This is a genomic window from Staphylococcus sp. HGB0015, assembly GCF_000411275.1.
Lineage (GTDB): Bacteria > Bacillota > Bacilli > Staphylococcales > Staphylococcaceae > Staphylococcus > Staphylococcus schleiferi.
The window spans coordinates 244627-293932 of the sequence record NZ_KE150418.1; the positions used below are offsets into that span (position 1 = coordinate 244627).

General features: G+C 35.0%; 38 protein-coding genes and 3 pseudogenes (1 of these 41 cut by a window edge). 21 read left to right on the forward strand and 20 right to left on the reverse strand.

All coding sequences use genetic code 11. The features are described 5' to 3' along the window. Positions 1 to 585, forward strand: partial view of a YfcC family protein gene (locus HMPREF1208_RS07805; RefSeq protein ID WP_037559530.1) — the final stretch only. 990 nt of this gene lie to the left of the window's left edge; only the last 585 of its 1575 coding nucleotides appear in the window; its start codon lies off the left edge, out of view; the stop codon is at positions 583 to 585. Between the two features lie 113 nt (positions 586 to 698). On the opposite strand, the gene HMPREF1208_RS07810 is transcribed toward HMPREF1208_RS07805, so the two are convergent. Further along, positions 699 to 1433, reverse strand: coding sequence for an NAD-dependent protein deacylase (locus HMPREF1208_RS07810; RefSeq protein ID WP_016425814.1), 735 nt, complete (start codon positions 1431 to 1433; stop codon positions 699 to 701). 218 nt (positions 1434 to 1651) lie between these two features. Between HMPREF1208_RS07810 and HMPREF1208_RS07815 the strand changes: the two genes are divergently transcribed. Then, positions 1652 to 2524: an alpha/beta hydrolase gene (locus HMPREF1208_RS07815; protein ID WP_016425815.1), complete on the forward strand. Its 873-nt coding sequence runs from the start codon at positions 1652 to 1654 to the stop codon at positions 2522 to 2524. A gap of 55 nt (positions 2525 to 2579) precedes the next feature. Beyond that, positions 2580 to 3470, forward strand: a complete 891-nt coding sequence (locus tag HMPREF1208_RS07820; protein ID WP_016425816.1) for a LysR family transcriptional regulator — start codon at positions 2580 to 2582, stop codon at positions 3468 to 3470. Here HMPREF1208_RS07820 and HMPREF1208_RS07825 read toward each other — a convergent pair. The 5 genes from HMPREF1208_RS07825 to HMPREF1208_RS07845 all read right to left on the reverse strand — a co-directional run bounded on the left by HMPREF1208_RS07825 (position 3467) and on the right by HMPREF1208_RS07845 (position 7539). Next, complete coding sequence (locus HMPREF1208_RS07825) at positions 3467 to 4855, reverse strand: YfcC family protein (protein ID WP_037559404.1); 1389 nt, start codon at positions 4853 to 4855, stop codon at positions 3467 to 3469. The two genes, HMPREF1208_RS07820 and HMPREF1208_RS07825, sit on opposite strands and share 4 nt — an antisense overlap. 20 nt (positions 4856 to 4875) lie before the next feature. Further along, positions 4876 to 6057, reverse strand: a complete 1182-nt coding sequence (locus HMPREF1208_RS07830; RefSeq protein ID WP_016425818.1) for a M20 family metallopeptidase — start codon at positions 6055 to 6057, stop codon at positions 4876 to 4878. A 197-nt stretch (positions 6058 to 6254) separates the two neighbouring features. Beyond that, positions 6255 to 6797, reverse strand: a complete 543-nt coding sequence (locus HMPREF1208_RS07835; protein ID WP_016425819.1) for a TetR/AcrR family transcriptional regulator — start codon at positions 6795 to 6797, stop codon at positions 6255 to 6257. After that, positions 6766 to 7161, reverse strand: a complete 396-nt coding sequence (locus HMPREF1208_RS07840) for a DUF3147 family protein (RefSeq protein ID WP_016425820.1) — start codon at positions 7159 to 7161, stop codon at positions 6766 to 6768. The genes HMPREF1208_RS07835 and HMPREF1208_RS07840 overlap by 32 nt, the downstream gene beginning before the upstream one ends. A gap of 15 nt (positions 7162 to 7176) precedes the next feature. After that, positions 7177 to 7539, reverse strand: coding sequence for a DUF3147 family protein (locus HMPREF1208_RS07845; RefSeq protein WP_016425821.1), 363 nt, complete (start codon positions 7537 to 7539; stop codon positions 7177 to 7179). Positions 7540 to 7846: 307 nt separating this feature from the next. Between HMPREF1208_RS07845 and HMPREF1208_RS07850 the strand changes: the two genes are divergently transcribed. From HMPREF1208_RS07850 to HMPREF1208_RS07865, 4 genes are read left to right on the forward strand one after another with little or no spacing between them, the layout of a single operon-like run. Then, positions 7847 to 9211: a YfcC family protein gene (locus tag HMPREF1208_RS07850; protein WP_016425822.1), complete on the forward strand. Its 1365-nt coding sequence runs from the start codon at positions 7847 to 7849 to the stop codon at positions 9209 to 9211. Positions 9212 to 9238: 27 nt separating this feature from the next. Then, positions 9239 to 10126 carry a succinylglutamate desuccinylase/aspartoacylase family protein gene (locus HMPREF1208_RS07855; protein ID WP_016425823.1) on the forward strand — a complete coding sequence of 296 codons (888 nt, stop codon included), beginning with the start codon at positions 9239 to 9241 and terminating at the stop codon, positions 10124 to 10126. A 12-nt stretch (positions 10127 to 10138) separates the two neighbouring features. Next, positions 10139 to 10957 (forward strand): MurR/RpiR family transcriptional regulator, encoded by an 819-nt coding sequence (locus tag HMPREF1208_RS07860; protein ID WP_016425824.1) that lies wholly within the window; start codon positions 10139 to 10141, stop codon positions 10955 to 10957. An 11-nt stretch (positions 10958 to 10968) separates the two neighbouring features. Beyond that, on the forward strand, positions 10969 to 12096 hold the full coding sequence (locus HMPREF1208_RS07865) for a M20 family metallopeptidase (RefSeq protein WP_016425825.1): 1128 nt from the start codon (positions 10969 to 10971) through the stop codon (positions 12094 to 12096). 143 nt (positions 12097 to 12239) lie between these two features. Here HMPREF1208_RS07865 and HMPREF1208_RS07870 read toward each other — a convergent pair whose 3' ends face one another. Next, on the reverse strand, positions 12240 to 13418 hold the full coding sequence (locus tag HMPREF1208_RS07870) for a PrsW family intramembrane metalloprotease (RefSeq protein ID WP_016425826.1): 1179 nt from the start codon (positions 13416 to 13418) through the stop codon (positions 12240 to 12242). Positions 13419 to 13627: 209 nt separating this feature from the next. Between HMPREF1208_RS07870 and HMPREF1208_RS07875 the strand changes: the two genes are divergently transcribed. Continuing rightward, complete coding sequence (locus HMPREF1208_RS07875; RefSeq protein ID WP_016425827.1) at positions 13628 to 14101, forward strand: peptide-methionine (S)-S-oxide reductase; 474 nt, start codon at positions 13628 to 13630, stop codon at positions 14099 to 14101. Positions 14102 to 14189: 88 nt separating this feature from the next. Here HMPREF1208_RS07875 and HMPREF1208_RS07880 read toward each other — a convergent pair whose 3' ends face one another. From HMPREF1208_RS07880 to HMPREF1208_RS07895, 4 genes are read right to left on the reverse strand one after another with little or no spacing between them, the layout of a single operon-like run. Then, the gene (locus tag HMPREF1208_RS07880) at positions 14190 to 14792 is read right to left on the reverse strand and encodes a response regulator transcription factor (RefSeq protein ID WP_016425828.1); all 603 of its coding nucleotides are present in this window, start codon (positions 14790 to 14792) and stop codon (positions 14190 to 14192) included. Continuing rightward, complete coding sequence (locus tag HMPREF1208_RS07885) at positions 14789 to 15889, reverse strand: sensor histidine kinase (protein ID WP_016425829.1); 1101 nt, start codon at positions 15887 to 15889, stop codon at positions 14789 to 14791. The genes HMPREF1208_RS07880 and HMPREF1208_RS07885 overlap by 4 nt, the downstream gene beginning before the upstream one ends. Further along, the gene (locus tag HMPREF1208_RS07890) at positions 15886 to 16623 is read right to left on the reverse strand and encodes an ABC transporter permease (protein WP_016425830.1); all 738 of its coding nucleotides are present in this window, start codon (positions 16621 to 16623) and stop codon (positions 15886 to 15888) included. The genes HMPREF1208_RS07885 and HMPREF1208_RS07890 overlap by 4 nt, the downstream gene beginning before the upstream one ends. Then, positions 16620 to 17486 carry an ABC transporter ATP-binding protein gene (locus HMPREF1208_RS07895; RefSeq protein ID WP_016425831.1) on the reverse strand — a complete coding sequence of 289 codons (867 nt, stop codon included), beginning with the start codon at positions 17484 to 17486 and terminating at the stop codon, positions 16620 to 16622. The genes HMPREF1208_RS07890 and HMPREF1208_RS07895 overlap by 4 nt, the downstream gene beginning before the upstream one ends. Before the next feature lie 369 nt (positions 17487 to 17855). On the opposite strand from HMPREF1208_RS07895, the gene HMPREF1208_RS07900 reads away from it, so the two are divergent. Together HMPREF1208_RS07900 and HMPREF1208_RS07905 are read left to right on the forward strand one after the other, a co-directional pair. Further along, entirely contained in the window at positions 17856 to 20801 is a 2946-nt protein-coding gene (locus tag HMPREF1208_RS07900; protein ID WP_016425832.1) for an ATP-binding protein, read from the forward strand. Positions 20802 to 21129: 328 nt separating this feature from the next. Beyond that, positions 21130 to 21981 (forward strand): MurR/RpiR family transcriptional regulator, encoded by an 852-nt coding sequence (locus tag HMPREF1208_RS07905; RefSeq protein ID WP_016425833.1) that lies wholly within the window; start codon positions 21130 to 21132, stop codon positions 21979 to 21981. Between the two features lie 105 nt (positions 21982 to 22086). Here the strand turns inward: HMPREF1208_RS07905 and HMPREF1208_RS12580 are convergent, their stop codons facing one another. The 4 genes and pseudogenes from HMPREF1208_RS12580 to HMPREF1208_RS07920 all read right to left on the reverse strand — a co-directional run bounded on the left by HMPREF1208_RS12580 (position 22087) and on the right by HMPREF1208_RS07920 (position 26017). After that, a complete protein-coding gene (locus HMPREF1208_RS12580; protein ID WP_281183068.1) occupies positions 22087 to 22608 on the reverse strand; it encodes a PTS sugar transporter subunit IIA in 522 nt (173 codons plus the stop codon). Further along, positions 22609 to 24045: pseudogene (locus HMPREF1208_RS07910) on the reverse strand (PTS transporter subunit EIIC); the annotation flags it as partial. A 15-nt stretch (positions 24046 to 24060) separates the two neighbouring features. Next, positions 24061 to 24951 (reverse strand): N-acetylmuramic acid 6-phosphate etherase, encoded by an 891-nt coding sequence (murQ, locus tag HMPREF1208_RS07915; protein WP_016425835.1) that lies wholly within the window; start codon positions 24949 to 24951, stop codon positions 24061 to 24063. A gap of 1 nt (position 24952) precedes the next feature. Then, on the reverse strand, positions 24953 to 26017 hold the full coding sequence (locus HMPREF1208_RS07920) for a DUF871 domain-containing protein (protein ID WP_016425836.1): 1065 nt from the start codon (positions 26015 to 26017) through the stop codon (positions 24953 to 24955). 411 nt (positions 26018 to 26428) lie between these two features. On the opposite strand from HMPREF1208_RS07920, the gene ausA reads away from it, so the two are divergent. From ausA to HMPREF1208_RS07970, 8 genes are all read left to right on the forward strand, one after another. Then, a complete protein-coding gene (ausA, locus tag HMPREF1208_RS07925) occupies positions 26429 to 33580 on the forward strand; it encodes an aureusimine non-ribosomal peptide synthetase AusA (RefSeq protein WP_016425837.1) in 7152 nt (2383 codons plus the stop codon). Between the two features lie 10 nt (positions 33581 to 33590). Beyond that, a complete protein-coding gene (gene ausB / locus HMPREF1208_RS07930; RefSeq protein ID WP_016425838.1) occupies positions 33591 to 34214 on the forward strand; it encodes an aureusimine biosynthesis 4'-phosphopantetheinyl transferase AusB in 624 nt (207 codons plus the stop codon). Between the two features lie 193 nt (positions 34215 to 34407). Continuing rightward, positions 34408 to 34809 carry a hypothetical protein gene (locus tag HMPREF1208_RS07935; RefSeq protein WP_016425839.1) on the forward strand — a complete coding sequence of 134 codons (402 nt, stop codon included), beginning with the start codon at positions 34408 to 34410 and terminating at the stop codon, positions 34807 to 34809. A 148-nt stretch (positions 34810 to 34957) separates the two neighbouring features. Further along, complete coding sequence (locus HMPREF1208_RS07940; RefSeq protein ID WP_016425840.1) at positions 34958 to 35785, forward strand: N-acetylmuramoyl-L-alanine amidase; 828 nt, start codon at positions 34958 to 34960, stop codon at positions 35783 to 35785. A 982-nt stretch (positions 35786 to 36767) separates the two neighbouring features. Continuing rightward, the gene (locus HMPREF1208_RS07955; RefSeq protein WP_016425842.1) at positions 36768 to 39563 is read left to right on the forward strand and encodes a type I restriction endonuclease subunit R; all 2796 of its coding nucleotides are present in this window, start codon (positions 36768 to 36770) and stop codon (positions 39561 to 39563) included. Between the two features lie 82 nt (positions 39564 to 39645). Further along, positions 39646 to 40227 carry a restriction endonuclease subunit S gene (locus tag HMPREF1208_RS07960; protein ID WP_016425843.1) on the forward strand — a complete coding sequence of 194 codons (582 nt, stop codon included), beginning with the start codon at positions 39646 to 39648 and terminating at the stop codon, positions 40225 to 40227. 1 nt (position 40228) lies between these two features. Then, positions 40229 to 41785 (forward strand): type I restriction-modification system subunit M, encoded by a 1557-nt coding sequence (locus HMPREF1208_RS07965; protein WP_016425844.1) that lies wholly within the window; start codon positions 40229 to 40231, stop codon positions 41783 to 41785. Then, on the forward strand, positions 41778 to 43016 hold the full coding sequence (locus HMPREF1208_RS07970; RefSeq protein WP_016425845.1) for a restriction endonuclease subunit S: 1239 nt from the start codon (positions 41778 to 41780) through the stop codon (positions 43014 to 43016). Before HMPREF1208_RS07965 ends, HMPREF1208_RS07970 begins: the two co-directional genes overlap by 8 nt. Before the next feature lie 142 nt (positions 43017 to 43158). On the opposite strand, the pseudogene HMPREF1208_RS12585 reads toward HMPREF1208_RS07970, so the two are convergent. Both HMPREF1208_RS12585 and HMPREF1208_RS07980 read right to left on the reverse strand, forming a co-directional pair. Beyond that, a pseudogene (locus HMPREF1208_RS12585) lies at positions 43159 to 43737 on the reverse strand (DUF2812 domain-containing protein). After that, positions 43724 to 44050 (reverse strand): PadR family transcriptional regulator, encoded by a 327-nt coding sequence (locus HMPREF1208_RS07980; protein WP_016425847.1) that lies wholly within the window; start codon positions 44048 to 44050, stop codon positions 43724 to 43726. Before HMPREF1208_RS07980 ends, HMPREF1208_RS12585 begins: the two are co-directional and overlap by 14 nt. 369 nt (positions 44051 to 44419) lie before the next feature. Between HMPREF1208_RS07980 and HMPREF1208_RS07985 the strand changes: the two genes are divergently transcribed. Together HMPREF1208_RS07985 and HMPREF1208_RS07990 are read left to right on the forward strand one after the other, a co-directional pair. Next, the gene (locus HMPREF1208_RS07985) at positions 44420 to 44746 is read left to right on the forward strand and encodes a PadR family transcriptional regulator (protein ID WP_016425848.1); all 327 of its coding nucleotides are present in this window, start codon (positions 44420 to 44422) and stop codon (positions 44744 to 44746) included. Between the two features lie 3 nt (positions 44747 to 44749). Then, complete coding sequence (locus HMPREF1208_RS07990; RefSeq protein WP_016425849.1) at positions 44750 to 45514, forward strand: hypothetical protein; 765 nt, start codon at positions 44750 to 44752, stop codon at positions 45512 to 45514. 76 nt (positions 45515 to 45590) lie between these two features. Here the strand turns inward: HMPREF1208_RS07990 and HMPREF1208_RS07995 are convergent, their stop codons facing one another. Beyond that, positions 45591 to 46070 (reverse strand): YagU family protein, encoded by a 480-nt coding sequence (locus HMPREF1208_RS07995; RefSeq protein ID WP_126496391.1) that lies wholly within the window; start codon positions 46068 to 46070, stop codon positions 45591 to 45593. Positions 46071 to 46320: 250 nt separating this feature from the next. On the opposite strand from HMPREF1208_RS07995, the gene HMPREF1208_RS08000 reads away from it, so the two are divergent. Beyond that, the gene (locus tag HMPREF1208_RS08000; protein ID WP_016425851.1) at positions 46321 to 47328 is read left to right on the forward strand and encodes a DUF418 domain-containing protein; all 1008 of its coding nucleotides are present in this window, start codon (positions 46321 to 46323) and stop codon (positions 47326 to 47328) included. Between the two features lie 360 nt (positions 47329 to 47688). Here HMPREF1208_RS08000 and HMPREF1208_RS08005 read toward each other — a convergent pair whose 3' ends face one another. Together HMPREF1208_RS08005 and spa are read right to left on the reverse strand one after the other, a co-directional pair. Further along, the gene (locus HMPREF1208_RS08005) at positions 47689 to 48018 is read right to left on the reverse strand and encodes a hypothetical protein (protein WP_016425852.1); all 330 of its coding nucleotides are present in this window, start codon (positions 48016 to 48018) and stop codon (positions 47689 to 47691) included. A gap of 784 nt (positions 48019 to 48802) precedes the next feature. Further along, positions 48803 to 49306 (reverse strand): annotated as a pseudogene (gene spa / locus HMPREF1208_RS12435) (staphylococcal protein A); the annotation flags it as partial.

A 49306-nucleotide genomic window follows, 5' to 3' on the forward strand; every position in this document is an offset into this window, starting at 1 on the left:
ATGACACAAGGTTGGTGGTTCCCTGTTATGGCTTCCATGTTTCTTGCAGTGACGATTATTATTATGTTTATTGCAGGTACAGGTAAGCACGGATTAGGCGAAAAAGGAACCGTTGATGCTTTTGTGAAAGGGGCATCAAGCTTAGTAGGTGTTTCACTCATTATCGGACTCGCACGTGGAATTAACTTAGTGATGAATGAAGGACTTATTTCAGATACGATACTCCATTTTTCATCTACACTTGTTCAACATGTGAACGGTCCGTTATTTATTATCATTATGTTAATCATCTTCTTTTTCTTAGGTTTTATTGTGCCATCATCATCAGGTCTTGCTGTCCTTTCAATGCCTATTTTTGCACCACTTGCTGATACAGTCGGTATACCACGATTTGTCATGGTGACAGCATATCAGTTTGGTCAATACGCGATGCTATTTTTAGCACCAACCGGACTGGTCATGGCGACATTACAGATGCTCGATATGAAATATTCACATTGGTTACGTTTTGTGTGGCCTGTCGTCGTATTTGTTCTCGTATTTGGTGGTGCGATGTTAATTACACAAGTTCTCGTTTATTCATAAAAAATAAACCGGTGGAGGCGGAAATCGAGTGCCTTCATCGGTTTAATGTTTTATTTAGGCTTACCCGTCATCATCATTTTAATCATCACAGCGCAGTCATATATATGTGCTTATTAGTCCAACTGTTGTAGCGCTTCAACGACACCTACCATATCATCGTGAATGACTAAATTAGCGTGACTGTCATAAGGGGTAGGATCTCTGTTAATAATCACAAGGTTTTCTCCTTCAAATTCGGAAATCAAACCTGCTGCAGGTTGGACAACAAGTGATGACCCTAACACGACGAGTGTATCCGCTGCTTTGATTTTAAAAACTGCATTCAATAAAGTGGACTGATTTAATGCCTCGCCATAAAGCACGATGTCAGGACGAATTGGACTGCCATTACGCTCACTTTGGTATAAATTTTTGGCGATAACCTCTTCTTTCGTATAAGTTTCATTGCCTTCTACTGCATAAAAACGATTTAACGTCCCGTGCAGTTCGTCTACATTGTGACTACCAGCGTCTGTATGCAATCCATCGATATTTTGAGTGATCACACCGAGTGAACATTGATCTTTTTCTAATTGTGCAATCCATTGATGGACAGGATTAGGCGCTTTATCCGCAAATAATAAATATTGATGACAGAAATCCATAAATCCAATTGGATCACTGTGTAAATAATCCGCACTCAACAAATATTCAGGAGAATACCCTTTTTTAGAAATTTCATCATATAAACCTCCGATAGAACGGAAATCAGGAATACCACTTGCTACAGAAACACCAGCGCCAGTGAAAAAAACGATTTTATGAGACTGATTCATGATCGTTTTTAATTTTTCAATGCTTTCATTCATACCTTTTCACTCCATATCAATAAAATCTCTTTGCTTAGCGTTAACATTTTAATACGTTACGGTAATAATATAGTCATTTTAACAAATATGTTATTTTTAAGCGAAAAGCGTCCAGTAAGAGGATATTAAAAGGGGAATAAAAAGGTGTAGAGCCAATCTGAGGTTTTTTTGAGCCGGTTCCTTTATACTATTAAAAAAGAGAGAATAGAGGTCATGACATGAAAAAGAAATGGATTTGGGGTACCACTGTTTTAATCGTTGTCTTAATCGTTGGATTGTTTGTTACGGTTTCGTTTAATCGCCATCAGGCTAATTCTAAAAATCACTATAATACGAAACTTGTGAAAAGTCAGACACCCACATTATTTTTACATGGCTATGGCGGTAGCATTAATTCTGAAAAATTTATGGTTAAAGAGGCAAAAGATCAAGGTGTCACAGATGATGTGATTAGAGCACAGGTCTCATCCAAAGGCGATGTCACGCTAAAAGGAAAATGGTCAAAAAATGCAGTAAATCCAATTGTGCAAGTTGAATTTGCTGATAATAAAAACGAAGATCCTGAAGAAAATGCAAAATGGTTTAAAAATGTGCTCGAAAAACTGCAAGATGAATACCATATTAATAAATTCAACTTTGTAGGTCACTCAATGGCGAATATGTCGTTTGCGCATTATATGTTGTTATATGGTGAAGATCATTCATTGCCGCAATTAAATAAACAAGTCAATATAGCGGGAACATTTAATGGCGTTATTAACGTCAATGAGAAAGTTAATGAAATTAGTGTAGATAAAGAGGGTAAACCAAGTCGGATGAATCCACCTTATCAAAAGTTACTTAAATTGAAATCGATTTATAAAGGTAAAGATATTGGCGTATTGAACATTTATGGTGACTTGGAAGACAGCACGCACTCTGACGGCAGTGTGTCCGTAAGTTCTGCAAAATCTTTAAAATATCTATTAGGCGATAGTCCGAAATCATACAAAGAATTAGAATTCAAAGGAAAAGAAGCAGAGCACAGTGAATTACATGAAAATAGCGATGTTGCCGATCAAATCATCCAATTTTTATGGGGAGAAATGTAAAAAATAAGTAGGGTGAGAAAATAAAATAGGCAGCGTTTTTAAAGGGGGGATCTTGATGAAAGAACAAGACTATAAAATTCTTTCTTTACTTCATCAAGAAAAAAATTTAACTAGAGTAGCAGAAAAATTATTTATTTCTCAACCTGCTTTAACCTATAGAGTGAAGAAAATCGAACAAGAATTTGGCATCTCACTAACAAAGAAATTTGGTAAAAATATTGAATTTACTCCTGAAGGTGAGTATCTTATTCAGTTTTCAAATAAAATTTTACATGATATACAAAATTTGAAAAATAGTATAAGTGAGATTAAATCGTCGATACCTAATAGTTTTAAACTAGGTGCAAATCATAACTTTATTAAGTATCATTTACCTTTTATTCTTAAAGGATTCCTATCAATAGAGCCTAATTTAAAAATGAATATAGATAGTGGTTGGAGCTCAGAAGTTATGCAAAAATTGGAAAACAATGAGTTAGATGTCGCTATTATTACTGGTGATTATCAATGGTGTGGAAAGAAAATATTTTTAAAAAAGGGCCCGATTACTTTAATAAGTAGTAGACCAATTAATTTGGATAGTTTACCAGAAATACCTAGAATTAATTATAAGCCACAAAAGAACTACAAAGCATATGTTGAGTTGGAGTATTCAATTACTAAGTTAATTAATGATTGGTGGCAAAGTAGATACAATGTTGAAGGAAATATAGTGATAGAATCAGATAAAGTTGAACTTTGTAAAAAACTGGTCCAAGAGCAGATGGGATATTCTATTATTCCATATACTTGTATTGATAAAAATGAAGAATTTTATCAATATAATTTAGTGGATAGAAAAGGTAGAGAATTATATAGAAAAACATGGTTATTTTATAGAGAATCTGCAAAAGAAAATAACCATGTTCATAATTTTATAGAATATTGTGAAAACTACTTTTGCTAAAGGCCATAGTTTATCAATACAGCAATGATTAGAAATATTGCACCTACAAGTGTCCACCATAAAACTAATGGAAATGCAAATTTTAGCCACCTAGTCCAAGGAATACCACCAATCGCAAGTACAGACATTAGAACACCGGAAAAAGGGGTAATTATATTCGTTATACCGTCTCCAAGTTTAAAAGCTAATACAGTTGTTTGTCTTGTTAAACCTATAATATCACCTATTGGTGCCATTATGGGCATAACGATAGAAGCTTGCCCGCTACCTGAACTCACAAGAATATTAAATAACCAATTGAACGCAAACATCGCTAGAGCTCCAACCATTGTAGGTAGTTCTTGCATGTGTGCTGTTGCGATATGAGTTATGGTATCTAAGATATTTGCTTCTTTAAAAATAACTATGATTGATCTAGCAATTCCAATAATAATTGCGCCATATGTTAATTTTCTGACACCTGTCATGAATGTATTAACAAAATCATTCGGTTTAATTTTATTAATTACTGCTATTATTATTGAGTTTAATATGAATATGCCAGCCAACTCATTTACTGACCATTCATATTTAAATACACCGAACAAAAAGACCGCTATACCAGCTATAAAAATAAAAATGGTAAGCATATGCTTTTTATTAAATTTTTCAAATTCATAATTGGTGTCAACAACCTCTACAGGAAATGGATTGTCTTTTAATATGCTTTTTGAAGGATCCATGCTAATTTTTTTAGTGTATCTGCAAATATATATGATTGTAACGGTAATGAGTGCGAAGAAAATGATGATTCTAAACCAAGCACCTGAAAATAAAGGAACTCCAGCTATTTTTTGTGCTACACCCATAATTGCTGGGTCAAACGTTCCTACAGCGCCGCCTGCAAAATTTCCAAGATATACCATTGAAACACCTACAACGGCATCTAAATTCATAGCTCTAGCAAGCATTATACCAATAGGAATAAATGCTATAACTGTATTTCCAGATACGCCTACTTGATGCATGATACCAAATAGAGAAGCGATACTTATAATTAATAAATATTTTCTACCTTTAGTTTTATCTACTAATGCATTTATCCCACTATATGTGGCACCAGTAGAATCTATGATGGCTATAGCACCTCCGATGATTAATACTAAAAATATAATATTTGCACTTTCAATTAACCCTTGAGGAATCGCAGTGATAAAATCAATAATACTTGTTGGATTTTTAGTGGTTGAGTGAAATGAATTAGGAATTATTTCATGGATTCCCTCTATTGTTTTTCGTTTGTATTTTCCTGATGGCAGAATATAAGTAAGTATAGCAGCAACTATAGACATTATAAATATGATTATAATGGCATCTGGAAAGGTTTTTCCACCCTTTTGTTTCATTGGCAAACACCCCAATCTTGTTAAACCTCTTTTTTTGCTTTAGCAAACTCATTTTTAATTTTTAATCGTAAATTGTTATCTGTTAAAAAGTCTACAATTGTATAACTTAAAGCTTTACTAGCTATGCGAATCGCATTATAAGCTTCTAGAGTTTTCCCAGCTTTTACCCAGGCATCAGTATGGTTTGGTGTATTGAAAGGAACAAAAGCTGTTCTTAAACAAGCCCCGGGGACATCATGGGTCACTAAACTGAAATCTGTCGATCCAGTTTTTTCTCTAGGAGCTGTTATTTGTACAGCGCCGACTTCCTGGGCATTTTTCAAAAGTACATCATTTAATGACTGAACATTAACTTTACTTTCCAGTTGTTTTAATATTTTTATTTGAACTTGTGTTTCTGTTGCTAAAGCTGCACCTTCAGCAACTTTATATACTCTCTTTAGTAATTCGTTTAAATTTTTACGTTTCTCTGCTCTAATTGAAAACTGTGCGGATGCTTCATCAGGAACAATATTGACAGCTTGACCTCCATTTGTAATAATACCGTGCATCCGAACATCGCTAGTAACATGCTCGCGCAAGTATTCGATGCCGTTAAATAACATCATCACCCCATCTAAAGCACTTCTCCCAAGTTCAGGTGAAACTGCTGCATGTGAAGGTGTTCCTTTGAATTCAAAATTTATTTTATTTATAGCTAAAGATTTAACATCTACAGTGGTTCTATCGCCACCATGCATCATTAGAGCCAAGTCTAGCTCTTTAAATATCCCTTCTTTTTGCATTGGAATTTTTCCACTAGTCGTTTCTTCCGCTGGGGTTCCAATGACCTTTAGTATAAAATTTAAATCTTTGCATGTTTTTGCTATAGCAACAGCTGCTCCTACAATTGAAGGGGACTGTAAATTGTGACCACAACCATGCCCTAAACCAGCTAATGCATCATATTCACAAATTAAGCCGATAGTTAAAGCTTTATTTGTTGCATTATGATTTTTAAATGAAGCGATGAAAGCAGTTGATAAATCAGATATATTTTTTTGTATAGAAAAACCATATTTTTCAAGCAATGATGTGATTTTATTAACAGCTTCAAATTCTTGATTTCCTAACTCAGGGTGATCGTGAATATAGTCGTTTAGTTCAAATAATTCCTGTTCAATACTTTTTAATAAATTATCAATTCTATATTTATGGTTCATAGCTCCACTCCTTAAGAAAGCGCTTTCTTAATATAAAGTTATCATTTAAATAATATAGAGTGAAATTCAAATTTTTTAAGTAACTATAAAATTATTCTATAGTTAGTAATGTTTATCTGAGAGTAATTAGTAATTGATTTGACTCAAAAAAATCCCTTGCTATTTATTAAGCAAGGGAAATTCATAGAGATTTGTTATTATATTAAATCATAGACTTGTAATACTTTCGTAAGGATCGTTTCGATGTACGATTCGTTAAGTACATCTGGTTTAATTAGAATGTTAAAGTAAATGGGTGAGAAAATAAGATCGATTAACATATCCTCATCTTCACTATGAATATGTGGTTCAATAATTGATTTTAAGATGGCACGCTTTTTCAAGAAATATTCTTCCATAAAGCGCGCTTTCGCATCTGTATCGTGATGACTGACTAAAATTTCAATTACAGCCGTGCCAATAGGTGTCTTATATATGTTCATCATTGTCACGAGAAAGCGATACAAATCATCATATAAATTTAAATACGCTGGATGAAATGTTTCCGCACGTTCTAAAAATAAATCCATAATAATAAATGATTTGTCAGGCCAACGACGATAAATCGTTGCCTTGGAGACGCCTGTATTTTCTGCAATTTGATCGATTGTAATTTGATTTAAATTATAGTCGACGAGTAACCGTTCAATTTCTGCATAAATTTTTTGATTAACCGTGGGATCTTTGGGTCTTCCGGCCATAATGACCTCCTTTGCTTCTATGTCCTACCCATTCTACAATTTCTAATATTATCACTGCACTTATAAACCACGCAACAAATCCTACTGCGATACTCACCAGCCAAAGATGTGTTACTTTTAACATTTCCCAAGTTACAACAATATCAACGAGCACACCTATCATACCAAAAATTGCCCCCCGACTGACATGCGCTGCAACAATATCACCAAATTCCATTCCAGCCAAATACATAGATACGAGGAAAACAGCAGGGAAAGTAGCGAAAATACCGCCAAACTCTTTCCAAGGTAAAACTTGAGAAACGATGTAACTTAATACGACTGTAAAGCCGCCTACGATAAATTTGATTAAAGCCGATTTCACTATTTTTCGCGCTCCTTATATGAGATGTTGTATACCGAATAATGCACAAGAGAGGACGAACCAACACACAACTGAAAAAGCAGCCCCTTTTTGAAAACCATGCTTATGAATATAAAGGGCAGTGAGGCCGACTGTCACAATGCAAGACAAAATACCTAAAATTGCGCCAGAACTTAGATGAATCGACATTTGCACTAATGTATCACCCTGATGGTCAATCGCTAGTGCAAAGATCGCAGCTAAGAAAACAGCCGGCATTGTCGCAATGACGCCGCCCATTTTTCCACCTGCTTTTCCAGCAATAATAGAGGCTAATGCTACAGCAAAGCCACCAATTAAAAAGCGTAGTAGAATACTGGTCAAAGAAATCCCAAACATGAACGTGCGCCTCCTTAAGACACAATTATTAAACGAAACGTTTCGTTTAATAATATAGTAACGCGCATCATTTCTAATGTAAAGGGATTAAGAGAAGTGACACGGAATAGGCATAATTAAGAGATGTTGCTGTTCGATAATAATAAACAGTAGAACAAAATTTATAGATTTACTATTTACATATTTGGTTTACTTTGATATTTTTGTAGTATACACTACATTAATTTATTTGATGTAGTTTTTATTTCAAATAAAAGGGAAGCGCTTTCATAAAAAGGGGGAGAAGGTTATTAAGCAGAAATTAAAGATGCCAAATACATTTGTCATTTTATTTGGTCTATTACTTATTGTGTGGTTGCTAAGCTTTTTAATTCCATCAGGTGAGTTTGCTAGAAAAGGGGCAAAGAAAGAGGTCGTTGCTAATAGTTTTGAGTATATCAATCAAGTGAGACTTAATATTTTAGATTTATTCATGGCCATTCCTAAAGGGATGGTTGTCACAGCAGATTTGATATTTTTAGTTTTGATAATGGGCGGTGCTGTTGCAGTTATTGAAAAACAGGGGACTTTCAATGCTGCAGTTTCAAAACTGGTTGATAAAACGGGTGGTAATAAGTATGTGCTCATTATAACAATCAGCATATTATTTGGAATCATACACGGTTTTGGGGTAAGCGCTAATGCAGTTATCGCTTTTATTCCGCTAGGTATTATACTTGCACAAAAGTTAAAGCTTGACGCTATTGCAGGCGTTGCCATTGTTTATTTAGGTTACTATGTGGGGGCAGTAGCGCCAATATTTGATCCGATTGCTCTAGGGGTAGCACAGACAATCGCAAAGCTTCCTATTTTTTCTGGTGTGATGATGAGGGTCTATATTTTTATCACAATAATGATTGTAACATTGATCTATCTTTGTAGATATGTAAACAAAATTTCAAAGAATCCAGATGATAGTTTTATGGGAGAAGAAAAATTCTCAAGTGAAATTATGGCAAATGATGCTGAGAAAGAGATTCCTTTTAATTTAAAGCATCAATTAATTGTATTATGTTTCTTTCTCACTATCGGTCTTTTTGTATATGGTTCATTACAACGAGGATGGGGCATACAACAATTATCAGCACTTTTCCTTATTGACGGTATTTTGACTGCAATAATCGGAAGAATAAAGCCGAATGAATTTGTAAGTACGTTTATGGAGGGAGCCAAAAACATTTTATTTGGTGCTTTAGTGATTGGGTTTGCGCGTGGCGTAACTGTCATTATGGAAGACGGTAAATTCATTGATACGATTGTACATGCAGTCTTTGTTCCACTTAGTCATCTCTCGCCTATATTAGGTGCTGTTGCAATGTTTTTATTCAATTTGATTTTTAATTTAATTTTACCTTCTGGTAGCGGTCAAGCATCCGTCGTTATGCCACTGATGACACCTCTTTCAGATGTCATTGATGTGACAAGGCAAACGGCAGTTATTGCATTTAAAATGGGAGATGGTATTACCAATATGATTACACCCGTCTCTGGAACACTCATGGCAGTACTCGCTGTTGGTGGTGTGCCATTTGGTAAGTGGTTTAAATTCGCGTTTCCACTAGTCATATATTGGTCAATTATTGCTATTATATTTGTAGTGATTGCTGTAATGACAAATTATGGACCATTTTAATATTGAATTTGTAGAGGTGATGTTGGAGTGAAGGAAGTTACGTTTCAAGACCCTAGTTTATCTACTTATGATATATATACATTTGGCAATGATAATGAAGGGCCTCAAGTATTCATAACGGCTGGCATACATGGCGTTGAACAGACGGCGATTTATGTTGCCTATCGATTAATAGAACTACTGCCAAAATATCAAGTAAAGGGCTCTATTAAAGTGATTCCTATTGTGAATAAACCAGCATATTTCAACAGAACAAGAAATTCTCCGTACGACAATTTAGACTTAAATCGTGTTTTTCCAGGTGATGAAAAAGGGACGCAAACGATGCAACTTGCACATTCTATTTGGCGGGAAACTAGAAGTGCAGACTATATTATAGATTTACATTGCTGTGGACAGCACGGTTCGAATTACGTAATGAGTTTATATCAAAATTACGATGCGCAATATGAATTAGCACACCAATTAGGTATTCGACATGTCGTACGTTCTGGAGGGGCATCTGGCCAACTTTTTTTAGAAGCTTGTAAATACGGTCAGCAAGCAGCGCTATTAGAGTTAAAAGGTGGTCAACCTGATGGAATGATTGATCTTGAGACATCGGAATTTGCAATCAACCGTTTACTTCGTTTTTTATCTTTAGTAGATGCCATTGAAATAGAAAATATTAACAACGATATAGAAAATTGTGTCTTTCATGACAAAATAGAGACCATATGTGCAGATGAGCATGGCTTTTTCAATCCTAAATGTCAATCAGGTCATCATTATTTAAAAGGTGAGGTTTTAGGAGAGCTCAATCAAAAGCCAATTGTTGCCCAATATGATGGTTTAGTCACAGCGGTTAATTATCCAAGATATACATTCACAGGTGAGCGTATGATAAGATATGCGAAATTAAATAAAGAGAAATAAAGGTGACGATACATGACACAGTCAATTACGACAAGAATTGAGGAAAAATATAACACACTTTCAATAGGTAAACAGAAAGTTGCTAATTTCATATTGGATCATTTGAATGAGAGTTCGTATTTAACATTAATCCAAATGCAAGAAAAAATAGGAGTTAGTGAAGCAACGATTATTCGATTTGCATACACAATTGGTTATAGTGGCTATTCAGAAATGCAGTCTGCTATACGTGATAGTATATTTCATTCAAAAGAAAATGATGATGTGGGCGTCAATTCATTTGAAAGCATTGAAAAAGATATTGAATTAATTAGAGAAAGCGCCCAAAAAATAAGTGTAGAAGTTTTAGATCAAATTGTAAGGTATCTCCATGATGCCCGAAATGTATATATTGTTGGACGAAATACATCTAAAGCTACTGCCGAATGGTTTAGTTATGTCCTTGGTATTTTTAAACCGAATGTCATGAGGGTGCAATCGGAAAACTTGAGTCGTTATCAGTTAGACATGTCTGAGAAAGATGTGCTTGTGACGATATCTTTTCCAAGGTATCATCGCGAAACTTTTAAATTTTTTGAATATGCAAAAAAGCAAGGACTGACAACTATCAGTGTTACAAATAATAGTTTGTCACCTTATTTTCGATCTTCAGATATCACAATACTTGCGAAAACTAATAGAGATATAAGTGGTTATAACGAAATTGCGCCAGTCATTAGTATTTTAAATTTAGTTTTTAATCATTACAGAGATCAATATAGTGAAGAAGTTCGAAATCGCATTCAAAGATTAGAAGCACTCAATGACGAATCCGACAATTTAATTGAATAGGAGGAAAAATGATGGATGTGATTGAAACATATTTAACTAACCATGAACCAGACATCATCAATGATATAAAAACATTTGTGAAGTTAGAGTCACCAACACTGGATAAAACTGCAGTAGATGAAGCAGGTGCTTGGTTATGTCAAAAGATAGTTTCTTATTTAAATATAACTCCGGAAATAATTAAGCAAAAGAAAACGGGGAATCATATTCGCTTTTCATATGGAAAAGGTGAAGAACAAATTTTAATGAGTGGCCACTTTGACACGGTATGGGGAAAAGGAGAATTACCCTTGGTTGAAAAAGGTGACGTCTTATATGGCCCCGGTGTGATTGATATGAAGACCGGCGTGCTTCAAATATTATGGGCACTCAGAGCGTTGAAAGAAACTTCGACAAGTGTGAATAAAAAGATAGTGGTATTTTTTAACGGAGACCATGAGGGTATAGCTTCTCCTACATCGAGAAGTTATATTGAAGAAGAAGCACGCAAAAGTGCCTATGGCCTTGTCGCAGAAGCGGCGACAGGAGAGTCAGGCGCATTGAAAACATTTCGAAAAGGAATCTATCGATATCAGATACATTTTAAAGGCAAAAGTTCACATGCAGGGAATGATCATGAAAGTGGAGAAAGTGCTATCCAAGAAGCTGCTTATCAAATTATTGATTTAGAGAAGATGACACAATACGAGGAAGGAACAACAGTGAATGTAGGGAAGATTATAGGCGGAAGCGGTATTAATGTTCGCCCGGAAAGTGCAACCATCGAAGTTGACGTACGTGTCGTTAATCAACAAATGGGTGAAAAAGTTGATGAACGTATCAAGCAAATTCGACCATACAATCCAAAAATAGATATAAAAATTGAGGGTGGCGAAGTCCGTCCTGTAATGATTAAAACAGAAAAAACGGAGGCTTTATTTCAAAAGACGAATGAATATGCGAGTTTATTAGGGTTTGAATTGAGTCAAGTTGCAGTTGGTGGTGGTAGTGACGGAAGTTTTATTGCTGCACAAGGGACACCGACCATAGATGGCCTTGGCGGTGTAGGTGGCGGTCCACATGCTAGAGATGAACATATTAACAAGTCATTTATTGTGCCAAGAACTTGCTTATTAGCACTGTTAATGCAGAACTTGTGATAGTACCATCATCTTGATATGTAGTATTTGTGATATCGGCTTTCTGGTACACAATCAAAAATCTGCTGTTTGGTGAATAAATGTACATGAATAAAGCAGTCTGATGAGGTTTCTCATTAGACTGCTTTATAATGTTACCCAAATTATTCCTGTGCTTGTGTCTGATGGGCTTCGTTCATTTTCATGGCTTCCATTTGAAGTTGGGTCACTTGGCTTAGACCGGCTTTCATTAAGATAAAAGTCAGTAACCAACCTAATGTTATGAGTAAGATTGATTTAATGATACCGTCTTCTGCAATGGGCATGTCCCATACTGCATGTAAGGTTACAGCTGAACCAAAGAAAAAGAGGAAGCGTTTATCTGCGAGATGTGCCCAATTGAATTTTTGACTCCCTTTAGTAATGACAACGGCAGCGCCAACAATAGCGGTCCAAACGTTGTGGGAACCAATGCCTGTCCAAGCACGTAACCAGATCACTTGCGTCATGACGTCAAATCCTTCAGGAATGAATCTAAAAATGTAACCTGCTGATTCAAATACTTCAAATCCTGTTCCAACAGCAGCACCAATTAATAACCCGTTTAAGATTTTGTATGTATTCATGCGTTGAATGAAATATATCGTCACGATTGCTTTCCCCATCTCTTCGACAATCCCGATAAGGATGGCACTAAAAATAGTGATATCATCAGAAACTGGCACAAATTCGTATAACGTTAAAGTGCTGATAAGTGACAATACGCCACCAATGAAAAAGATTTTAAAGACAATGGCGATACTGATATTTTTAAATGCGTTAGATTCAAAAAAGAAAATTAATACAGGAAGAGGGACAGTAAGTGCACCGATAAAAATTAAACCACCTATGCCGTTAGGATTTCCAAAAAAAGCGACCATTATCCATAACAATGCAAAAACAGTGGCAAGGCCAAGAAATATTCTAGAGAATAGGAAAGGTTTCGCCCATTCTTTTGATACTTCATCGAGTTGTGGCGTTGTATATTCAGTACCCGCAATAAAGACTTCGTCCATTTCTTGCTTTATGTGGGGTTTGAATACTTCTGAGAACATATCAGCGAGGTTGATTTTTAAAACTTCATCATTTCCCGCAAGTTTACCGATAGAACGCGTTGTGTTATTAAATAAATTTTTGAATTCTTGTGTTAAGCTAATATTATCAATCGTTTTTTGTTCAATGGTTTCTGTATCTTGATGGTGTTGTTCTTTGGTATGCGATTGAGGTGCATCAAGTGGTTGTTCACTTTGTTGACTTGCATCTTTTTGTTCGTGAACCTCTTGATTTTCAGGATGATCTTTCAAAAGTATCGACTCCTTTCAAATAAATTTATTATATCACAAGCATTATATGTGAAATTTAAAAGGGAGTCTATTAATAGATTATTAAATATGACAGTATTCAAAAAGAGATTTACTTTAATATCAAAATTTTAGAAATTATTAAAATCTAGGCAATCACGAGATGAGTGGTGCGTGTTATAGAATATATAGTGAGGATTGGGAGGGGTACAATGGAAACGATATACTTAGCAGGAGGCTGTTTATGGGGCGTCCAAGCTTTTATTAAGACATTACCTGGCGTTGTAGCAACGGAAGCTGGGCGTGCAAATGGGACGACGCAAACACTTGATGGTCCGTACGATGGTTATGCGGAGTGCGTTAAGACGACATTTGATCCGGATCATGTCGATGTTCCGGAACTGATGGCCTATTTGTTTGAGGTGATTGATCCATATAGTGTCAATCATCAAGGTGAAGATAGGGGTCCCAAATATCGGACGGGTGTATACAGTGAAGAGGCCAAGCATTTAGAGTGTGCACGTCAATTTATTGCACGCCGACCAGACCAAGCACGTATTGCGGTAGAGGTCAAACCGCTATCCAACTATATTGCCAGTGCTGAGATTCATCAAGATCATTTAGATAAATTTCCACATGATTATTGTCATATTCCACAACATTTAATGAAAAAATATCAAAATTGAAGTGTTGAAACGAGATGAAGGGATGGATGTCATGTTGACTTTGTAAAGAGACGAAATGCATGTCTTAAAATCGATGTTAAAGTCATCATTATACCCATCCTTTATCATGTGCTTTTTTCCAAGCATCGAAGCGGTTATCAGCTTCCAATTTATCAATAATTGTCGATGTGTAATTCCGAATGGTACCATCAGATAAATATAAAGTTTCGGCAATTTCACGGCTTGAAAGCCCTTTACCAATTTCTTTGAGCACAGATTGTTCTTTTTCTGTCAGTGGATTGCGTTCCGAAAAGATGGTTGTCATCAATGCTTCACTATATTCTTTTTGACCTGACATAACGTTATCAATCGTATGGATGAGTTCATCGATTGACCGTTCTTTTAATACATAAGCATCAACGTCATAAGCGACGGCTTTTTCGAAATAACCCGGCCGTTTAAATGTCGTCACGATAATGACTTTAATAGGGATGTTTTTTTTCCGAACTTGTTGTAAGACTTCTAAGCCTGTTAATTCTGGCATCTCAACATCTAAAATAAGAACATCAGCCTCTGTTTCTTGCGCTGCTTTGAGTGCGCTTTTACCATCTCCAACATCTGCAATGACATGAATGTGTTCATGCATTTCGATGAGTTGAACCATGGCTTGTCTTAACATTGTTTGATCTTCAGCGATGATCACATGAATCATGATAGAAATCCTCCCCCATGAGGTATTGAAATTGTCATATGCAAACCAGCATGATTTTCTACTTCTAAAGTTCCTCTTAATAAAGCAACACGGGCTTCGATACTTTCTAAGTGCACGCTAGTATCAGTGAGACCTTTTCCATTATCATGAATCGTTAGCACAATCTCTTTATCACGACGAGATAATGAGGCACTGACTTTTGTCGCTTCAGCATGCTTAATGACATTGTTGATGGCTTCTCGGAGAATCATCGTTAATAAGGCTTGTTTCGTCGGAGACAATGATTGAGATAAGCTTGCATTGTCAAAATGAAATGCCAAATTCGCATTTTTTAAGAGTGTTTCTAATGCGGTCACTTCTTCAACGAACGAGCGTGTCTTTAAGTTATGAATAATTTCTCTAATTTGAGTTAAGGCCTCTTTTGAAATTTGATTGACTCCTATCATTTCAGCTTTGGCTTGTTCAAGGTCTCGGTCGACGAGTTTGATCGCAAGCTCCGATTTTAAGCTTAGACTCGCAAAGACATGACCTAATGTATCATGCAAATCTTGACCAATACGATGGCGTTCTTGATCAGCGATTAATACGTTAATGTGCTCATTTTGTGCGTTAATCTTTGATTGATACGCCTCCTCTGTCACACGTTTAAAATTCGAGAACATAATCAAATTCATGACGAAATAATAAATGATTAACATCACAATATAAAATGGCTCCGAATAATAAAGAAATGTCACGATAAGACAGAGGAGCATGGTTGCTAAAAAGGTGAAATATTCTTTAGACCATAGCTTAACGCGAAAAGTTAAAGGAAGCGCAAAAACACTATAAAATAAAAATAAGGACGACGTGGGATTAATTGCATAAACAAAATAAATAATCCCTAAATAATGTAGGACAAGTAAAAAATAAGACGTCCAAGGTTTTAAAGCGCGATGACCGATAATCAACGTCGTATAAACAATACTAAAGATGATAAAAACAACAATCAGGAGCAGGGTGTTACCTTGATTACGATTTAAGAATAAGGCAAGAAATGGAAATAACAAATAGATTAAGCTGGATAAATGACCCGCGTCTAGATCTAGTTTCTTCATTGAGACACATCTCTTCTTTTTTGAATATATAAAGCGATACTTAAGAAAATCATACTATATAGAAGTAATATCATGAAAGCGCTAATTGCAAAAGAATCATTTTGTCCTAAATCGGTTGCCAATTTTTTTAAATGATACGTAGGTGTCAGATGGGCAATCGGTTTCATAAATGATGGAAAGGTGTCAATCGGAAACCAGAGGCCACCTAAGACGGCTAAACCTAAATATAGAATGTTACCGATACCACTCGCTTTCTGGGTATCGTTGATTTGTGCTAATAGCACGCCAAGTGATAGAAACAAACTTGCGCCAATCCATAGAACGAGGCCTGATAAAATCCATTGACTGAAGGATAAATGAACGCCTTTATAAAAGGCAGCAGTCCCAAATATAATAAAAATGGCTAAAATGAACTGAAACATCGTTTTAACAATTTTTACGCTGAAATAGTCAAAGGGTTTGAGTGGCGTAGTCATCAGGTTTTTATACCAACCTTTTTTGCGTTCATCGATGAGTTCAAGTGGAAATGAGAATAAGCAGAAACTCGTTAAACTGAAGGTCGTCATGCTATACATAGCATTTTTATTAATTTCAGCCATCTCAGCTTCAGGTGCTTGGATGATTGATGTAAATAATAAGTAAAATGCTAAAGGTATAAAAATCGATAGTATCAATCTTGTTTTAAAACGGAATAGTAGACGTAATTCTGATAATAAATATGCAAAACGCATCATTGATCCTCTCCTTGTTTGTCCTCACTAAAAATAATCTCAAGCAATGAATTTTTGCGAATTTCGATATCATCAAGGTTCACATTTAAAGCAAGTAATTTTTCAAGAACTTGTTGGACATGATTCGTCTTAATGTGTAGACGTTGTTGCACATGCGTTATTGTTTCATGTGGAAATTGCTGTTCAAGTGCTATATGTGGTGCAGGAATATCAATTATCGATAAATTTTGTTGCTGTTTAATATTTCCCGGGGAATCATTGAATACAATTTGACCTTTGTTGAGTACAATCACTTGATCAGCCATTCTTTCTACCTCTTCGATATAGTGAGACGTGTAAAAGAGCGTCAGTCCCTCTGCTTTTAATTGCGAAACGATTTTCCAAAAATGTTGTCTCATTTGGACATCCATTGCACTTGTAGGCTCATCAAGAATAAGGCATTGGGGTTTGCTTATCATAGTTAAAGCGAAATCTAGAATACGTTGTTGCCCACCTGACAGTTCAGTCGCAAATTTTTGTAACTCTACATCGTTAAAGCGCGTGATATTTTGGAATTGTGCTAAAGAAAGCGACTGAGGATATAATTTTGAAAACAATTGATAAAGCTCTATGACTTTCATACGTTCAGGGAAGGTTGTACGTTGGAAAAGCACGCCTAACCGTTCAGGATGTAATAAGTGTGAAGGATCTTTAATCATGCCACTATCGGCGTGTCGATCACCAATCAATAAATCAATCAGTGTGGATTTACCTGAACCATTCGGACCAATTAATGCAGTACAAATGCCTTCTGTTATCGTAAAAGAAACATCATTGACTGCTTTTTGTTGCTGATATTGTTTCGTGATATGTTCGATTTGAATCATAACCCTGCACATCCTTTGAATAAGTTAACTTAATTGTAAAAAAGTATGGGATTTCTTGTTAGTGAGGATTGTCATCACTGCAGCATGACATTTGTCATTATTTATATTGGGGAAGGATAATGTGAGGATGAATATTTGTATAAAAGAAAACCCAAGGTATGGAAACACCTCGGGTTGATTTAGTTTGTTCTTGCTTTGAATGTTAATACATTTATAGGCGGCTATAAAGAAATAGGCAATTAAAAGTCTAAGGGAGATATGAAATTTATTTGTAGTGAGCTGCTTAATTAGACAATAAAATTCCATGTAAAATTCTGATAATTATTGTTAAAATGACTATAAATATATAGATTCTTGGGGGATGCGCTAATGGATAGATTAGTTAATAATACATTGTCTGCTTGGATACTAATAGAGATGCTACATCCTGGCGAGTTAGAGGATATAAAATCATATTTAAATAAAGATCTTTTTTTGTTAAATGAACAGCAAAAGGCAGTACATGATTTTGAATCTTTTTATCCTATATGGGAAGACGAACGTTTTCAGCTTAACCAATTAAGTAGCAGTAAAGGTGAAATACAATTTCAACTTTATAGACATTGCTTTAAGTTTGGGGAAATAGAACAATATATTCGAAGTATTTTTAATGATGAAGAGATTTATAATCCAGATAATAGAAACTGCTATGGATATACCTTCATGATTGATAATGAAGGATACGTGTTAATGGATACGCTCCATGTTCCAATGTTAATGAGTGCATTAAAGTATCTTAAAAATGACAAAAATATCCTAATTGAAGAGACCTACCAAGATCATTTTGAAAAATTTAAGCACAAGTGCGAAGAAATTATAGGAAATAATAAGTTAACTAAAGAAAAACTACACAAACTTGATCAATTATATTCCAAATATTTTGCTTTGTTTGAAACCAATTATCAAGGTTTTTTTAAGCAAGCGATAGGTATAAAATATGTCACTCCAAATGAACAGAGCAATGAACTAAATAGCTTTTATATTAGTGATATGGAATTTGCAAAAAAGGACCCTAATAAAACATTGACCCGATACATTCATGGCGTTAATGATAAAGATAAGAAAGTCATTGATGAGAATAAAGAATATATAGAGCGTTATCTAAAACCAGATTTTTATCCTGATGGGCGTTGGCCTTCTCTAGTAGAACACCGTTTATCATTGATGCAACAAGTTGCTGTAAATCAAATAACACATGATCAAATGAAAATAAGTTCTGTAAACGGTCCTCCAGGTACGGGTAAGACAACGTTATTGAAAGATATATTTGCGCATAACATAGTTGAAAGGGCCAAGACTTTTGCTGAACTTAATAAACCGAGCCAAGCTTTTAAATTCCAGAAGATTCACGAAACAGATCAATTCCCAACTGCTTTTCTAAACGATGTCCATACACACTATAAAATGGTAGTTGCGTCAAGTAATAATGGTGTAGTTGAAAATATATCCAAAGATTTGCCTAAAATATCTGAAGTGATAAGAAGGGATATCTCCTCAAACTTTCCAGAGTATGAAGAAGCTTATCAAAATGTTGCGAAAGAACTTAATATATTTAGTGAAATTGCTGAAAAGTTAATCGGTGAAAAAGCATGGGGGTTATTCTCAGGCGTTTTTGGTAGGAAAGCAAATATTGATAGTGTAATGACACAAGTCCTTACTAGCTGTGAATCAAAAACATTAAATAAAATTTTAATTGATGCGTATAATTCTGTAGATATTAACAAAGAGTGGAAGGATGCTAAACAATCGTTTCAAAAAACTTTAAGTAAAGTTAAAGTGTTAAAAAAAGAAATTAACCAAGGTATAAAACACTTTGCTGATTTTAGAAAAAGTGAAGAACAGTTTATAAAATACCAACAAGAATTAGTAGAACTGAATGATGAAAACAAAAATAATAATATAGATTCCTTAAAACAACGAAAAAAGAATTTAGAAAACCAAATAACAAATGTAGATACACAAATTAATGATTTAAAAGAATATATTCAATTGACAAAAAATAAAAATTCATTCAAAGATAAGTTAAAGCAATTTTTAGGAAGCAATTCTAGTGGTGCTAAAGACATAGATTATGAGCAAAGACATGCAGATTTACTGAGAAAAAAGATTCAATTTAATGACGATAAAATAAGAATAGATACTGAGATAACTATGGCAGTGAATGAAATAAATGAAAGAGAAAGGCGCATCAATCGGATAGAACAAAATTTAATGCAGCTTCGCAAAAATCAGCAGGGCTATTTAAACTTTATAAAAGAACATCCAGATGTCGTGGTGCCGGATATTGAATTTTGGAGAAGCGGAAATGAAGCATATAATATGCGTCAAGAGAAAGTATTGTGGACTTCAGATGAATTACAATTTGAAAGAGGATTATTATTTTTAAAGGCGATTGTACTTCACAAATTGATTTTAATAGGGAATGCTAAATCTATTCAATCAGGGTTATATGATTTTCAGCGACGTTATGAATATTTAGATGCAGCACCTGAGAAAGTAGAAAATGCATGGAACGTAATTCACCTTGTTTTTCCGGTCATTAGCACTACTTTTGCAAGTTTTAGATCAATGTATCAAACGATGCCTAAAGATTTTATAGACTACTTATATATTGATGAAGCAGGGCAAGCTATTCCTCAAGCTGCAGTAGGAGCGATACAACGTGCGCAACACTTGGTGGCAGTTGGAGATCCCGTCCAAATTGAACCAGTGGTAACTATAGATCGTAATTTGATTGACTCTGTAAGGAAAGCATTTAATGTACCTGAGCGATTGGTGAGTATTGAATCTTCAGTTCAAACATTAAGTGATGGAGCAAATATCTACGGTTATTGGAAAGGTGAAGAGGGTGAAAAGCAGTGGATTGGTGTACCTCTGTGGGTGCATAGAAGATGTCTAAACCCAATGTTTACTATTAGTAATAAAATTGCATACGAACAAAAGATGGTGTTACCAGAATATATTAAAAGTAACGAGTTAGAAGGAAAGGTTGGCAGGGTTTCATGGATAGATGTTAAAGGAAAAGCTAATCCAAAACAATTTGTGAAAGAACAAGGTATAGTCGTAGTAGAAGAACTAAAAAAAGACTGGGTTAAAGCTATGAAAAGTGGCAAACAGGAGCCCAATGTGTTTATTATTACACCGTTTTCTAGAGTCAAAAGTGAAATTATTACTTTTGCCAAAAAAGAGTTGAAACCATTAGTTAACCAAAACATAAATGTTAAAAAGTGGTTATATGAATCTATAGGTACAGTTCATACATTCCAAGGGAAATAAGCAGATAAAGTTTATTTTGTCACTGGTACGGATGATACGCAAAATACTGCTATTCAATGGTCATGTCAGAAGCCTAATCTAATTAATGTTGCTGTAACAAGAGCTAAAAAAGAATTTATTGTTGTTGGTGATAAGAAACGTATTAGTCAATTTAGATATTATCAAGCGATAGATAAAGAAATAAATATATAATTTGTGTAATGATTCTAAAAAAACAACTGGAGAATATAGAGTTGAAATGAAGCGGAAAAGTAATCGTTATTTATTTCTAGATGTTTATAAGAATCTATTGTATTTAAAATAATAGTCATGATTAAAGGAGGAGTTTATGGGCGTTCTTTCTCACATGAAAAGCATGCAGGCAGAAATGTCTGCTGCTGAAAGAAAAATTTTTCAGTTTATTTATAATAATAGTGAAAAAATAGCTAGTATGACAGCAAATGATATTGCTAAAGCATCTGGCGCAAGTAGTCCTACAGTTGTACGTTTTTCTAAAAAAATGGGTTATAACAGTCTTACGGAACTTAAAATTGAACTTTCTGCCGAAACAAAAAAAGCGCCTAGTATGAATTCTTATAGTGATGTCGACAGAGACGACTCTTTTCATAGTTTGAAGAATAAACTCGCTAATAATGCACACTATACAATTGATGAAACCACAGCTTTATTTAATGAAGAAGAATTTATAGATGCTTGTAAGTTCATTGAAGAAAAAGAGTACTGCTACGTTTTGGGTATTGGGGCTTCTAGCTTAACTGCAATGGACATTGTTCAAAAATGGGGAAGATTAGGAAAAAATGTAGTCAGTGAACCAGACTATAATACTATATTACCGCAGCTCATTTTACATCAGAAAGAATGTGTTATTTGGCTAGTTTCAAACTCTGGTATGACTTCTGAGTTAATTTCACTTGCTGAAACCGCTAAGGATTTAGAAATTCCTATTATTACATTGACACAATTTGGACAGAATCCATTGTCTAAACTCGCTGATGTTAGTTTAAAAACTTCGCGGCCAATGGAATCAATTTATCGAAGTGCTGCAACAGATTCTATTTTGGCACAGTTTATTACTGTGGATCTATTATTTTATGTTTATATAAGCCGAAATCAGGAGAATGCTGAGAAAATATATACAACCCGTTCTATAGTAGAAGCGTATAGGAAAAAGTATTTTTAAAAGAGATTTGGCGCGAACTTAATAAACTGTAAAAACGTATAAGTAAGAAAAAATGAATTTAAATTGAAAACAAATAAGGGGCTATTGTTCAGCCCCTTATTTGTTTTATTTAGTTGTAACACTAAAAACAGTATCTTTCGAAGTAACTGCTCCATGTTTTTCTAGTTTATAAGAGTCTACTTTTGTCATATTAGTAATAACAACCAAGATTGATGTATCTTTTTTCGCTTCTTTAATGGCGTTTAAATCGATTTTCGCTATTTTAGAATCTGTCGTAACCTTTTGACCTTCAGTTACTAATATTTCAAAAGGTAAACCATTTAATTCAACAGTATTAATTCCCATATGTAGCAACACTTCTAATCCATTGTCAGTAGTGATACCAATTGCATGTTTAGTGGGGAAAATAGTTGATATTGTACCACTTACTGGCGAAAAAATTTCTTCATTTGTTGGTATAATGAAATAGCCGTCGCCCATCATTTTCTTCCTAAAAGCTGGATCTGTTGATTCTTCTATGGGATGAATAGAACCTGTTGTTACAGCATTGAAAATTTTAGTTTTGTGATTATTAATTTTATTATTATTAACTTGATTAATTGAATCAGTACTTATTTTACTATGCATTAATGATTGTTCCTGTAGTTTATCTTTTGGTATGCCTAAAAAGTAAGTTACTACAAAACCTCCGATATAAGCGGAAAGTAGACCTAATATATAGCCTATCCAATGATTATTAGAAATCAATGGAATAAGCGCAATACCAGAAGGCCCTATTGCAATTGAGCCAATACCACCAATGGCACCTATAACTGCGCCTCCGATGCCCCCTCCAATACAAGCTGTAATAAATGGGTGGCCTAATGGTAATGTTACACCATATATCAATGGCTCCCCGATTCCTAATATGCCAACGGGTAATGCGCCTTTTATCATTTCAGTTAATTCTTCATCTTCACGTAGTTTAACCCATAAAGCAAGTGCAGCTCCCACTTGGCCTGCACCAGCCATTGCCAGAATAGGAAGTAATAATGTCATACCTGTTTCATTAATCATTTGAATATGAATAGGTGTTAAAATTTGATGTAAGCCAAACATAACCATCGGTAGAAATAGAGAACCTAATACAAATCCTGAAAATGGTCCTCCTACTGATAGTACCCAGTTGATCCCTCCCACTAAAATGTTTGAAAGTAATCCAGCTAATGGCATAATCAAGAAAATTTCAAGTAAACCTATTATTAATAAGGAAAGAGTAGGTGTAAAGATAATATCAACAGAATCGGGTATAGTTTTATGCAATTTCTTTTCAATTATTGATAACAACCAGACAGCAAATATAACACCTATAATTCCGCCTTGGCCAGCTGTTAATGCATCGCCTGTAATAAGGTTTTTAATGGCTTTGTCGGCATTCATACCTGTAAGTGTTACTACTGCTCCAATAACACCACCGAGAGTTTGGTTAGCTCCAAAAACTTTTGCTGCATTTATCCCTGTATAAATGACTAAATATGCAAACATACCATTTTTAAGAATATTCATAATATCTACAAACTGTTGCCAAGTTGCGGCATTTATTGTTCCAGCAGTAATCAAATTATTCATTACTGCGGCAATCCCAGCTATTAAACCTGAACCGACAAACGCAGGAATCATCGGTACAAAGATGTTTGATATATCTTTTAAAATAGCTTTTAATGGAGAATTTTTTTGCTTAGCTTTTTGCGCTGCTTTTATTTTTGCTGCTTTAGCATTAACTTTTTCTTTTCCAGAACTTTTTTTGATATTTTCTCCCAGCTCTACACCAGCTAAACTAACCATTTCGTTAGCTACTTTAGTGACCTTTCCAGGCCCTATAATAACTTGTAATTGTTCGTCAAATATAACACCCAACACGCCTGGTATACTTTTCAGCCTTTTTTGATCCACCTGATTGCTGTCACGTATATTCATTCGAATACGAGTCATACAATGATTAACAGTTTGAACATTTTCTAAACCCCCGGCACCCTCATATATTCTTTTGGCAAGTTCATTCAATGTCAATTCTTTTCTTCCCATGTAATTCCCCCTTATTTAAATCGTATTTTTGATAAACCCGTTTGCTTTGGCTAATTTTTGCGTCGCTTCCTCTTTATTACAGTTTGTTAAAATCATAACAATAGCTAATTTTACATTTTGATTGGCTTCTTCAAAGTAATGTGTTGCTGTGTCGTAATCCACTTCCGTTGCTTGCATAATAATTCTTTTAGAACGTTCTATTAATTTTTTATTCGTTGGCTTAACATCAACCATTAAATTTTTATACACTTTTCCTATTCCAATCATACTGACAGTAGAAATCATGTTAAGAACCATTTTTTGCGCGGTTCCTGACTTCAAACGTGTTGAACCTGTTAAAATTTCTGGTCCGCAGTCAATTTCAATTGGCAAATCTGCAAATTCACTTATTTCTGAATTTTTATTGCATGATAAAGAGCCAGTATGTGCACCTATAGATTGGGCATAATTTATTCCACCAATGACGTAGGGGGTCCGACCACTCGCTGTAATGCCTATAACCATATCTTTTGCTGTCAGATTAAGGTGCATTAAATCTCTTTTACCTTGGTCAATATCATCTTCTATGCCTTCTATAGCAGAAACCATGGCTTTATTTCCACCAGCAATTAATCCTATAACCATATCAGAATTCACTCCAAAAGTTGGTACGCATTCTACGGCATCTAATACGCCCAATCTACCGCTAGTACCGGCACCCATGTATATTAAGCGACCATTATTTTTTAAAGTTTTAATTGCGGCATCTGTCAAATTTTCAATTTGAGTTAATTGTTCAGTAATGGCTAGTGCAACTTTTTGATCTTCCTGATTCATCTTTTTCAGTGCTTGACGGATAGTCATTTCATCTAGATTGTAGCTATTTTCATTTCTTAGTTCCGTTGTTAAGTTATCTAAGTTAATCATTTTAATCCTCACTTTCAATATCGTTTTTTAGCAATGTGAATTTCTGACCACCTTTGATATGTGGGATTAAACACCAATCATTTTGACTGATTTGACCCACTACATTAATTTTTTCATCTGCTGGTAAAGAACGTTTAGTAATTTGAATCTCTCCCATATACCGTAAATACTGTGAATTATCAATGGTTACTGAACCAGTGTCACGTTTGATATTAAGTAAAGGTTTAATATTCGGAATTTTTTTCTTGCGAGAATATGCGCTACGAATCACATCTCTTGATTCATCAAGGCGATTTATATGTTCTCCTAGAGTAAAATCGATTTGATTATTAAATGGATCTACATGCAATAAAATATTTTTTTCCATTATATAGTTAGCAAATTGCTTTATTACAGTGTCAGAAAGACCAGGATCACCTATAAAAATTTTATTTGTATCAGATAATAAGTCGAGGGAGGCGGCAAGCGGATGATAGTCACGATGTTTTTCTAGCGTTGGTAAACCTTGATATAGAGGGCCGCGTAAGTTATTATCACCTGAAACGAATGCTTGTGACTTAAGGCCAAAACTTTTTAACCATTTTGCTTTTTTACGATACCACTCTTCATCTAGTCCTGTTTCAGGTCGAGGATAATAATTGTGCCAGGCTTCTAATTGATCAAAGTTAGCATTAGCTAATTTCAGTTCTTGAATGTCATTTTCAGTTATGGTTGAAGCATTTAAAGCAATCGTTATTTTATTTGATAGCTGAGCTATACATTTATTACTAATATGATCATCAGCACGTAAACCTGTTACACCAATAGAGCGTATTTCATTAATATTACTCATAGAAAAACCAGCTTTTTGTAAAGATGAGCTAGATATATCAACCATCAAATCTAAATTTAATGATTTGGTAATATTACCTAATTCAATTAAGAGTTTGCGATACTGAGTGTTATTATCTTCTGGTATATGCAGGGATGTGAAAACACCTGTGAACCCAGAATGAGCCATCTTTTCGATGTATTGTTTTGTTTCAGAAGATAGCGGTTTGTTTAAAAATACTGAGAACCCGAACATAATCTTTTCCTCCAACACAATATATTTTGAGAAATGCGCAATCTTTATTGAAAGCCCTTACATAATTATAAGTCGATTATAATACTTAGGTTCACCTTATACAATGAAATTTCTTTATTTTTAATTTATAATGAAATATTGTTTCTAAAATAGACCTCTACGCTGTTTATCAAAAATATTAAGTCTAGTTTTTGTTGATAAGCTATTCTGAAAAGGATGGATCGTCCTTGATTTAAACCTCTAATAGCTGAGTTGAATGTTATCGTTATGTGTATAATTTTAATTTTATTTTTCATTTACTTTAAAGTTATATAAAATTATTTATTTTGAATTGTAAATGTGACATAAAGTTTTTATGATACCAATGTAATCCATTTTATGGCTTCATATCACTGAGGAAGAAGGGATTTTATGGTGCTTTATGAAAATGCATCGATCACACAACATTATGGGCCAGATTTATTCAATCGAGACCCCTCTATACCACCACATACATATGTGGTGCATTTACCTAAAAGTATGGAAGTGCAACGATTGCTATATGCGTTGACACAGTTAGTACAAACCCAATCATTACTGAGGGCCTCTTTTAAGTATGTAGAAGGTGAGTTGAAATATCAGATTCGTCAATTTGCGCCATTTATTGAAGTGGTTCATGAAGATTGTGTATCATCAGATTTAGACTTTGAAAGTGATTTGGAACAAAATCCATTTGATCTAACACTTCCTACAACTGCTCCGCTTTTCACTTTCAAAATCATTTGTTTTACCGATTGTACACTCCTCCAATTCAATGTGAGCCCGCTTATTTTTGATGCGGCGTCAATGCCTATTTTTTTAAGTCAACTAAGTCACTATTATGAAAAACCTTTTCAATTGATTACTTTGACCCAAAGTTTTACTGAATTGATTCAACAAATGCATCAATTACGTCGACTGCCTTCGTTTCAGATGCAACTGCAGCAATGGCAAAGTCATCAAGGTGTAAGAGATACCTATCATGCCTATATGCCTGTTCAAAGTTTAACGGATCAACACCATACACAATGGCAAATGGTTAAGATTCAACATGATGAATTGAGTCTTGATGATATTTATAGCGGTATTATACTTGCGAATCATTTTATTGGGCGTAGCGAAGATGTCCATGTCGGTTTAACGACAACACGAACGCCATCATTCGATGAAGGGAAGGCGATTGGGCCACGTATACGGATTTTACCGGGTTGTTTTCATGTTGACCGCACACTTTCTTATCAACAGTTCAAGACACAGCTTTCCAGTCGAATGAACACGATTGTTGATGAAGAGGTGTTACATTTAATAGATTTAATCGAGGCACGTACCGGCTTTCCGTTTGAAACGTTAATTCATTCAGAACCTATTCATTATACATTTGAAATAGCAGGCGAAGTTTGTGAAGCTGAACGCTTAAAACCGATTGAGACCGAAGCAGCGCTCGATGTATATGTTCAAGAAGTCGAGAATGGTTATGTCGTAAAGATGTTATATAACCGCAATCAATATGATGATTTAACAATTGAAACGTATGCAAATTTGATTCGTCATTTATGTCTTCAAGGTGTGACGCGTCCAGAAGTGCCAATGAACACCTTTTCGTTAATGACGACAGACCAAGACGAGTCGCTATTACAACAACTGTTGCGAACAGAATCTGCGACTTTTGCGACGGTACCTGAGTTGTTTGCCGAACAAGTCCAACGTCATCACGACAAAATAGCAGTTAGATTTGAAAACGACAGCTTAACGTATGCGCAACTTGATCGGCTGACGAACCAAGTTGCACGTCAAATACGTGCACGTGGGGTGAAACCTAATGACTATATCGCGGTGATGGCAGAACGCAGTATGGAGATGATTGTAGCAGTTTTGGGTATTGTGAAGTCTGGCGCTGCGTATGTACCGATTGATCCGGATTATCCTGAAGCGCGGATTCAATATATATTAGAAGATGTGCAACCGGCTTTATTAGTGTTACATCAAGTCGAATTGGATACGACGGTGCCAACTGTGTCATTGAAAGATTTGCAGGTTGGTAGTGAAGCTGCAGTACCTGTCGTTAATCATAGTGATGATGATGTGTATGTGATTTATACGTCTGGAACGACAGGTCAACCGAAAGGCACACGTATTATGCATCAGAGTGTCGATCGCCTTGTTAAAGCAGTCGATTATGTCACGTTAGATGAAACGACAAAAATTCTGTTATCTGGAACCATTGCGTTTGATGCGGTGACATTTGAAATCTATGGTGCTTTATTAAATGGGGGCGAACTGGTCGTCTTGTCTAAAGACCAATTATTAAATCCGAAAGCGCTCGGACAAGCGATTCGAAAATATGAGATTAATACAATGTGGCTAACAGCATCGCTCTTTAATGCGACTGTGAGTACACACGTTGAAGCACTTGAACCGCTCTCCTATTTATTAGTTGGGGGTGAAGCGCTGACGCGGAAGTGGGTTGAGCTCCTACATCAGCGACCAAAGCATCCTCAAATCATTAATGGTTATGGCCCTACCGAAAGTACAACCTTTACAACGACCTATGCAATGCCTGAAACCATTCCTGCACGCATACCGATTGGAAAGCCTATACGTGAAACGGATCTGTATATTTTACAAGGAACACAGCGCTGTGGTGTCGGTGTCCCGGGCGAGTTATGTATCGGTGGCGCAGGTTTAGCGAAAGAGTATCTTAATCGTCCCGAATTAACAGCATCACGCTTTATCGATTATCCGTTTGGCACTGGAAAAGTGTATCGAACTGGCGATTTGGTTCGCTTACAACCTGATGGTGAAATCGATTATTTAGGGCGTCTAGATAAACAAGTTAAAATAAGAGGATTTCGTATCGAGTTAACAGAAATTGAACGTGCCATTGAGCGTATCCATGGCGTTAATAAAGCGGTTGTCGTGATACGAGAGATAGAAGGGGATAAACAGCTCTATGCATTTTATGAAGGAGAACAAGAAATTTCGAATCATACGATGACAACCACGCTCTCTGCGCAAATGCCGAGTTATATGGTGCCGTTGTCTTTCCAACGCATTGATCAAATACCGATGACTGTCAACGGAAAATTGAATACGCAGGCCTTACCTGATCCCGAACTGCGACTTCAAAGTGATTATGCAGCGCCACGCAATGAAATAGAACAAGTTTTGTGCCATATCTTTGAAGAAGTGTTGCATATTGAACGTGTGAGCATTCATGATCACTTTTTTGAATTAGGAGGACATTCGTTAAAGGCAACCTTAGTCGTGAACCGTATCGAACGTGAATTACATAAGTCCATGACAGTAAGCGATTTGATGAAATATCCTACAGTGGCCTTATTATCAGCACGTTTAGAAGACGTGTCCGAAACACATTCAGAAATGATACCTATCATTACATCGAATCAGCAGGCGTATCCTGCGAGTGCGGCGCAAAGTGGTATGTATTTCTTATGGCAGCTGAACCCGGATGATACAGTTTATAACGTTCCATTTATATGGCAATTAAGTGCCCCGCTAGATATTGCGAAATTACGCCATGCGGTGAGCCAATTGATTGAACGGCATGAAATTTTAAGAACGCAATTCGGAATGGAAAATCAACAAGTCTATCAATATATTCAAGACTGTTATACACCTGACTTTGAAGTCGTCACATTAGATGAGCAAGACCCTCAAGTATTGGTAGAACGTATGGTACAGCCATTTGATTTAGAACATGACCGGCTTTTACGTATACGTTATATTCAAACACCAGAAGATGACTTTTTATTTATGGATACGCACCATAGTGTTAACGACGGCATGAGTCAGACTCTCATTTTAGATGAGCTGAGTCAACTATATCAAGATAAATCATTGCCTACGATGACGCATCAGTATAAAGATTACAGTGAATGGATCAAACAACGTGACATGACAGACCATCATGCGTATTGGCATCAATTATTAGCAGAAACGCCCCCAACGTTAGAGCTCCCACTGGATTATCCAAGACCTCATGTCAAATCAACAGAGGGGGATATGTATCAATGGCAGTTAGATGAAGTGCTAAGCCATAAAATTAGACAGTATGTTCAACAACATGATGTGACTGACTTTATGTTTTTTATGAGTGTCATTATGGTTTTATTAAGTCAATACAGTCGTCAAGAGGAGATTGTGTTAGGAAGTGTGATGAGTGCGCGGACACATCCAGATACGGAACGCATGTTAGGGATGTTCGCGAACAGTGTCGTGTTCAAAGGTCAACCGACACGCAATAAACCGTGGCTGACATTTTTAGAAGAAATGAAAACGATGAGTTTAGCGGCTTATGCGCACCAAGACTATCCATTTTCTGTCTTAGTGGATGAATTAATCGCGCAACGTGATGCATCACGACACCCATTTTTTGATGTCATCGTTGTGCGTCAAAACAATGAAGTGCATCATGCGCATTTTGGCCATAGTCGACTCACACATCAACCACCGAAAAGTACCACAGCGAAGTTTGATTTGTCTTTCATTATTGAAGAAGTGCATCATCAATTTGTTTGGAATATTGAATATCGGACAGACCTGTTTCAAAAAGAAACAATCCATCATATGTGTGATCAATTTGAAGTGATGATCCAGACAATATTGGAGCAAGACTTATTACGCATTGGTCAATTGCCTATTGCGCGACCCGACATGCGTCAGTGGCTTGAAACACATGTGACACCAAAACCGATGGCGTATCCTGAACAGGAGACTGTCGGCAGTCGAATTGAACAGTTGGCGCTACAAACACCAGAGGCTACAGCGTTGATTTTTGACAACCAACATCATTCGATACATAGGTTATATCGACGTGCATTAGCTATTGCGCGTCATTTGTACGAACAAGGTTGTCGTAAAGGAGATCGTGTGGCGCTTCTCATGACAAGGGGCCCAGAAATGATTGAAAGTATGATTGCTGCGGCATGGCTGGGTTGTCCTTATGTGCCGATTGATCCAGATTATCCGGCATCACGGATTGACTTTATTTTGAAAGATGCGGAAGTGAAACATATTTTGACGAATGCGCCAGCACACTCTACAACTGTGACCAATTCGGATGTGAGAAGTTGTGTTATACGAGAAGATGATGCACAAGTGATTCAATCAAGTGAACACGTGGAAGCGAACGATGTATTGTATATGATTTATACATCTGGAACGACAGGTCAACCAAAAGGCGTACAAATCACACATCGTAATGTAATGAACTTAGTCACAGGTTGGTCTCAATATATACAACTGACGTCTCAAGATGTGTTATTACAATACGCCAATATTGTGTTTGATGCGTCTGTGATGGAGATTTATTGTGCGTTATTCAATGCATGTCCTTTAGTGATTGCTTCTGAACGAGAAAGAAAGGACATTTTCGCTTTAGAACACTGTCTCCGTACACAACACGTCACTGTTGCTTCGATCCCCGCACAACTATGCATGATGATGACCGACTATCATTTACGTTGCTTAGTGACAGGAGGTTCTGTGAGCACGCCAGAACTTGTTGATAGGGTTCGACCGCATTGTGAAATGTATGTCAATGCCTATGGACCAACCGAATCCACAGTGATTACAACGGCATGGATGGATGACGGCAAGTCCACATTACAACGCGTTCCGATTGGACGACCAATCCCGAATGTACAAGTGTATATTATGTCTGAAGGACGACTATGTGGTGTGGGTGTACCTGGAGAGCTTTGTATTGCGGGTGACAGTTTAGCAAAAGGTTATTTAAACCGTCCTGAAGTTAATGCACAAGCTTTTATTCCGCATCCTTGGGGTGATGGACAATTATATCGCACGGGCGACTTAGCGCGTTATTTAAATAATGGTGAGATTGAATTTTTAGGTCGCATCGATCAACAACAAAAACTGAATGGCTATCGTATTGAATTAGAAGAAATTACAAATCAAATGAACCAAATCGCAGGTGTTTTGGATAGTGCAGTCACAGTGGATCGTACACGTGCACATCCATTTTTAGTGGGCTATTATGTAGCTGAAACAGAGCAATCTGATGTGATACGACGTGCACTCACAGATCAGTTGCCACAGTATATGGTGCCACAGGTGTTCATTAAATTGGATCAATTGCCTTTAACGCCTAATGGAAAATTAGATACGAAAGCTTTACCTGCTGCGGATTCACAACAAGTCCGTACGTTGACCCCACCACGAAATAAACAAGAACAACAATATGTCGATGTATTCGAACAAGTATTAAATGTGAGCCCGATTGGCATTGACGATGATTTCTTTGAACTCGGTGGTAACTCACTTGCGACGATGAAAGTCGTGATGTTGCTGAAACACAAAGGAATTGAAACGTCGATGCAAGCTATTTATGAATACAAAACCATCCGTGCGTTAATAAACCAAAGCGAATCGACACAGTTAAATGTCCCGGGAAATATTGACGCCTTGCAAACGATGATTGCGACTAATCAAACGCCTTTGTCAAAAGTGTCACAACAATCTTTAGGAACAGTATTACTGACAGGTGCCACCGGATTTTTAGGTGCTTATTTACTTTATGAACTAACTGAGCGCCACCAACGTGTGCATTGTCTTGTTCGGGCAGAAAGCGCATCACAAGCCCGTGACCGTTTAATCGACAATTTGAATCATTATTTTGAGCCATCGACGTGTGAAAAAATGATGCACAACGTTGACATCATATATGGTGACACAAACCAAGATTTCACACAGTTAGCTACGTCTATCGACACGATTATTCATGCGGCGGCGCGAACAGACCATTTTGGCGAAGATGAAGACTTTTATGAAGCCAATGTCAAAAGTACAGCACAGCTTATCTCCTTGGCCAAACAAGCTCAAGCTCAGCTGATTTACATTTCTACATTGAGTGTGGCAGGCACCTTTTCTGAAGAACAAGAAGACACGCAATTCTCAGAAACAGCCATTTTTAAAAACCAACAGATTACGTCACCTTACGCACGAAGTAAATTTTATGCCGAGCTTGAAGTATTACAAGCCATGCGAGAAGGATTAAAGGCGAAAATGATGCGTGTAGGAAACTTAACAAGCAGTAGACACGGCAACATCACCATGAAAAATATGCGGACAAATCGCTTTTCTATTGTTATGCATGACTTACTTCAACTCGATAAGATAGGGGTATCTGCGGCACAAACACCAATTTCATTTTCGTTTGTTGATGAAGCGGCACAAATGGTTGTACAATTCGCGGAAATCCAACAAAGCACGTACAACATCTTTCATATTACGAATAACCATGAATATACAATGCAATCGATGCTTGAAAAGCTAACAAATCGCACAATTAAGGTGGTGGATGACGCAACATTTGATCAATATGTACATGATGCCGGTTATTATGCATGGGTGGGATTAATGCATCACGATGATAAGCTGAAACCTGCCATTATCACGCAAGATTTTACACAGTCTGTCATGAACGCACTGGATTTAAGCTGGTCAGAACTATCAGAAACATGGTTAGCCCGTTGGCAACAAAGACTTAACGACACATTCAAGTAGGTGAAATGTAATGATATTAATTGTTAATTTAGAAAAGATGACCACAGCCATAACGAAACAACTTGCGCATAAACAATATCTGTTTAAAAGAAATCATACGAAACACCACTATAAAAGTAATGAAAATCAGCACTGTATTGGTGAACTACTCGTGCATTACGGGTTAAAAACGATGTATCAGCTCGACCCTTTAGATTGGCAGTTTAAATTTGGTGCCTATGGTAAACCTTACATTGACACACCGCAGCCGGTATTTATCAGTTTGTCGTATAGTGGTAAGTATGTCGCTTGTGCATTTGACCAAAGTGAGATTGGCTTAGATATTGAAAACCTCAGTACAATTGAATGGCAACGATTGAAAATGCAATTTACAAATGAAGAAGCACAATGGATTGATAATGAAACACAATTTTATATGATTTGGACGCAAAAAGAAGCTTATGCCAAGTTGACAGGGAAAGGCCTATCAGAAGGTGTTGCAACAAATAATGTATTAGAACCCCTTTATTTTCACGGACAACCTGTCGCATTTCAAACACAGATTAAAGATACTTTGATGATCCAACTTTGCCAAGCAGCGCCCTGTACACAAACGCCAATGATTGAAGTCGATGTTGCGACATTACTGAAATAACCATCTTTATGTAGCTCAACGCGCTATGACCATTGACACAACTTCAATCATTTCAAATGTTGAAGCGGTCACATTTTGCACTTTTAATGACAGTGTGAAGTGTGACTGCTTATTGTCAAAATAAAGTGGATTATTATATGATTTGATTAATAGTGAATTGTAGAAAGATAGCAGATGAGAAAGGGTGTTTCATATGAAACAACATGAAGTGGTGGAAGTAAAGAATGCAGTGGAAGACGCATTGGTAGAGGTACAAAAAGTAAAAAAGTTAATCAAGGACGTCCGTATTTGGAGTGGGTTTGATATGTTAGGAAATAGTTCAATCCATAGCTATTTCAAAAGAAGAAAGATTAAAAAAATGAATACGCATCTATCGCAATTACAAACGCAATTGCAAAATACAGTGCCCATGCTTAAAAATATGGATGAGGATTTAGTATTAGCGATTTCAAATAGTGAAAAAGATCAACTGTATGATGTTTGGTGGGATAATATCTTCACAGATGCTAAAGTACATGGCGAAATCAAAAAAGTGAAAAAGAGTGTCGAACAATTAGAAATCGCTTTAAATCGCATTTTAGCATCTTTGAATTAAACAATTACGCATAGTTCGGCATACATAAAAATTACACTTTTATAATCATAAAACACTTGACTTTATATTGTTTTAACGTAATATAATTAATATAAATATGTTATATGATTTATTAATTATTAAAAAATAATATGAAGGAGTGGAATTTATGCTGAAAATGCTCTCTGCGTTATCGACGTCTCTCACATTGTTGCTCATGCCAATGGTTTTTGCCCCTACGACTTATGCCAGAAGTTTGTTTTCCAGACCGTTACCTTCTTCTACCGTTGCTCAAACTGCACCTAAAATGATGTTAATGAATCACGATGAGAATGACAGTCCGCATCAAGATGCAACTGAAAACAAAACACCCGCAACTGAAAGTGCTCATCAAGATCAACAGAATCGCACCTTGCCTCCTTTTTATTACCCCAATGTTAATGAATATATAATAGAACATCATCTGCCTCACTCAAAAATTGTAAAAGATCCAAGAATGAATACTTTACCACATCTCAATTACAAATATGGAACTTATATCGGTGTTGTGATTCACGAAGTGGGTGAAGATAACCGGACACTTCAACAATGGGTCGATCGAATGTACGCTACATATGAAAGAGCGTTTGTACATGCCTTTGTAGACAATAAAGAAATTCATCTCACTGCACCATCAGAATATTACGTTTGGGGTGCAGGCAAACAAGCTAACCCGTATTTTTACCAAATCGAAGTTGTCAGAATGTATACTTTTGATGATTTTGCAAGATCGGTCAATAACCAAGCGTGGCTCGCAGCGTATATGTTAAAACAAAATCATTTAACACCAACACTCGCTGACGATCAAGAAGGCGTGGGCTCCGTCATTAGTCACAATGCAGTTCGAAAATATTGGGGCGGTACAACACACGTTGACCCAATAGCATATTATGCAATATGGGGATATGATATGCATCAATTCTTTGATTTGGTGAAGTATCATTATAATCATATGTAAAAAATAAAATATAGCTATCTTATCGTATTAGAAAAAACTTTTGTAAGCCATTAATTTAAAGGTTTGTTGCCTGATTTTTTAGGTAGCAAGCCTTTTTAATGTCTATTTTTTTTATGCGATGGTCTTTATTAAAACTACAACTTTTTTCTTGATTTAAAATGCTATAAACTTATCGTTAAATAAAATTAATAAAGGTGTGGTAAAAAATGAAAAAAATATACAATATTATCACAACAGTTCTTATTTTGATCTCTTTAACGATTATTATGACCTCCATCTTTGTGCATAATGAACAATATCAAACGATGATTAATACCGTCTTGTTCATCCTTGTTATATTTATAGGTATATTCGCCGTTACAGTTAGAATCATACACGACAAAACTAAAAAATAAAGAAATCGCATGTTGTTTTACAAATCATTAACTTCATATTGCGATGATGCCTGGCTTTATTCTCTTTTTTGTCAACAAGGAATCGGATTGCTCTTAAAAAGGTAAAATGAAAGGAAATGACACAAATAATGTGTTTTGCGCTATAATTTAAAATAAAGCGTCAATTTATTATACAAGCACCATACGAGGTTAGAAAATAAATCGTTTTGGAGATGTAAGATGGAAGCATTATTTGAGTTAATTAAAAGTCTTTTGTATATTATTGTGTTCATTCCTTACTATTTCATTGCTTTTGGGGTAGTAATGTACGCATTAATACTATGCTTATTGATAGTGAGAGAACCGATCAAGAGATTTTTCGATCGCCATTACTATGGTGAAGATAGTGATCAAATTTCATATGCAGCGGGGCCGTGGTTCATTCTTGCATGGGCTGTGTTAATTAGTTTCATAATTATTGTAGTATTACTTTATATTTTTGCACTTCTCTTAGGAGAAGTTCTGATATTTATTTTATTTGTTATTGGTGTGTGTTTGTTGTATAAAAAATTTAAGTCAGGGTTTAAATAGAGAGGGTTTGAGTCTGGATGGCATATCAAAGTGAATTTGCGTTAGAGAACGATGTATTAAAACAGTTAACTCAGATGGGGTATGAACAATTAAATATTCATACACACGATGAAATGTTACAAAATTTTAGAGCAATTATTAATGAGCGTCATATAGAAGCACTCAATCATCAACCATTAACAGATACTGAGTTTGATCGTTTAATTACAGATATTAATGGTAAATCTGTGTTTGATAGTGCAGTTATTTTAAGGGATAAGTATGTACTCAAACGAGACGATGAAACGGTTGTTTATTTAAGCTTCCTTGATCAAAATAAATGGTGTCAAAATAAATTTCAAGTTACAAATCAAGTGAGTGTGAAAGATACTTATAAAAGTCGATATGATGTGACAATTTTGATAAATGGTTTACCATTAGTTCAAATTGAACTTAAGCGCAGTGGTGTCGCTATTTCAGAAGCATTTAATCAGGTAGAACGTTACCGCAAACAAAACTTTACTGGCTTATTTAGATATATCCAACTGTTTGTGATTAGCAACAAGATGGAAACACGCTACTATGCGAATAGTGATTTAACGATATTGAAGAGTCATATGTTCTACTGGAGTAATGAAAAAAATGAAAGAATCAATCATTTGAAGCGTTTTATTGAGGACTTTTTAGAGACGTGTCATCTCGCTAAAATAATCAGTCGCTATATGATTGTTAATGAGACTGATAAGATTCTTATGGCTTTACGTCCATATCAAGTGTATGCAGTTGAAAAATTGATAGAGCGTGCACTTGAAACTAATAACAATGGTTTTATTTGGCATACGACAGGAAGCGGAAAAACTTTAACCTCTTTTAAAGCGAGTCAAATCTTGTCGCAACAAGAAGGTATTAAGAAAGTCATCTTTTTAGTAGACCGAAAAGATTTAGACAGTCAAACGTTGGCTGAATTTAATAAATTCCAAGAAGATTCTGTTGACTTAACAGACAGCACGCGTAAATTGTTAAAGCAACTAGGGGATGCAACATTACCATTAATTGTGACAACCATCCAAAAGATGGCACATGCGATTAAATCGAATGACCCGGTTATGAATCAGTACGAGCACGACAAAGTCGTATTTATTATAGATGAATGTCACCGAAGTCAATTCGGTGAAATGCACCGCTCAGTTAAACAACATTTTAAAAATGCGCAATACTTTGGTTTTACTGGTACACCGCGTTTTGAGGAGAACAAGAGTCAAGATGGCCGTGCCACTGCAGACATCTTTGATAAATGTTTGCATCATTATTTAATTAAAGATGCGATAAGAGATGGTAATGTTCTTGGTTTCTCTGTAGATTATGCACGTACATTTGACCCTAAAAAAGACTTAGAAGAAGAATATGTTAGTAAAATCAATGAAAAAGAAGTTTGGATGGCGGAAGAAAGAATCAGTAAAATTACTAATCATATCATTGAAAACTATGCTAAAAAAACAAGAAATGGTCATTATACCTCTATGCTCACAGTACAAAGTATTCCGATGGCTATTGCCTATTATGAAGCTTTTAAAAAAGCAAAAGAAGCAGGTAAACATAATTTAAATGTCACAACCATTTTTACATTTCAACCTAATGAAGATTCAAATGAACAAGAAGATTTTGTACATTCAAGAGAAATGTTAGATCGCGTCATGGTAGACTATAATGCAATGTTTGGGACAAACTTTAACACGGATTATTTTGATGGCTTTTTCTCTGATGTCTCTAAAAAGATGAAGAAAGTGATACCTGGAGAAAAAATAGACATTCTTATCGTTGTTGACATGTTTTTAACAGGATTTGATAGTAAAAAATTGAATACGCTTTATGTTGATAAAAATCTAAAATATCACAATTTGATTCAAGCTTATTCAAGAACGAATCGTGTTGAAAAAGAAACAAAGCCTTATGGTAATATTGTTTGTTATCGTGACTTGAAAGTGGAAACAGATCAAGCGATAGAAATCTTTTCACAAACTGATAATACAGATACTGTACTCAGTGGCTCATATGAAGAATATCTAGCTGACTTTAAGGAAATATTGAAGCAATTATTTGCGCTGGTTATCACACCCGCTGATGTAGATCAGTTAGAGCGAGAAGATGACCAAAAAGAATTTGTATTGATATTTAGAGCTTTAGCAAGCTTATTGTTAAAATTAAAAACGTTTGAAGAGTTTGAATTTACACCAGAACAGTTGGGAATTAGCGAGCAAACCTTTGAAGATTATAAGAGTAAGTATTTAAACTTATATGAAAAAGTAGTGAAAAGTAATAAAGAAGAGTCTGAGGGTGTTTCTATCCTTGAGGATATTGATTTTAAAGTAGAAATTCTTAGAAATGATTTAATCAATGTACAATATATTATGAACTTAATTGGTCAGATTGAACTTAAGGATAAAGTTGAACAAGAACGTAATCGGAAACAAATTCACCAATTATTGGATCGTGCAGATGATGAACAATTACGTCTAAAAGCAGATTTAATCCGTCAATTTTTAGATAAAGTTGTGCCAACATTAAAAGAAGGTACAGATGTGAATGAAGCTTACTATCAATATGAAGAAGCTGAAAAGCATAAAGAAATTGAAGCATTTGCGGAAGATAAAGCATATCCGTATCAATTGTTAGGTCATATTATCGAAGAGTATGAATATAGTGGCAGTATTAATAAAAATACTATTGATGAAGGATTGAAGAACCAAGGTGGATTTTTAGCAAGAACGAAAACAGCGAATAAAATCAAAAGCTTTGTTATGGAAACAGCACAAAAATATAGCAGCATAGAATAAATTTTAAAAATAACTGCAGTTTTACTTTACTGCAGTTATTTTTAGGTGTATACTTCATGTAGTAGAATAAAACTTCAAGGAGATGAGTGCAATCAAACCGTTAATCCGATATCACAGTGGGACGATTATCAATCGCTTAACCCCCGTTGCAGATGCACTTGGCACGCCGATAATGATTTATGACCAAAACATGATGGACGAGGATTTAGGTAAATATACCCGGCATCCAACTCAGCCCAAAATGATAACTTTGGAAGAAGGGCACAATGCGAAATGTATTGAAGCAGGACAGATCGTTTTCAATATGATTACTGGAGAATGTGTCATTGTAAGTTCTAAGTATTCAGGGGCAATCTTACCGTATAACTATACACATATTGAAGTAGATAGAGATAGAGTTTATCCACGCTATCTTGTGTATTGGTTAAACTACTCACCGAAAGCATTAAAACAAATCAAGCTTTATCAACAAGGTGGAAGCATGATTAAAAAAATTACGCATAAGCAGTTACAAGCATTAGAAATACCGTTGCCTTGTATGCACCAGCAAGAATTAATAGGAAACTTAGCACATAGCAGAGTGAGATTAAAATACTTAAAAGCTAAAAGAGAACATCTGATGGATACTTATTTAAGAGCGATTTTATTTAGGGAGGAACATTAATATGTCAATTACGGAGAAACAACGTCAACAACAAGCGGAATTACAGAAAAAATTATGGAGTATTGCGAACGATTTGCGTGGGAATATGGATGCAAGTGAGTTTAGAAACTATATTTTAGGGTTAATCTTTTATCGCTTTTTGTCTGAAAAAACAGAAGTTCAAGTTGATGTTTTACTTGAGGGAGAAAACATGACTTATGAACAAGCATGGCAAAATGAAGATTATAAAGCAGCATTAGAAGCAGAATTATTAGAACGTATCGGTTATGTGATTGAACCACAAGACTTATTTAGCACTTTAATAAAAAAAATTGAGAATCAAACATTTGAAATAGAGGACTTGCATAAAGCCATCAGTAAAATTGAAACTTCTACAAGAGGCCAAGAGAGTGAAGACGATTTTGATCATCTTTTTGATGACATGGATTTAAATTCTTCGCGTCTAGGGAATACAAATGCTGCACGTACAAAATTAATTTCTAAAGTCATGATGAATTTATCTACTTTACCATTTGTGCATAGTGATATCGAAATTGATATGTTAGGTGACGCATATGAATACTTAATTGGCCAATTTGCAGCAACAGCAGGTAAAAAAGCAGGAGAGTTCTATACGCCTCAACAAGTTTCTAAAATATTAGCTAAAATCGTAACTGCAAATAAACAAGACTTAAAAAATGTTTATGACCCTACATGTGGCTCAGGTTCTTTATTATTGAGAGTGGGACGAGAAGCGAATGTAAGACATTATTATGGTCAAGAATACAACAGCACAACATTCAACCTCGCTCGAATGAACATGTTGCTACATGACGTGAACTACAATCATTTCTCTATTGAAAATGGTGACACATTAGAACATCCAGCAGTATTGGAAGAAAAATTTGAAGCGGTGGTTGCTAACCCACCATACAGCGCAAAATGGAGCGCAGACCCATCATTTTTAGATGATGAGCGTTTTAGTAACTATGGTAAATTAGCACCAAAGTCAAAAGCGGACTTTGCCTTCATTCAACATATGATTTATCACTTAGATGACAATGGTACAATGGCTGTTATCTTACCACACGGTGTGCTTTTCCGTGGCGCTGCAGAAGGTGTAATTAGAAAGTATCTCATTGAAGAAAAAAACTATTTAGACGCTATCATTGGGTTACCAGCAAACCTCTTTTTCGGTACGAGTATCCCTACAGCGATATTAGTTTTTAAAAAATGTCGTGAAAAAGATGAAAATGTCTTATTTATTGATGCATCACAATCATTCGAAAAAGGGAAAAATCAAAACCATCTTTCAGATGAAGATGTGAATAAAATTGTCGAAACGTACTTAAAGCGTGAAGACATCGAGAAATACAGTCACGTTGTTACTTTAGATGAAATTAAAGAGAATGACTATAACCTAAATATTCCAAGATACGTGGATACTTTTGAAGAGGAAGAGCCTGTTGACTTAGAGGCAGTTCAGCAAGAAATCAAAGCAGTGGATGAAGAAATTGCATCATTAGAAAAAGAAATTGCAGGTTACCTCAAAGAATTGGGAGTTGAGATGCATGACTAATGAAACAAAAAATGTGCCTGAACTAAGATTTCCTGAGTTTGATGGTGAATGGGAGAAAAAAGTTCTTGGTGAAATAAGCAATAGAGTTAAACGTAAAAATACCAATTCTGTCTCTAAAATGCCCTTAACTATTTCAGGGGCATTAGGTTTAGTAGATCAGGTTACATACTTTAGTAAGTCAGTATCTGCTAAAAACTTGGATAATTATACGCTGATTAAAAATGGTGAGTTTGCATATAATAAAAGTTATTCGAATGGTTATCCATTGGGTGCAATTAAAAGATTAGAGAGATATGATCAAGGTGCATTATCAACGCTATATATTTGCTTTAAATTTAATGATAATCAAAGTTCAGAATTTATGAAACATTACTTCGAATCAGATAAATGGTATAAAGAAGTTTCTCAAATAGCTGTAGAAGGAGCCAGAAATCATGGTTTACTAAATATTCCAGTAAACGACTTCTTTTCTATAAATTTGTTTACACCAATGTTGCTTGAACAACAAAAGATCGGTGAATTTTTTAGCAAACTCGATCATCAAATCGAGTTAGAGGAGAAAAAATTAGCTTTGTTAGAAGAACAGAAAAAGGGCTATGTGCAAAAGATTTTCTCACAAGAATTAAGATTTAAAGATGAGAATGGAAATAATTATCCAGAGTGGAATGAGCAAAAACTTGAAGAATTAGGAACATTCAATTCTGGAGTTGGATTTCCAGAAAAATATCAAGGCGGAAATTTAGGAATACCATTTTTTAAAGTTTCTGATATGAACCTTCCCACTAATAAAACTCTTATGAATATGGCCAATAATTATGTTACTGATCAACAAATAAATGAAAAGAAGTGGAAAGTTATAAATGATGTGCCAGCTGTAATATTTGCTAAAGTAGGCGCAGCTATAATGTTGAACAGAAAAAGAATGGTGATAGAACCATTTTTAATGGATAACAATACAATGAGTTATTCATTTTCGACTCATTGGGATACAAACTTTGGAAATATATTTTTTCAAACTTTAAATTTACCAAAATATGCTCAAGTAGGTGCTTTACCATCCTATAATTCTAAAGATATAGGCATTATTGCCGTAAATCTTCCTTCATTAAGTGAACAGAAAAAAATAGGTAGCTTTTTTATTAAACTAGATAGTTTTATCGAAAAACAATCAGCTAAAGTTAAAAGATTGAAAGTGAGAAAAAAAGGATTTTTACAGAAGATGTTCGTTTAATTCTGATAAGGGCCTATTATGTTAATTTGTTTTAATTAAACTGAGAATGAACAGCATCTTAAAGTAGGGTTTAATGTAAAAGCTTTATTTTGGAAATAATGAACAGGAATAAAAAAGGGTGCCATTGATGACACCCTTTTTATTATGTGTTCTTTTCCATTGCTTTGATTTTGATGCTGTTTTTAATGATGAGGTACCCAATATAGATCAAGACTAAAAGAGGAAGGAGTCTAAGTAGCGCAAATGGCAACTCAAATAGTATTGCTTTCCACATCAGGTCAAAAGGCATTTCAAACAAACCAGGTGTTAAAAATAAATGGAATATGCCACTTTTTAAGTAGAAAAATATGATAAAGAAAAAAGGAAGCATTATAGACAAGTAAAAGGTCTGTAGTCGTTTGAAATATTGGATTTGTGATGTGGTGTCAGAAAATAAAACATCTTGACCTTCTTTTTCTTTTTGCCAGTATTGATTGTCAGTGCCATATTTATGGCCATAAACATGTTGCCAACCACAGTCTTAGTGTAGCGCAATGTATTCGTCATACTGCTTTTTGTTGAGTGAACGATAATCAATTCTAGTCACATATTTTTTCTCTGTCTTTCTAAAAGTGCAGATGCCCCATGAGCTATGCGCTATTAATTGATAGCCTTTCTCTAGTTGTGCATTAATCCATGCTTCTTCTTTAATAGGATTTATAAAGATTTTAAACTTCCTCATTCTTCTCACTTCCTTTTTTGTAGATTTCGGCCATTCTTAATAATCTTTTGTTTTCTATTGCTAAAATATGTTCGCCTAATTCAGTAATTTGATAAACTTTTTTTCGCTCTTTGGGCGGGCTGATTAATTCAATGTATTGGTGCTTTTTTAAGTTTTCAAGTGCGCCATACAATGTCCCTGCTGCGATATTGACTTCTTCCTCACTTTTTTCTTTGACAATTTGCATGATTTTATAGCCATGAATGGGTGTTCTGACGGCTAAAAGAATATAATGCATCGTTTCAGATAGAGGCACTAGCGGATAGCGTTTCATGTTGTCACTCCTTTTAACTATATCGTCGAACTGTATAGTTAAATTATATAGTAAAACTTTATAAAGTTCAACTGTATAAATAGTCTTTATTAATAGCAATGGGGGAGGAAGTCATTGAACACTGTCAGTTAGAAGTGAAGTAACGCTAATTTCTGGTTTTGTTAATGATGAATAATACTTGATTGTTTAAAAGGATAGAAATAATATTTTGCTAGCTGTTTGAATAGATAGCATTATATGATTAGACAATTATATTTATAGATTGAATCGCGACAAGTGCCATTAACTCACTTTTTATTATAAGAGTGTTGACGGGTTTCTAAAAATCAACTATCTTATATTATAAGATAGTTAGAATAGGTGATGGACATGTCTGTATCTAATCAAATGATGAAAGGGCTTTTGGATGGCGCGATATTAGGTTTAATCGCGCAAGGAGAAACTTATGGGTATGAAATTCTAGAAAAATTAAAAGATAACCAGTTTCCAGAAATTAGTGATGGGAGTATATACCCTGTATTATTACGATTAAGTCAGAAAGGATATGTGCATACAACAACAAGAAAATCAGATAATGGTGGACCGAAGCGAAAGTATTATACGATTTCGGAAAGTGGAGAAAAAGAGCTTGAACAATTCAAAGTAAAATGGCGTGATTTGAATACAGGTATGAATCATCTTTTTGGGAGGGTGTAAGAAATGTTAAGTAAACAGTCAGAAGATTTTTTAGTTAAACTTAGAGTTGAACTTTTGTTTAGAGGTAAAAAGGAAGAAGATATTGAAGAAATTGAAGCAGAATTAAGAGATCATTTAGAAACTGCAGAAAAACAAGGTGAAGATGTCCATGCAATTATTGATACGCCAATTAAAGCCTATGCTGACCAGTTTTCAAAGCATTTGCCTTTTATCAATCTTTTGACTAAATATGTTACCTTTTATGTCTTATTTCTGTTCGCACTGTTTACAGTACCTGATTTATTCGCACAGTCTTATACTTTAACAGTAAGTACCATTTTAAATGCGATTTTTACTTTTTTAATCACTGTCATACTTGGCCTATATACGATTCGGAAGTTGATATTGACATTTGGTGACAGTAAAAAAACATACATTTTTGGAGCGATGGGAGGCATTCTGATATTTGGTTTAATCGTATTGAGCACATTTTTAGCACATCATTTTCCATTGTATGAGATTGTTACATTGAATCAACAAGAAAGTAATATTGTAGGTATTATCTTGCTTATACTAGTTACGATTATTTGTTTCATATTAAAACAAAAAATTTACGCGTTCATTTTACTCTTAGTTTGTCTACCTAATATGATTGCTTTAGTAACGACACAAAATGGCTCACAAATAGAGTATCTCATTATTTCGTTTTCTTTAATTATTGCCCTCAATTTTGCTTTTATTGTCTATACCTTTTATCAATTTCGTAAAGATTCAAAGAATAAAAATTAAATATTGTTAAAAATAACTAATATCAAAAAAACCGCTCATGTGATGTGAACTTATCACAATTGAGCGGTTTTTAATTTTAATCTAATTGATAGCGATGGACGAATAGTTGTCGCACAAGATCGATTGTCATCATCCAAACGATATGACCGAATAATTCAGAGAGATGCTCTTGGAAAGGTTGATTCCAAGGCGCAGGAACGGTATGCATAATCGGCATAATGATCAAGTGGAATAACACCCAAATCACAATACCAAAGACAGCCCCTTGTCCCATTGCCATATACGCATACTTTTTAACTAAGAAACAATAGATAATGGCAATGACAATGGAAAAACTAAAGTGAACGATAAAGCTCACCCAAGGTAATGACATGCCGGAGAATGTATACGTTTGATGTGTGAAATCGTGACTGAATCCTAATTGTTGCAATAATTGTTGAGGCGGATTCGTCGCGTTTCTTTCAGGTGTTCGTGGTGGAAACATGACTTCCCAACCTAATTTTACAATACCAGACAGTAAACCACCGATAATACCTGTATAGATGAACATACCTATGTGTCTTTTATTCAACTGAAAGACCTCCTGTTTATTTATCTATATTTAGTATAGTACTACGTGAAAATGTTCTCAATTCATTTTGAATAAAAATATTTGTCTATTTAATAACAGAATATGTATATTGTGGGACGATTTATACAATAGTAGGATTCATTTTTCATTCACTTGTAAAATACTTCCTAAGTCTCATGATGGCTTGAACTTAAACCTATATTATTAAACAGGACATATGAAAAAGGAGCATTTTATGGAACCTACAAAAAAGAGAATTGAAGTTTTAGATTATTTAAGAGGATTTGCTTTACTTGGTATTATTTTTGCGAACATTGTTTCGATTATACATGTGACAGAACATACAGGAAATGTCGACATTGTGTATATGAAATATTTAAATATTTTGGTTGAAGCGAAATTCTTTTCTATCTTTTCATTATTATTTGGTATCGGCTTTTATATCTTTTTTCACAATGCGAAACAAAAAGACGTCAATCCGTACTTTCTTTATTTAAGAAGAATCCTAATCCTATTGCTATTGGGTTTGATACATCAAATCTTCCAACCCGGAGAAGCATTGTTTTTCTACGCGATTGTGGGTTTACCTCTTTTACTTTTTACATTTGTAAATAAGCGTATCAATCTCGTCCTTGGACTGATTTTATTGGCGTTAGGCGTCCTAAGCGGTAACAAAATCACTTTTATACCGGGACTATTTATACTCGGTTATACAATTGGGCAATATGACCTTCATAAGACGATCTACCATCATGCGAAAGCACTGCGTATTTCATTATTGTTATCAACAATAGGTTTTATCATTTCTATGGTTATTTTACAACTCTATTATGTCGCACCAGCTTATGATCTAGTGGAATCTACAATGTCAAATGAGACTTTTGTTAAGAAGTATGAGACTTTTTCAAATCTCATCGTCTATACTGCACCGTTTATTTCACTATTCTATGTGCTAGTGTTTGTCTACTTATTAAAATTTGAAGGTGCGAAAAAAATATTGCGACCACTCAAATATTACGGTCAAATGGCTTTAACGAATTATTTATTGAATACATTTTTAATTATTATTGTCGGCAAATTTGTTACATTAACCTTTGCACAAACAGGGTTAGTCTGTGTCGCGATTTTAGCTGTACAAATGGCCTTTTCAATGATTTGGCTACGCGCATTTAGATACGGACCGATTGAATACATTTGGAGAATGGGGACTTATTTACAAGTCTTTAAAATCAAAAGAAGTTAATATCGATGTAATTGAACATGAGTATTAAAGAAATGGGTACAGAAGTCGCCGTGATTTTGGTACGATACGCAATGAGTCTGGAATATAAATCTCAAAATAAATAGAGCTAAGATGATGTTTAATTGAAAATCATCTTAGCACTTCTTTTTTATGATAGAACTTCGTAGATTATGACTTCATTTTTCGAGATGACAATTTCAGCCTGTAATCTTTGGCTCGTCTTATTTTTTGATGCTCTAGCTTGGACATATCGGTACTTTAAGAGTAACAATTCAAAATCGAAATAGTTACACTTATGATAAAGACAAAAAGAAAACCGTTAAAAAGCCTCTAAAATTAGAGGTTTTTTTCAATAAATTTTTATTCGTTATTTAAAATATACTTAACAACATCAACATGTAAGTTACTGTTTCTATAACCTTCCAAAACATCGTTAACCTGTCCCTTTGGAATATTAGGAAGATTTCTAATCTCGCATAACTTCGACTCAAATTCACGCTTTGTCACTTTTTTATTTTCTGTTGTTAACATAAATAGATAATTATTCAACTTTTTAATCTCATCAACATTATAACCATAACGTAATAAAACTAAATCTTTAGTTTTCAAATTAGGAGCTAGTTCCTCTTGAAGTACATCTATAGACTGCTTAATCAACAAAAGTCTAGATTCTAACTCTTCGTTATTCATTAAAATCACACTCTCTTATATTAAAGTTTGACCCACTTGAGATACCCCAAATCCAATACTACGTGCAGAAGAATCTTTAATGCCAGTATTCATAAGGGCTTGAGCAACTTGTCCTCCTACATTACCCCAAGTCGCCTCTTCTTGTTTTAAAATATTATTTAAAGTTGGTACTATATATTTATCCCGACGCTTTTCTAATACAGAATCCTAAATATTTTCTAAGCTAATGCTATCTTGATTATTCGTACCCTTTTCTTGGTTTGACAGAGAATTGAAAAAGCAACTTGTTTATAATCGTTTCAAAACCTCAAACCGCTCCTTACTTTTTCCGTTTTTTTGAACTACGAGCTGAAACAATTGTGACTCCTAAAAATCCAATGAATCCATTAAATAAAGCCGGTAAGAAGGTCATATGTCCTATAAAAAGACCGATTAAAAAATTAATACCCCAGTTATTAAAGAAATTATCCATTGTTCTAATTTCATAAATTTAAAAACTCCTATCTACTCAAAACAGGTTAGTAAACAACATTGCTTGATTTCCATTACTTTATTGACATTAAGTCTCTGAACCTTTTAATAAATTTTATCACAATAGTTATGACTTTACAGGTCTATTTTTCGTCATAATAATTGATTTAAGTTTATAAGGATACACACTTCCATACCACAAAAATAAACTGTGCAGTCGCGTTTTTAAACACGACTACACAGTTTTTTAATCCCGTTTATTATTTTCTAGGTTGTCTCTCTCTTTATGTGTAATATTGGAAAATGTTGAAACTTAGTTTGATTTTCTGCTACGGCCTAATAATAATGAACCGAATGCTAAGCTTAATCCACCTGCAAGTGTTGTACCGAATAATGCAGCATCGCTTTCGCCACCAGTTTCAGGTAAAGCTTTCATTTCGCTGTTTGCTTTCGCATCTTTGTTTTCGTTCATCATTGCTGGTTTGTTGATCACAAGTTCTTGACCAGGCATGATGACATTTTTGTCTGCTAAGTGATTGTCTTTAGCAATTTGGTCAGCAGTTGTGTTGTTTGCTTTAGCGATTTCGTTTAAAGTTTCACCAGGTTTAACAACGTGAGTTGAAGCTTTTGGCATTGCTTTGTTACCAGAATTGTTCATACCGTTGTTACCAGATTGTTCTTTAGCTACGCCCATGTCTTTGTTGTCTTTTTTACCAGCTTGGTCAGCTTTGTTACCTTTGTCGACTTTACCGTCTTTGTCTTCAGCTTTATGACCTTTGTCGGCTTTGTTGTCTTTGTCGCCTTTGTCTTCAGCTTT

Bases quoted from the DNA above. Each gene is read 5' to 3' on its own strand.
- HMPREF1208_RS07985 (WP_016425848.1), top strand. From the start codon at position 44,420: ATGTCTGTATCTAATCAAATGATGAAAGGGCTTTTGGATGGCGCGATA.
- HMPREF1208_RS07900 (WP_016425832.1), top strand. From the start codon at position 17,856: ATGGATAGATTAGTTAATAATACATTGTCTGCTTGGATACTAATAGAG.
- HMPREF1208_RS07890 (WP_016425830.1), bottom strand. From the start codon at position 16,623: ATGATGCGTTTTGCATATTTATTATCAGAATTACGTCTACTATTCCGT.
- HMPREF1208_RS07830 (WP_016425818.1), bottom strand. From the start codon at position 6,057: ATGAACCATAAATATAGAATTGATAATTTATTAAAAAGTATTGAACAG.
- HMPREF1208_RS07845 (WP_016425821.1), bottom strand. From the start codon at position 7,539: ATGTTTGGGATTTCTTTGACCAGTATTCTACTACGCTTTTTAATTGGT.
- HMPREF1208_RS07815 (WP_016425815.1), top strand. From the start codon at position 1,652: ATGAAAAAGAAATGGATTTGGGGTACCACTGTTTTAATCGTTGTCTTA.
- ausB (WP_016425838.1), top strand. From the start codon at position 33,591: ATGATATTAATTGTTAATTTAGAAAAGATGACCACAGCCATAACGAAA.
- HMPREF1208_RS07895 (WP_016425831.1), bottom strand. From the start codon at position 17,486: ATGATTCAAATCGAACATATCACGAAACAATATCAGCAACAAAAAGCA.
- HMPREF1208_RS07880 (WP_016425828.1), bottom strand. From the start codon at position 14,792: ATGATTCATGTGATCATCGCTGAAGATCAAACAATGTTAAGACAAGCC.
- HMPREF1208_RS08000 (WP_016425851.1), top strand. From the start codon at position 46,321: ATGGAACCTACAAAAAAGAGAATTGAAGTTTTAGATTATTTAAGAGGA.
- ausA (WP_016425837.1), top strand. From the start codon at position 26,429: ATGGTGCTTTATGAAAATGCATCGATCACACAACATTATGGGCCAGAT.
- HMPREF1208_RS07960 (WP_016425843.1), top strand. From the start codon at position 39,646: ATGAGTGCAATCAAACCGTTAATCCGATATCACAGTGGGACGATTATC.
- HMPREF1208_RS07980 (WP_016425847.1), bottom strand. From the start codon at position 44,050: ATGAAACGCTATCCGCTAGTGCCTCTATCTGAAACGATGCATTATATT.
- HMPREF1208_RS07850 (WP_016425822.1), top strand. From the start codon at position 7,847: ATGCCAAATACATTTGTCATTTTATTTGGTCTATTACTTATTGTGTGG.
- HMPREF1208_RS07860 (WP_016425824.1), top strand. From the start codon at position 10,139: ATGACACAGTCAATTACGACAAGAATTGAGGAAAAATATAACACACTT.
- HMPREF1208_RS07835 (WP_016425819.1), bottom strand. From the start codon at position 6,797: ATGGCCGGAAGACCCAAAGATCCCACGGTTAATCAAAAAATTTATGCA.
- HMPREF1208_RS07810 (WP_016425814.1), bottom strand. From the start codon at position 1,433: ATGAATGAAAGCATTGAAAAATTAAAAACGATCATGAATCAGTCTCAT.
- HMPREF1208_RS07990 (WP_016425849.1), top strand. From the start codon at position 44,750: ATGTTAAGTAAACAGTCAGAAGATTTTTTAGTTAAACTTAGAGTTGAA.
- HMPREF1208_RS07885 (WP_016425829.1), bottom strand. From the start codon at position 15,889: ATGAAGAAACTAGATCTAGACGCGGGTCATTTATCCAGCTTAATCTAT.
- HMPREF1208_RS12580 (WP_281183068.1), bottom strand. From the start codon at position 22,608: ATGCATAGTAAAATAAGTACTGATTCAATTAATCAAGTTAATAATAAT.
- HMPREF1208_RS07955 (WP_016425842.1), top strand. From the start codon at position 36,768: ATGGCATATCAAAGTGAATTTGCGTTAGAGAACGATGTATTAAAACAG.
- HMPREF1208_RS07865 (WP_016425825.1), top strand. From the start codon at position 10,969: ATGGATGTGATTGAAACATATTTAACTAACCATGAACCAGACATCATC.
- HMPREF1208_RS07940 (WP_016425840.1), top strand. From the start codon at position 34,958: ATGCTGAAAATGCTCTCTGCGTTATCGACGTCTCTCACATTGTTGCTC.
- HMPREF1208_RS07970 (WP_016425845.1), top strand. From the start codon at position 41,778: ATGACTAATGAAACAAAAAATGTGCCTGAACTAAGATTTCCTGAGTTT.
- HMPREF1208_RS07905 (WP_016425833.1), top strand. From the start codon at position 21,130: ATGGGCGTTCTTTCTCACATGAAAAGCATGCAGGCAGAAATGTCTGCT.
- HMPREF1208_RS07935 (WP_016425839.1), top strand. From the start codon at position 34,408: ATGAAACAACATGAAGTGGTGGAAGTAAAGAATGCAGTGGAAGACGCA.
- HMPREF1208_RS07875 (WP_016425827.1), top strand. From the start codon at position 13,628: ATGGAAACGATATACTTAGCAGGAGGCTGTTTATGGGGCGTCCAAGCT.
- murQ (WP_016425835.1), bottom strand. From the start codon at position 24,951: ATGATTAACTTAGATAACTTAACAACGGAACTAAGAAATGAAAATAGC.
- HMPREF1208_RS07965 (WP_016425844.1), top strand. From the start codon at position 40,229: ATGTCAATTACGGAGAAACAACGTCAACAACAAGCGGAATTACAGAAA.
- HMPREF1208_RS07820 (WP_016425816.1), top strand. From the start codon at position 2,580: ATGAAAGAACAAGACTATAAAATTCTTTCTTTACTTCATCAAGAAAAA.
- HMPREF1208_RS07825 (WP_037559404.1), bottom strand. From the start codon at position 4,855: ATGAAACAAAAGGGTGGAAAAACCTTTCCAGATGCCATTATAATCATA.
- HMPREF1208_RS07920 (WP_016425836.1), bottom strand. From the start codon at position 26,017: ATGTTCGGGTTCTCAGTATTTTTAAACAAACCGCTATCTTCTGAAACA.
- HMPREF1208_RS08005 (WP_016425852.1), bottom strand. From the start codon at position 48,018: ATGAATAACGAAGAGTTAGAATCTAGACTTTTGTTGATTAAGCAGTCT.